The following is a 57,671-nucleotide window of genomic DNA, read 5'->3' on the forward strand; positions in this document are numbered from 1 at the left end:
GAAACAGCAGCTTGTTGAGGAAGCTGCAAGACGTGGCATGACCCAATCAGAGTTGATTAGGAGTATGATTGCTAGACTACCAGAACCAAATAAAAAGCCGTCCTAGAAGGACGGGGCTTGTATCCCATTATTTTCGGTCAATTATTAATAAAGCAGGAATTAACGTACTTGCTGCTGGTGGCGGGAGGATTGGTGTGACCGGCAGGAATATTGATATTTCGGGAGAGAGTCTGCTGAGTGCTGGGATAGCAAGTGATTTGGGGTCGCCTGAAAGTAGAGCAGGGGACATCTCTCTAAGTGCTACTGAAAGTATCGCAATTGATTCGAGCTTCATTCAAAACAACGTCAATCCTGATGCAGTAGGAAATAGCGGCAATATCAGGATTAACGCTAAATCAGTGAGTCTTACCAATGGTACAGATATCGATACGAGTACCTTTGGGCAAGGAAACGCCGGTAGCATCACGATTATTGCTAGTGATACTGTCTCCATTGACGGTGAGGGGAAGGATGGAAGCCCCAGTGGAATCGGAAGCACAGTGCAAGCAGATGCCGTGGGCGATGCAGGGGAAATCAGCATCACCGCTCAATCTGTGAGCCTTACCAACGGTGTCGATATCGATACCAGCACTTTTGGACAAGGGAATGCGGGTATCGTCAACATTATGGCCAGCGATACGGTTATCTTTGATGGTGAGCGCCAGGATGGAAGCCCCAGTATAGCCTTCAGCCGTGTGGAACCTGGTGCAGTGGGGGATGCGGGGGGGGTCAGCATCAGTGCCAAGTCCCTTTTCGTTACGAATGGCGCTCAACTGGATACCAGCACTCTTGGGCGAGGGAATGCGGGTATCGTCAACATTATGGCCAGCGATACAGTTACCTTTGATGGTGAGCGCAAGGATGGAAAATCCAGTAGTGGAGCTTTCAGCCAGGTAAACTCGAATGCAGTCGGGAATGCGGGAGACATCAGCATTACTGCCAAATCGGTGAACGTTACCAATGGCGCTCAACTGAGTTCCAGCACGAATGGGCAAGGCAATGCAGGTAGCGTCAGGATTATGGCCAGCGATACGGTTACCTTTGATGGTGAGCGCAAGGATGGAAACAACAGTGGAGCTTTCAGTCAGGTAAACTCGAATGCAGTCGGAGATGCGGGAGACGTCAGCATTACTGCCAAATCTGTGAACGTTACGAATGGCGCTCAACTGAGTTCCAGCACGGATGGGCAAGGAAAAGCGGGTAGCATCAACATTATGGCCGGCGATACGCTTACCTTTGATGGCGAGGGGAAAGATGGAATCTCCAGTGGAGCTTTCAGTCAGGTAAACTCGAATGCAGTCGGGGATGCAGGAGGCGTCAGCATTACTGCCAAATCTGTGAACGTTACCAATGGCGCTCAACTGAGTTCCAGCACGAATGGGCAAGGCAATGCGGGTCGCATCACGATTACGGCCAGCGATACGGTGACCTTTGATGGTGAGCGCCAGAATGGAAGCGACAGTGGAGCTTTCAGCCGGGTGAACTCAAATGGAGTCGGGGATGCGGGAGGCGTCAGCATTACTGCCAAATCTGTGAACGTTACCAATGGCGCTCAACTGAGTTCCAGCACGTTTGGGAAAGGGAATGCAGGTAGCGTTACGATTGCGGCCAGCGATACGGTGACTTTTGATGGTAGCGGGAAGGATGGAATCTCCAGTGGAGCCTTCAGCCAGGTGAACTCGAATGGAGTCGGAGATGCGGGAGGCGTCAGCATTACTGCCAAGTCGGTGAACGTTACCAATGGCACGCGATTGAGTAGCGCCAGTAGAGGTCAAGGTGCAGCAGGTAATATACTGGTTGAGGCTGATGCCATCAATCTGAACAACAAGGCAGTAATCAGCACAGAAACCATCCAAGGTTTTAACTCCACACGAGAAGACCAAGCAAGTATTAGGCTGGGTGCATCCTCTCTCATCTTGCATCAAAACAGCAGAATTACCACTAACGCACAGGGAGAAAATATTCTTGGTGGCAATATTACCATTAATGCTGATGTAATTGCCGCTTTGGATAATAGCGATATCAGCGCCAATTCCCTCAATGCTAGAGGCGGTAATATCACCATCAACGCACAAGCTATCTTTGGCGCACAGTCGCGCACCAGAGAAGAACTACAAACTCTACTCAATACCGACGATCCTACCCTTTTAGATCCCAGAAACTTGCTCAGTAGCGACATCACCGCCACTGGTGCAGATTCTTCTTTAAGTGGCACTGTCGCAGTCAACACTCCCGATGTCGATCCAAGTTCTGGGTTACTCACTTTGCCAGATAATTTGGTTGATGCTACTAGCTTAGTTGCTTCCAGCTGTCGAGAACGAGGAACACAGCAAAACCAATTTGTCGTTACTGGTAAAGGTGGTTTACCGCCCAGTCCTCTACATCCCCTTGATAGTAATGCTACTTGGGTAGATTTAGGATCGATCGATTCTTCCCAAAGTGGCAGAGTGGGAAAATTACCAAATTTCCATTCCCCATCACCAATCGCCAATACTCAAATTGTGGAGGCGCAAGGATGGGTTGTTAATTCTAAAGGAGAAGTGGAATTGGTAACGCAAACGCCAAGACCGACTCCTCACAGTTCTCGACTTGCACAACAACAATGTTATGCGCGTTGAATGGCTACCAGGTATCGCGGGGACGGTGGAACCCCACCCCCAACCCCTCCCCGTGGACGGGAGAAGATTTCTCCCCTTCTCCGTTGCGGAGAGGCAGGGTGGTTTCATACAAACAGAGAAAAAGGAAAATGCTCAATAGCGATCGAATCTCTACCACCAAAAAAGATGAATCCGATCGAGCAGTTGCAGCTATGACTGGGTATTGGGGCTACCGACCACTGGAAGACTTTACAAAAGTACATAGAGAAAGTCTGATTGAACTCAGGACTTACGCAACTGTCATATGCGATCGTATGTGACAGTTGCGTAAGTCCTGCCGGTAATGGTGGGAGGGGGGTGAGATTTCTCCGCCTCTGTGTTGCAAAAGGGGGGTTGGGGGGAAGATTTTTCCCCCTCTCCGTTGCGGAAAGGGGGTTGGGGGGGAAGATTTCTCCCCCTCTCCGTTGCGGAGAGGGGGTTGGGGGGTGAGGTTTCTCCCGGTAATGCTTGGTAGCCTAGATAAGAAAGCCTGAAATATATCCTGTGACTCAACCTGAAATTTTACGCCATCTGCTACAAGCGGTCGCTGCTGGTGAAGTGACGCCAGATGTAGCTCTCGACAAACTAAAGCATTTTGATTTTGAGCCTGTTGGAGATTTTGCCCGCATCGACCATCACCGTCGTCTGCGAACTGGTTTCCCGGAGGTGATTTGGGGGCCTGGTAAAACGCCGGAGCAGATTGCTCAGATTATAGCGGTAATGCGCGATCGCAATCCAGTCGTGATGGCAACGCGCATCGAATCGGCTGTTTATGCCCAATTGCAAGAAAAGATTCCCGATTTACAATATTTTGCAATGGCGCGGATTTGTGCGATCGCTCCTCCTACTATAGAACCTCAGTACGCTGGTGCGATCGGCATTATCTCTGCGGGAACAGCCGATTTACCCGTCGCCGAAGAAGCCGCCATCACCGCAGAATTATCCGGCTTCCGGGTGCAACGTCTCTGGGATGTCGGCGTTTCCGGTATCCACCGCTTGCTGAGTAATCGCCAAGTTATTGCACAATGCGATGTGCTGATTGTCGTTGCGGGGATGGAGGGTGCTTTACCCAGTGTAGTTGCTGGTTTGGCCGATTCTCCGACGATCGCAGTTCCCACCAGTGTAGGCTATGGTGCGAGTTTTGGTGGTCTCGCTCCGCTGTTGACAATGCTCAATTCTTGTGCTGCGGGAGTAGCTGTTGTTAATATTGACAATGGTTTTGGTGCGGCGATTTTAGCTGGACAAGTTCTTCGCACTGCACATAAGCTGAATGTTGGCAACAAACAATAGGTACGTAGTTGAGCTTTAGCCCTCTTAGTACGTAGTTGGGCTTTAGCCCTCTTAGTACAACATACTAATTTGTGCGATCGTTATGCAGAATATCAGAAATTTGCCTCAGCGATCGAAAGTTTCGATCATCTCGTTAATTTTAGTTATTTTTTGCTGTTTAGAACTGATATTTAGGATATACAAATGTTACTTGGGCGAGTTTGTCTCCTTGTTCTGGATCAACTTTGCCCTGTTGACATTCTTATTTTATTGGCCTACTTACTTTTCGGCTAACCAGGCAATCAGTCAAACTGTATCTGTTCAAGAAGAGTATCGCATATTTTTGACCGCGCTGCTGCGAGCGATCTTCTTTTTAATTATATATGCGATCGGATTAGTTCTTATGTTGGCAGTATGGAAAATCGGCATTAGTGACACGCTGTTATTTTGGCCTTTATTATTTTTTTGGGTGATTTACACGGTTATCCAGGTCAAGCAAAACTTTCCCAAAATAATCATACCATTTTCCCTAACTATAATAACTACGATTTTAGTTTTGCTTACCGTTCCCGCTAATCCCACCTTGGCAACATTCGATCGTCATTTGCAATCCTTTGAAGAAGTGGTGGCAATGGTTAAATCAGGAGAAATAAAAACTCCTCCCGGTCAGGCTGTTTCGGAAGTTCTACTTCCTTGCGATTATCGTCATTTGGTTGGTTGTCCTAATAGGAAGATTAGCATTACCAAAGAGGGATATATAAATACGATTTTCTTTTGTAGCGATTTGGGTGTTTGGGGAAATCGGAAGACGGGTTTTATTTATCGGTCGGATCGTAAAGATATTTCTGTTAAGCCTTCTGGTAATTATCCATATCTCGAAGTTAGGAAACTCAAAAACCATTGGTTTTGGAAAGTGGAAGATTAAACCTTAGCTTTTGTGGTAATTCAATTATATTGTGTTTGGTTGCATCGCTAATACATGAGCGTCGGAAAGATTATCTGTGAAGTCATGGGTTAAATTTTTACCGCAGATATAGGCAGATAAACGCAGATAAACGCAGATAAGAAAGAGATTTTTTGTGCAATCCATGCTCCAGGACATAATATTACCCAAAAGTTCTTGAAATCAGATAGTAGGTACTTTTTGATTGAGTAAGGTGCGTTACGCTGAAGGCTAACGCACCTTACAAACTACAAGCTAGTACCAAGGAACTTTTGTTTCTGCGTTAAACTGTATCGATATTGCTAAGATATCCTGTGTAAGGGTTTGCCACTTTTTGTTGCCGAAAGATGCTAAAATGTTGCCTACAAAATCTGTCAATCTGAATAAGTTATTAATCTGATAATAGGTCAGGTAATCTGCCACATATTTGGAACTGTTGAGTGCGAGTCCGGTAGCGCCTGCACCCATACCAAAAACGATCGGCCCGGAATCCGCATCTGGGTTAATATTAGCGTTGGGAGGATATTCCCTAAAAGCAGAGATAATTAGAAAATTTTTCTGGTAATGTTTTTTATAATTACTCCACAGTTCTTTGGCTTGTTTGGGTGCGAAATCGCTCATATATTTGACTGTCCAAGATAATGCACAACCGCGAGGATATGGGGAATATTTTTCAACTCCAGTAAGTTCGGAGTAATGCAGTTTTGTTTTCGGTTCGCTTCCTTTTGTTTCCATGTATTCTAACCATTTCTGGGTTGGCGATAAGCCGATTTGGGTGTTATTGTTTCGATCGAATATGTATAATGAATATATGGTGACGGCATTGTCGGCTGGCCATCTATCTTGAGCTTTATTGTAGGATCTGATATTATTATGTGGTGCGGAGATAATTTTTTGGGCGAGGTGTTCGGAGATGGTGCGGTTGAGTTGGAGATAGGTGCGATCGCCCGATAATCTCTGATAACTTCCTAGCATAACATTAAAGTGGCTTAAGTACAATCCTTCTTCACCCCAACTGGCAACGTTGTTAATATTTTGGTAAGGTGAAATATCGGGGTGAAGGGCAATTGCGATCGCTTTTTTCAATAAAGCAATTATTTCTGGTTTCCGCACTGGGTTTTCAATAGCATAACTTACCAATCCCTCACTCATATACGAAAGAGCAATAATCCCTTTACTCGGCGTCAAACCAAGTTGACGTAACCCTGTGAAAGGTTGGTTTAAAAAAGTTTGAATTTGAAGATAATGGTTATATGCCTGCATTCCGCTAACATCATACAACCAAACGCTGGTTTGCGTGAGTACAAGCAATCCGGTGAGGGCAAACAAGACAAACTTCGTTTTTTTATAGCCTTTTTTCAGCCACAAGGCTAAGCCAAGGGGAATGGCAGAAACAAACGTCAATAAAATCAGCAATGCAACAAAACTCATAGTAAAGTCAAAAGTCAAAAGTCAAAAAAAGAAGCTATATTCAAGGGTTGAAAAGCAAGCCATTTGGGATAGGCATAGGAATTTTGAAGTTGCAATTTGAAGTTGGGATAAGTTTGGAATAGCCAAACAGCTACAGTTTTAAGATTATACATTAAGTTCGCATCTTCGCCAAATGCTTCCAAGGCAAGACTCCACCAAAGATTGTCTTTGATATCGAGTTGGGTGATTTCTACATTACAGCCTTCGTTAATGGCTTTATCGACAGGTACTGATGTTACCGAAGCTTCGGCAGAAACTTGGTATTTGCGTTGCGATCGCACTTTTTTTACACTCACCCACGGACTTGCTTTGAGCGCATCTGCGGGAATCAAACTTTCTGCTGTCGCATCTTCACAACTCCACTTTACCCATTTCTCCACCTTACCTTCTATATGATCTCCCAAACTCAAAGTATCCAATTCTGCTTTTCGCAATTTGATTTCCAAACGCTGCTGTCGAAGTTTGATTCCCAGATATTCGCATTCGGGAATATATAAATAGATATCTTCGCGTTCTTCTGGTAATTGGTAATGTTCGCCGAAAACATCTGCATTAAACCAATCATTAATTTCTGGTGGTATTTTGCCGCGATTAAACCATCGCAATTCGCTAGTTATCAACATCGCTTTTCCCTCTTTGATAATTTCTGATTTCCCCTGTGCGACTGGGGGACTGGGGGACTGGGGGACTGGGGGACTAAAGTCCCCTCTTCTATAGTGATGTAGGTCAACTGCGATCGCGTCAGATTAATGAGAAAATATAACCACTGCCCAAAAGGAATATCTAGAGATGCTCAAACGAATCGCAGCGGTACTTTTAGTCGTGCTAAGCTTGACTCTGACAGGTTGCGTTGGTGGCACTATCGGTTTGAAAAGCTATATCGATAGCATGGACGGCTACCAGTTCCTTTATCCTAATGGTTGGATTCCAGTCAAAGTGTCGAATGGCCCGGATGTGGTGTTTCACGATTTGATCGAGCAAAGCGAGAACGTCAGCGTGGTCATCAGTCCAGTTGAATCAGCCAAAACTCTCAGCGATCTGGGCACTGCTAGCGAGGTAGGATATAAACTGTCTAAAGTTGCACTGGCACCTGCGGGATCTGGACGCGAAGCGGAATTGGTGAATGCGGAGGCGAGAGAAGGAAATGGCAAAATGTACTACCTTTTGGAATATTTCATAAAATTACCCAACCAGGAACGCCACAATTTAACCAGTGTTGTCCTGAACAACAACAAACTTTATACTTTTAGCGCATCCACTACAGAAGAGCGCTGGCAAAAAGTGAAAAATCAGTTTCAGCAAATCGTTGATTCTTTCTTTGTCTATTAGTCTCGGTCAGTTGCGATCGGAAACTAACCAAAAACTTATGACTTTTGGCAGATGCAACATCACAATGCACAACTGACAACTGACAAGGGAATGGTAAATCAAAAATCCAAAATCCAAAATCCAAAATTAGTATTAGCTTCTGCCTCACCTGCCCGCCGTCGTCTGTTGCAAATTGCTGGGATAGAAGCAGTTGTGTGTGCGAGCGATTTTGATGAGTCACAAGTCAATATCGACGATGCGGCGGAACTGGTGAAAACGCTGGCGCAACGCAAGGCGGAAACTGTGGCATCTCAGTTCGCAGATGCGCTATTGTTGGGTTGTGATTCTGTGTTGGCGATCGCAGGCGAAATTCACGGCAAACCGGCTGATGCAGAAGAAGCGATCGCCCGTTGGCAGATGATGCGCGGTAAAGTTGGTGACCTGTATACCGGTCATGCTTTAATCGACCAACAACAGGGTAAAACCTTGGTGGGATGTCAGGTGACGCGGGTTTACTTTGCCAATCCGAGCGATCGTCAAATCGAAGCATACGTCGCCAGCGGCGAACCTCTCAAATGTGCTGGATGCTTCGCTCTGGAAGGCAAAGGAGGTCTTTTTGTCGAGAAAATCGAAGGCTGTCACTCCAACGTCATCGGTTTGAGTATGCCCCTCCTGCGTCAGATGTTGGGCGAACTGGGATACGATGTTACAGACTTTTGGCAGATGTCTGAGATAAAATAGACTTTTGTTGCAATCCAGAAGGATCTGTTTGGGAATACTAAATAGTAGCTCGATCGCAACAAAACTCAAAAGTAACAGCCCAAAGCTAACAGTTATAGCAAAGGCAGTTAGGACGTTCTTAATTCCACCAAACTCTTAATTCTAAATTCTTCCCCCCCGACGCCCTAACCCCTAACCCCTAATCCCTAGCTATAAAAGCTGAGCCCGCTCCTCAGCAACACTTGTTTCAAGCTAGATGCGGATAACCTTTGTGTATCTACTTATACCTGCTTCAGCTTATGAAACCCAAATTTAGAAACTCGTCCAAACCGCAAAAATTTCAATCGTACAGCATTCTGGAAACACTTCCTCCACTTGCGAAAAAATGGGCGGAAAGTTTGCCTTGGGAAGAACGTCGTTATGTTTTGTCACTTTGTCATCTTCTCTGTGGATCTACCGCAGATTTGCAAGCAGAGTTTTTAGATGAATATACCGCAGATGGCTTAGTGGCGCGAATGCTGGAAGACAGAGACACGCAACACCAAGTTCAAAAGTATCTATTCAGATTTTACCTCAAAACCGAGCTTAATCAAGCTGTCTTAAAAAGCTATGTCAGGCAGTTTTTTATCCATTCATCTCAAGATTTGCGCGAACAGCCTCATGATTATTTAGAATCAGCTTTACGATTGGTGATCAGTACAGAAGAAAAAAATAGCCTTTTCAATTATATTCTAGGCTTTGAGCTTCTGAAAATGATATTTCAGATGAGTTGGGCGCAACAAGAAAGATTATCTATCTTACAAAAATCTCCAACCAGCTTTATCAAAAACTATATTAAGCCGATTCAAAAAGCTCACAAACTTAACGGAATAATTGTGCCAAAATATGAAAGAATTTTCTTTGAAAAACACGATTATTATGTGCAAATACCCGATTTATCAGAAAAGCGCTCGATCGAGCTAGTTATGAATACTTTTACCACAAATACAGTTAGCGATTTTGGATTTTCAATGATTCGCCATCCCCAATCTTTAACATTCGATTACGAATATATTTATCAACCGGAACAAGAGAGTATTTTCACGCAAGATCTTGAAGTGATTAATATTTAATCAAACTCAAAGCGATAGGCACAGTAGCTTTTCCATTGTCAGTACTTCAACTAAAAAATTGCCAAGGTAGTTAAAGTAACTAAGCAAGTTAATTGAATCGCTAAACTTAAAACTCGGAACTTTGGATCGAATCCAGCAATGTGAATTAGTGAGTGTATAATCCGAAATGCGATGTACACCACAATCAGCACATCTACTACTATTCCAGAAACACTCCGAACTGTCAGGAGAAAGACAACTCCCAAATATAAAGGCAAGTTTTCTATTAAGTTGGCGTGAACTCGAAATAGTCGCCAAAGCAAGCTTTCGTCGTTTGGGGTAGCGAAATCTTTGACAGATCCACCCGCAGCTAGATGCCGAATTCTCACCGTGACTAAAAGGATAACGACAACGATCGTCCACAGGATGAAAATGACTAAACCCCAGAGAGGAAAAGTCATTTCACTCACTAAGCTGGTAGGTAATTGTGGGGTAAGTGTAAGCATTATTCCCGCTATCTGTTGAGTTAGCATTGACTTATTGAATGAGTGTTTGATTCCAGTGTGGTGCGATCGCACTCTTATTGCACTAGCCGAAAGGATAGGTCTTAGGAGTCGCAGTTTAACTATAATAAAATTCCTAATTCTCTAGCTCTAGCTACTGCTTGAGTGCGATTTTTTACTTCCAATTTACCATAAATATTTCGAGCGTGCCATTTGACTGCTGCTAAACTGACGAATAGTTGCTTTGCGATCGCCTGATTCGGCAACGGTTTATGTAACTGGACGAACGACTCGCACGCAACAGTCAGACTACAATCGTCTAGAAACAATCGAAGAAACCGCAGAATTAGTGACTAACCTCCTAAACCAAAAATTATCATAGCTAGAATTACTATTGGATATTTCATTTGTTATTACTCCTGAGAATATACAAGATAAGCAAAATCATTTTGTACTTCTAAATCTACTGCTCCCAATGCTTTCAACGTCGCCTTTTGCGCTAAACTTAAACCGATAATGCCTGTAATATTCATACTTTCATAAGGTCTAGCGGGTCGAAAACTTTTGAGACATTCATCGGTTTGCACATCCCAAAGTTTAATTGTTTCATCGTGACTACCAGTTGCTAAAATCGTTCCATCATTATTAAAAGCAACTGACCGCACGCAGTTAGTATGTGCTAAAAGAGTTTTGTACTCACCATCATAAAGATTGTACAGTCGCACTGACGAGTCTTCACTGCCAGTTGCCAGGTACTTGCCAACTGGAGAGAAAGCTACTGACCAAACTCGACTCGCGTGTTCTAAAAGAGTTTGGTAGTTTTTCATTTGCCAGACTGACCGCAACTGCACTGTGCAGTCGCCACCACCAAAAGCGATCGTACCATCATTGGGATGAAAATCCAGCGCCGACACAAAACCAGCAGATTCCTGCCAAGTTTTCAGACATTCTCCCGTTTGCACATCCCATATTTTCAACGCACCATCGCCACTACCACTCGCTACTTGTTGACCGTCTGGACTGAAAGCGACAGACATCACCCAACTTTCATGTCCTGACAAAGTTTTGAGACATTTACCATCTGGCACATTCCACAGTTTAACCGTCCCGTCGCCACCAGCGCTAGCAATAATTCGACCATTGGAACTAAAAGCGACCTCGTTCACCCAATTTTGATGTCCATCGACAGAAAATTGGCAAATACCTGTTTTAATATCCCATAATTTAATTGTGCGATCGCAACTGCTGCTAGCCATCGTTTCACCGTCGGGACTAAACGCCAGCGACCAAACGCGACTGGTATGACCTGACAGAGTTTGATATTTTCCATCCTCAATATTCCAAAGTCGAATCATCCCATCTTCGCTAGCACTTGCTACCATCTTACCTTCAGGGTGGAACGCCACCGACCAAACCAAATTGTTATATCCTTGAAAAGTTTTGCCACACTTCCCATCCCGAATATCCCAGAGTTTCGCAGTTTGGTCTTCGCTACCAGAAGCAAGCATCGTTCCATTTGGACTAAAAACCACTGACCAAACTCGCGCCGCGTGACCGGATAATATTTTTCGACATCTACCTTTAGAAATATCCCATAATCTCACGGTTTGGTCATCGCTACCACTTGCGAGAGTTTCCCCATCACCACTAAACGCCACCGACCAAATCCAACCTTTGTGTCCTTGTAGAGTATTCAGACATTTGCCATCAGTGATATTCCAGAGTTTTACCGTGTTGTCGTGACTGCCACTGGCAAGCAGTTTACCACAAGGACTGATGGCAACCGACCAAATCCAACTGGTGTGTCCTTCTAAAGTGTGCAAACATTCACTTGTAGAGACATCCCAGATTTTTACGGTGTTGTCCTGACTGCCACTGGCGATTAGTTTATCATCAGGGCTGAATGCGATCGCAAATATAATAGAAGTATGCCCACGAATTGTTTGATAACATTCACCTGTGCTAACATCCCATAATTTTATGGAAGTATCCACGCTACCACTAGCTAAAGTTGTTCCTTGATGACTGAAAGCGACTGAATAAATCCAATCTGTATGTCCGGTAAATACTTTAATACATTCACCTGTTTCTACATCCCAAATTCTCACAACTTTGTCATCGCAGCTAGCCAAAGTTTGAGCATTGGGACTAAAGGAAAGCGACCACACCATAGTAGCATCTTGTTTGCAAACCAGAAGCTGCTTCCCATCTGTGATTTGCCAAATCCGAATCTCACCTTTAGTATCGCTTGCTGCTAACAGTTTTCCGTCAGGACTGATAGCAACTGACAAAACAGCAGCTAAAGTTTCTGCAAATACAGAATTAGTTAACTCGCTGCCAGTAAAATTGCTATTATGTAAATTTATATTTCTTAAATATGCTTGCCAAATTGTCAGATTAGAAAAATCCCAACCGTTTAAATCTGTTTGTAACTCTCGGAGGATATTGATAATATTACCCGCTGCGTATCCACTTAATAGAGGTGGTTTACCTCGCAATTCTTCCAGAATCTTCAGCAGGTGCGTTGCTAACTGACTGGGGCTTTTAAAAATCAAGAGTAGGGAATCTATAACTGGCTTGAGGATGAGGTTTTTTTGTGTTTCTCTGATATAATCTTTGGCAGTAGCTTGAAGCAATGGCAATGTACACATTAGTTTCAAATTACCAGTATTAATTTCTTCAGTAAAAAGCTCAACCAATTCATTTGTAATATATTCCATAACTACAGGTTGTTGGGTGTAGCCATTGGAGGTTTTTTCGCTCAGGCTTCGCCTTTGTAGAGAAGCGATTCCTTCTAGTAAGCTACTTGATAAAGATTTCAGAAATAAATCTGACTGTAATTCTTCTATAGTAACTGGCTCTCGATTAATTGAGAGCCAGTGCATTATCGTTTTTTCTATATCCGATAATTGATGAAATTGGCTGAATAATAAATCGCGAATATCATCAAATATTAGGTTATTTTGGTTTAATACTTCTAGAAATTTAGTAATACTGCGATCGAACAAGTCTCTGACAGCCGCCGCTACCATTTTCAGGGCAAGGGGATTGCCTGCATAGTGTGATTTAACTGCTTTCCAATCAGATTCTGAGCCAGAAAATTTCCCTTTTTCTTGAAAAATTTCTTGTGTTTCAAGGACTTCTAAACCGCTAAGTTTAAAGGAACGTATGGGTAATGTGTCACCTTCCAAAGCCGCTAATTCTCTGGGTTTTTCTCGGCTTGTAACTAGCAGACAACTTTGATGCCGTGTTTCGCCAATAGTTCTATATAATTGACTGTAACTTTCGTATGCTTCGCGAAAATGTCCAGTGCGGGAGTTTTCACTAAATAACTGGGAATTGCTACTTCCTAGAATTGTTTCTGCGTTATCTAGGATTAATAAACAACGATGCTGACGTAAATACTTTAGTAACAGGGAGATTTTGCTAGAGAAATCATTCGGTAGTTCAATCTCTTGTTGTTGAGAGAGGAATTGGATAATGTCTGCTAGCAGTGAGTCAATAGGTGGGGCGTTGCGAAGACTTCGCCAAATCACAAAGTCGAAATGTTCTTGAATTTGTTCTGCCAATTTAATCGCGAGGGCAGTTTTACCCATTCCTCCCATACCTAGTAAATAAACCAGGCGACAGCGTTCTTCTACTATCCAATGTTTTAATTGAGTTAGTTCGTTATTGCGTCCGTAAAATATAGAAACATCAATTGCTTCTCCCCAATCTTGATGGGGTAAATTTGTTTCTAGTATATGAGGGGTATTTGGCTTTTTATTGAATTGGGTGATATTTTCGTCAGTAGTCAACTCCCGATTGGATGGGGAAGAAATTACGGGCTCGTCGGTTAGTGCTTGCGTTTGTTGCGAATACCGCTGCAACACCGTATGGAGATTAATTTTTGTGACTTTCTCCCCAAGCGCTAAAGATAGCAACTGCCAAAGTTGAGAACCTGTATCTTTGATGTAACCTAGTTCATATCCAGTGGTTTTGGCAATCTCTGTATAAGAGTGTCCTGACCAAGATTGCCGAAATACTATTTCTTGAACTTTGTTTAAGCGTCGGTAGTCTAAAACTTTGTCTACAATCTCTAGCGCTTCTTCAGTAGTCATTGGTAAAAGAGTCTCAAAAGTAGTTTTTTATCAAGGTTTGGCAGGTACTACAGCACTTATAGCTTCGACACCCGTACTCGCATAGTTTGTCCTACGCTTACAGGCAGCCTCTTTTATGTGTACTTAACAGATGCAAAATAAAACAATAACAGGTTAGCCAAATTTTTTACAGGAGGGTGTCACCCTTTTTAAGTATTTTTGCGGTGGGCTAGTGGTATCGGCTCGAAAAACCCCCTGATTCTAGCGTAGAGTTTGCTTGCACCATGTTTGGCAAGCTGAGTTTTTATACTTACGACTTTATTCTGACCTTTTTCAGACCTTTTTCCGACCGACAAAGCGAATACCGCTTGGTTATGCTTTAACAAGAGCAAGCTTAGAGCCTACGAATAAATACTTATAGCGTAGGAAAAAATTAAACGCATCTCCAAGCAAGGTGCGATCGCACAGAGAACGGCAAATAACCAGCCTGGACAAACAAGCAGGATTGATAACAGAAGGCTGAAGTAAATAGTTTCACTGTGATTGGATTGTCGGAAAAGTACAAACTATAACTCTTAAGTAAATTAGATAGGAGTGATAAAAATGCAGGCGAAAAAAGTTTCAGGTTGGCTAGCTATATTAGCGATCGTATCGGGTGGGTTTTTCTTCAAGCTAAAACCAGCATTTGGCTGCTTAACAGATCCATGTCCAGCCGAATGGGATGGCAACTTCATTAGTAACTTACAGTCGAGGAAATGTATTGATGTAGCTGGGGCCCCTGGTTCTGCCAATGGCGCTAAATTGATACTTTGGGATTGCGAAAGGTCTGGACGTAACAGAGACAACGGTTCGCCTACAGACCATATATGGGCAATAGAGGGTGATGGATTTATCGTAAATAAATTATCAGGAAAGTGCATTGATGTGGCTGGTGCCCCTGGTTCTGCCAAAGGCGCACCATTACAACTTTGGGATTGCGAAAGATCTGGACGTAATAGAGACAACGGTTCGCCTACAGACCAAAAATGGGTAGTAACAAATCAGGGATTTATCAGAAATAAATTATCAGGAAAGTGCATTGATGTATCTGGTGCGCCTGGTTCTGCTAATGGCGCACAATTACAACTTTGGGATTGCGAATTGTCTGGACGTAACAGAGACAACGGTTCGATCACAGACCAGAGATGGAGATTAGATAGAGTTTGAATTAGATTGAGATGGAAAATGGGAGCGATCGCACTATGAATATCAACAACTTTCCCATCAAAAATTTGCGAAAATTTTGTGCAACATCCATAGCTATTGCTTCCGTCAGTAGTTTTTGGATTCAGACGCCAGCTAAAGCAAACTTAAGTTTTGATGTCCGTTATATTTGTATCACCCAAAACTATCGAGTAGAAACAGATGGCTCTCAAAGTGGACGACTAAAATACACCGCTTATCAAGGCAACTATAGGAGAGATGAAACACCCAGTCGAGAACCTGATTTAGTTCTGTACAACGGACGCGCTTATCTTCAAACTAGAAATAGATTAGTGATGACTTGGACAAATACTGGAAATTATACCTATCAACTAATCGTTTCTAGTCCACAAGGTAGAAATATAAATTATCCACAATCGGGGACTTTGATTGTCAAACGTGGTGGTAGGGTGACTTTACAACAAAATTGTCGCGACATTAGTACGGCAGAGGTGACAGAATGATTTCCCTAAAAAAGGTTAATCTTATAGTAGCAATAGTTGCTTCGATAAATACTTTAACTGTTGCGTCATTCCCGGTTAACTCTCAATCAAGTAGGCGAACACTTCAAGCATTACCTGACGGCATCTATTTTTACAGTAATGCACGGTTGCCAAAACAACCAGGATCGGAGTACATTATTTTAAGAAAAAGAGGTAGGTCTTTTATAGATTACGGCTATGCTTATCAATCGGACAGCGGTTGCGGTGCAGGCACAATTAGAGGAAATACTCTTAACACGACAAGAGAGTATGTTGCGCTTGAATCAGACCAAGTTCGCAATACAAATCGTCCGATAAATTTGAACGAATTCCAACAACTTGCTTCTCGTCATATTTCTGGTGAAGATAGAGAAGGTCTTCGTTTTTGTATTAATATGATGAGTCGTTAATTAGCGATCGCCTTTTTTTGTTAACAACATTAGTCGTTTTTAAATTCGCTATAAATTATGCCAAGACGTTTATCTGTTCTTCTACCAACAATCTTAATATGCTGCGTACCAATATGTTTGCTAGTTGCATTTTGGAGTATTGGTTATATAGTATTAATCCCAGCTTTTATAGCAGGAGCGTTACTTGGCACTCTCCCGCTACTTTATTTAGTATATGACAAACCACCATTGATTGTTGCTGTACTCATGCTGACAGCTTTATTGATAACAATGATCCTCGCTCATCCAATAAAAATGCGCCCTTGGGCCACTACCATAACCATAATTGGAGTTTGTATCTGGATGACGATCGGCTTTTTTTCTATTGCGATAGTCTTAAGTATAGCGGCTGCCTAAATAAACTTAGGGGGAGAGCCACCATAACTCTTCTCTAATATTTACGCCTTGTAGAACGATCGCTCTGCAATATATTGCTCAACTAGCCATTAGACCTCATACAAAAGTAACAGCCCGCCAGGGAATCAATTCCCTGGCTAATAGCTCAAGTCGGTTAAAACCGACTAAGAATCTTGGTTTTTAGTCCGTTTTAACGGACTTTAGCTATTAGCCCGGAACTTAAGTTCCGGGCGGGCAATGGATTTTTGCAAGAGGTCTATTAATATCAACTCTGCTCAACCGCCCCCAGTGCTTTAAGCGTTGCAATAGTCGCCTCAGTTAAACCAGTAACGCCTGTAATGTTCATACCTTCATAAGGTTTGGGAACTGGTAAAGTTTTGATGCACTCACCCGTCATCGCATTCCAAAGCTTAATCGTCTCATCTTGACTGCCACTGGCAAGCATATTACCACAAGGACTGTAAGCAACCGACCACACCCAATTGTCATGTCCTTGCAGAACTTGCAAGCATTCACCCGTACTGACATCCCATAATCTCACATTTCGATCGTGACTGCCACTCGCCAAGTGCTTACCATCAGGACTGAACATCACCGACGACGCGCTGCTTTCGTGTCCCTCTAGCGTTTTCAGGCATTCTCCAGTAGTGACATTCCAAAACTTCACAGTATTGTCACTACTGCTACTTGCCAGAATATTCCCACAAGGACTAAAGGCAACAGACCAAACCCAACCGTTGTGTCCGGTGAAAGTCCTCAAGACCTTCCCCGTACTGGTATCCCATAGCTTTGCGGTATTGTCAGCACTACCGGAAGCGAGGATATGACCGTTCGGGCTAAAAGCTATTCTAAACACCCAACCTTCGTGGTCGCAGCAAGTAGCAAGACACTGCCCTGTTTTAATATTCCAAATTTTTACAGTACGATCGCCACCACCACTCGCCAACATTTTACCATCGGGACTGATAGCAGTTCCCCAGAACCAAGGAGTATCAACCTGGAAAGTTTTCAGTCGCTGTCCTGTTGCAGCATCCCACAACTTTACGGTAGCGTCATAAGAGCTACTTGCTACAAGATGACTATCTGGGCTGTAGGCGACAGAGGCAATGCGAATGGTATATCCCTGTAAGCTTTTAAGATACTGCCCCGTTTTGGCATTCCACAACCTGACCGTGCGATCGCCACTTGCAAAAGTCTCACCTTGAGGAGAAAATGCTACTGAATACATTGGAGTACTTTGTCCGTAGACTGTTTTCAGACATTGACCAGTCTTGGTATCCCACAGTCTGAGGGTATAATCTTCACTGCAACTAGCTAAAGTTTTGCCGTCTCGACTGAAAGCAACTGATGAAATTCTGTGGTTATGTGCTTGTAAAGTCTTAAAGCACTGACCTGATGAAGTATCCCACAATCTAACTGTCGTATCTTCGCTACAACTAGCTAAAGTCTTGCCATCAGGACTAAAAGCGACTCCCAGCACTATCTGTGCGTGTCCTTTGCAGATGCGGAAACATTCACCCGTACTGATATCCCAGTAACGTACAAAGGAATCATCTCCGCCGCTAGCGAGAATTTTACCATCCGGGCTGAAGGCAACTGACCTAATTTGATTTACGCTTTCAAATGTTTTGAGACATTCTCCTGTAGTCGCATCCCATAGCTTTATCGTATTATCAGCACTGCCAGTCGCTATCTGACCTTGAGGACTGAAAACAACCGACCACAATTGGTTGGTGTGTCCTTGCAAAATCTGCATACATTCTCCGCTACTCACATCCCAGCAACGCACAGTACCGTCCGCACTGCAACTCGCCAGTGTTTGACCATCTGGACTGAAAACAACTGACCAGACGTTACTGGTATGTCCCTGGAACACTTTTAGACATTGACCCGTACTGCAATCCCACAATTTTACAGTACCATCTACACTGCCACTGGCAAGCGATCGGCTATCTGGGCTGAAAACAACAGAAAAAACTACATTGGCGTGTCCTTGGTTGCTCATCAATAATATAGTTTCTGGAACTTGCCATAAGTGAATTTCTCCTTTAGTATCGCCCATTGCTAAAAGTCTTCCATCAGGACTAAAGGCAACTGATAAACCACTCCCTAAGTTTTCCGCAAAAACGGAAGTCGCTAAATCGGCACCAGTAAAGTTGACATTAGACAAGTTAGCATCTTGTAGATAAGCTTGCCAAAGTGTTAAATTAGAAAAATCCCACCCGCTTAAATCTGCCTGCATTTGCCGCAGGAGATTAATAATATTACCAGCAATATATCCGGTTTCTCGTGCTGGCTTGCCGCGCCAGGATGAGAGAATTAAATCGAGCCGCTCTTCTAGTAATTGTTGGGTGGCAAACTTTGAAAGTAATTGTTTAGCAATCGGATTAAGTATCAGGCGAATTTGCGTCTCTCTAATATAATCTTTGGCTGTAGCTTTAATCAACGCATAATTTTTGAAAAGCTCTATTTTCTCTGTCTCAATTTCCTGATAAATACGTTCGATAAATTGTGATGTAACGTATTCCATGATGACGGGTTGTTGAGTGTAGCCGTCTGAAGTTTTTTCAATCATGCTTCGCCTTTGTAGGGAAGCGAATCCTTCCAGCAATCTACTGGGTGACGCTTTTAGGACTAAATCTGATTGTAATTGTTCCAAAGAAACTGGCTCTCGATTAATCGATAACCAGTACATTATGGTTGTTTCTATATCTGATAATCGATTGAATTGCCTTGATAATAGATCCCGGATATCATCGAATACTAAAAAATTTTGTTTTAATGCTTCTAAAAAATTAGTAAGATTGTTATCAAACAAGTCTCTCACAGCCGCCGCGACCATTTTTAGGGCAAGCGGGTTGCCTGCATAGTGTGAGTTAACGATTTTCCATTCAGATTCTGAAGCTGATAAATTTCCTTTGGCTTGAAATATTTCTTGTGTTTCGATGACTTCTAAACCCCGGACTTGAAAGGAACGAATGGGTAAAGTGTTACCTTCTAAGGAAGCTAATCCTATAGGTTTTTCTCGACTGGTGACTAAGAGGCAACTTTGGTGGCGTGTTTCGCCAATAGTTTTATATAATTGACTGTACCCAGAGTATCCTTCGCGATAATCTCCAGCGCGTAAAGTAGAGTTTTCACCCGATAGCTGCGAATTGCAGCCTGTTAGAATCGTTTCTGAGTTATCTAGAATTAACAAACAACGATGTTGACGTAAATATTTCATTAAATGAGAGATTTTGCCATCTAAATCTTTCGGTAATTCAATTTCTTGTTGTTGAGAAAGGAATTGAATGATGTCTGTTAGTAGTGCGTCAATGGGTGGGGCGTTACGAAGACTCCGCCAAATGATGAAATCGAAATGTTCTTGAATTCGTTCTGACAATTTAATAGCGAGAGTAGTTTTTCCCATCCCTCCCATACCTAGCAGAAAGACGAGGCGACAGCGTTCTTGTACTATCCATTTTTCTAATTCAATTAGTTCGTTATTGCGTCCGTAAAATATAGAAACATCAATAGCGTCTCCCCAATCTAGATGTGAATGATTGGTTTCTTCTATTGAAGAGATATTTTGGATTTCTTTTAGTTCAGTGAGATTTGTAGAATTGGGTAATGTTTTGCTATTTTGGTTAACATTTTCTAACTGCGCCATTACTGGAACTGCGGTTACTGCTTGCATTTGTCGCGAGTACCGCTTTAAAACTGTCTGAAGATTAACTTTTGTGACTTTCTCCCCAAGCGCTTTAGAAAGTAACTGCCAAAGTTGGGAACCTGTATCTTTGATGTAACCTGGATCGTATCCAGCGGTTTTGGCAATCTCGGTATAAGAGTGTCCTGACCAAGATTGGCGAAAAACTAATTCTTGAACTTTGTTCAAGCGTTGGTAGTCTAAAACTTTATTGACAATTTCTAGCGCTTCTTCAACAGTCATTTGTAAAAGACCCCCAAAAGTGTTTTTCGATCGAGGTTGGGCAAAGATGTAAAAGAAAATTTATATACACCAGCCATAATAACTTTTATCAATTTTACCAGGGAGAGGCGAACATATTTTTGGGATATAAACATATTCTTGCTACATTATGCGAAATTGTTTAGGTGAAATACCTGTGTATTGGCGGAAGCACTTTGCAAAATGACTGGGATTAGTAAAACCACAGGCGATCGCAATGTCATTTGTTTATCAAAAATTTCAATTATAAGTTAGCCGAATTTGTTACAGGGGGCTTCACCCTTTTTAAGTATTTTTGCGGAGGGAGTTGTGCGATCGGCCAGAAAAACCCTCTCTTTACCGTAGAGTTTACTTGCACCCTGCTTTGTCACCTAGTTTTTATACTTACGACTTTATTATGACCTTTTTCCGACCTTTTTCCGACTGCCAAGCTGGCAGGTAAAGATTATATTGATTTCATGGCTTTGCACGAGTTCTCTGAACAAAGCAGAGCATTGCAGTTTAGCTATTAGGAGCCTAATTCTCTCTTTACTAAATCTTTAAAAAATACAGTGTGGTGCTGAGCTAGTAATGAGATTGCAGGAGTTCCCTAATTCTCTTGCTATGCTTAAAAATTTACTTTCTACAAGGCTGGTACGGATAAGCCTACTAATAATCAACCATTCAACGCAGATAAATAGGAGAAAATCTACTGTGGAAGAGTTAATCAGTTACAACGCTACACTTAACCAAGAAAATGGAAAAAGTAACCTAGATGCAATGCTAGGATTGACAAATCCACTCGGATCGACCTTAGATCCAAAACCAAGTGTAGGCTCTGTTTCTAATTTAGCTACTGCTACCAATTTAGCGACAGACCCAAATATAACAACGAGTATTTATGTATTAAATAGCGATGAAGTTAATACTCTAATTTCGCCGCTTTCTAGCACTAGCCAAACAAGTGATTCCTCAAGTGACGCAACATCTAAATCTAGTACAGCCACTCCAGAAATCGATGCACTGACTGGCTTAAAACTAGGCGAAGTGCTAGTAGATAATTCAAAACCGGACTCATTAACAAATATTTCTGCTTCTCAAACCCAGACTTTACCAGACAATGATAAAATCATTATCTCGAAAGAAATTGTCGATAAATTATCGTCAGTTAAAACTGTATTGGCTGCATTAGGGAACAGTATTACTCAAAACTCTTTATTTACTCAGAATATCTCGACTTTGCCAAAGAGATTTGACAGCGATAAAGCAACTGAATTAGTGAATGATGTTAGCGGTAGCCTTGACAAGGCATTGACAGTTTTAGCTAATACACCCGGTTTAGATTTTAATACAATTTTTGAGCAGTTGTCTAAATCTATAGAGAGTATTGGAACTTTAACGGTAGCTATTGATGGACAATTAATTACGCCTGAACTCATAAACACAATCAAATTAGGGCCTAATACAGAAATCGCCTTCAATTTTGACTTCTCTAAATTATTTACGATTTCTGAGGCACTAAATGGAGAAACAAATTTTGAAATTGCTGGAGCTAAAACGCAAGCAACTATAAATGGTAATGCAAATGGCTTGGGTACTATTGGCTTCAACTTTAGTATTGGTATCGATCGAGTAGGAAAGGTTTTCATTAATGAAGGTGGTTTCCTCAGTTCAGACATCGACTTGAATGCAACGTTTGCTGGGAATGCCCCTATTAAGGGTTTAGTCAATGCTGGAATTAATGGGACGGGGACGTTAAATCTTGATGCTCAGTTAAAAATTGATGATGGTGATACCATTCTAAACGAGCGACTTTATCTGAGTGATGACACAGCAATAACTCTCTTTGCTCCTAATGCAGCATCTTTCACTGGTGGCATTATCCTTGATGAGGCAACAGTGAAAGGCAGTATCCCTGCTTTATCTGAGCTAGAATTGGCGATAGCAGCTTCAGGCAGTCTAGATTTTGTGACAGGTGAAGCAAAACTTGTTGTTCAACAAGATGCGCTCTTAGATACGCTAGTGAACGCAGCAGAAAAAGGAATCGGCTCTCTTGCGAATCAAAGCGCGAAAATTGCTCAATTGACTCAAAATATTCCCATTATTGGGGATGATTTATCTAGTACAGTATCATCAACTATCAAAAAGGGACTAGGATTAGACGCTCCCGATCGAGGGGCAAAGGCTTATCTCGAATCCCTTGGCATTACAGTTGAAAAATTAATTACACCGGAGCAATTCTTTAGCGGCAATTTCCACACGGAAGATGCACTCTTATTGCGTTACAATCCGTCTGTCAGGGATACATTTCAATTGAATGTTGCTGGAAACCTTGATGTAGGTCTAGCAAAGCTTAATCTTAACGGTAATCTGCAAGCCAATCCTAACCTAGCCTTTGATATCCGTTTTGGACTTGACTTACTTAACGGCCCCTTTATGTTAGAAGGGGGAATCATTGATGCCGAGTTACCCATTACAGGTGATTTTCATGGCTCGGCACGTATTGGAAAACTTCTCAAAGGGGAAGTGAATATTTCCAATGCTAGCTTGAATCCCAAAGCAAAGCTGACTTTTAGTGATTTTGATAGTGTTGCCAATGAGCGTTTCTATCTATTGGGGAGCAATCAATTTTCTATTGATAGAATTTTTGAGAATAAAGAAGCAACTGCGCTAAGAGGAAGTTTGGATTTATTAGCAAATTTGACTATTGCTAATCCATTACAAGATCTAAATATTCCTATTATCAATAAAATTATACCTAGTGACTTTAAGTTCAATTGGAATGCAGGTGTTCAATATGACATTGCTACTAATACTGGCAAGTATGAAGTTCAGAATGATGCGAAATTTGGGGCTATTCTTGGTCTATTTCAGGACAGCGAACAGGGTATCATCGATCTGTTTTTAGGAGATTTGGTTAAGTATAATCCCATTCCTAAAGACGTGCGTGATATTCTCAATGAAAAACTTCCTTTATTGGATAAAAATTTACTAGATATTATTGGTGTTCCCGAAGTTGCCCAAATTCTCATTAATCCCGAACAATTTAAGGGACGAAATACGAAGCAGATTAATAGCAAGGATGTATCCCTAAGTCTCGATTTTATCAATGCCAACAGTATCATTAACCTCCTCAGTGGCAATGAAGCAAACCTCATTAGCCTTGATATTAAGCAAGCATTTACTGCTCCCACGGAAAAAATTCCAGTTGTTGTAACTCCGGTTTTTTCAGCTTTTGGTGTAGTCAATGTTGTTGCTGATGTAGGTATTGAAGCTAAAGCTTCCCTCTCTATTGATACAACTGTTGGTTTTGACACACAAGGTTTCTATGTTCTTGAAGGGGGAAGTAAAGCACCTTCCGGTCGAACTGTTGGAGAGACTTTGCTTTCCCTTAACCCCGAATTAAGTGCAATTTTGACGGGGACACTACTATTAACTGCTCTTCCCACTATCGATATCTCTGGAGAAGTGTCTGTACTCGGCAAAGTAGGCATTCGTCTAGATGATTTACCCTTTAAGCCTGAAGTTGACAGCGATCCCAAAGTTCGCTTATCAGGACTTACCAATCCAGAAAATCTACATCTCAATTTCGGGATCGATCTTGGCCTTGGTCTAACATCTAATCTATTTCCAATAGGCAATTTTGAAATACCTCTGATTAAAGATGGAGAAGTAGAAAAAATTATCCCACTTTACAATCGTGAAGCGGGTTCCATCGCAGATATTAAGGGAGATGTCAAAGCCTTTGTTGATAAAACGGAAAAAGAAGGGCTGTTGTATTCCTATGCACTGGGCATTATCACGGGCGATCCAACCTTACTAACAGCTGCTAACGCGCTTGCTGCCCGTCAGGTGATACCTTCCGCAAAGGAGGCATTGAGTAGTCTTGCAGATTGGTTTAAAGAGAGCGGCACCGATATGTTGGGTGCTGCCAAGTCTATTGCGGAAGTAGCGAAAGAGTATGGGCTAGATTTAGCGCAAACGGCTAAGTTTTTGTACCAAGAATTTTCAGGTGGAGTTGCAGGTGTTGCCAATGCTCTTTATAACGGAGTTACAAAGAACATTGGCGATATTGCCAAGGGACTCTACGATGGGGTTACGACTAATTTAGGCGATATTGCCAAGGGACTTTACAACGGAGTTACGACTAATTTGGGCAGTATTGCAGGGGGACTTTATAACGGGGTTACAAATAACATTGGCAGTGTTGCCAAAGGACTCTACGATGGGGTTACGACTAATTTAGGCGATATTGCCAAGGGACTCTACAGCGGAGTTACTCAAGATTTAGGCAGTATTGCAGCAGGACTTTATAACGGTGCCACGAAGAACATTGGCGATATTGCCAAGGGACTCTACAGCGGAGTTACTCAAGATTTAGGCAGTATTGCAGGAGGACTTTATAACGGTGCCACGAAGAACATTGGCGATATTGCCAAGGGACTCTACAGCGGAGTTACTCAAGATTTAGGCAGTATTGCAGCAGGACTTTATAAGGGTGTCACGACTAATTTAGGTAGCGTTGCCAGGGGGCTTTATAACGGGGTTACGACCAATTTAGATAGGATTGCCCAAGGTCTTTATAATGGTGTTTCTCACGACCTAGATAAGATTGCAAAAGTAATGATAAATGAATTCGGGACTGGCTTTTTCTTCAAAATTGGCAATTTAATAACAGAGTTTTTGCCTGATGGTAGCAAAATTCGGAACACCATTGTCAATGGAGTCAATACTTTACGAGAAACCTTCGGTGCAGATGGTTGGCTAAGGAATAAAACTGAATGGCTAACTGACAATACCTCAATTACTAACTACTTTAATAAGGGGAGAAACTATTTACAAGAAACCTTTGGTGCAGACGGTTGGCTAAGGAATAAAACTGAATGGTTCACAAATGGTTCTCAAATTCAAAGCTCTTTCCAGAAAGGAAAAGAAGTTTTGCGACAAACATGGGAAGCTAATCGTTATATAGAGGATACTTGGGATTCTGTTGGTAATTATCTGGGTCAAAATACTTGGGACTCCGCAGGAAATTTCATTAGTGGGGTAGGCAATAAGGTAAGTGGCTGGGTTAATACTGTTAAATCATGGTTCTAACTACCATTGCTCAACTTTTCCCGATCGCTATCGCCAGTAGAAAGTTCCACTTCGGTTACACCATTCCACTCATCGGGCAAAACGCGATCGATCTCAACACACACGGGATTAGTTGAAATTCAGTAGAATATGTAAGTTAGTGCTTACATAATAAACGCCTGAGTTACAATGAGTCGAACAAGCCGAGCCGCAAGCGAAACCCGCGATCGCCTGTTAAAAGCCGCCATTGAAGTTTTTTCTACGCAAGGCTACGTTGGGGCGACGACCCGTGAAATTGCCCGTGTCGCAGAGGTGAGTGAAGTTACCTTGTTTCGGCACTTTCAAAGTAAAGAGCAACTTTTGAGTGTGGTTGCTCAGTACATAGCGGCGCAAACAGAGGCATTCACCCATCAAGACGAATGGACGTATGACCTGCGGCGCGATCTGTTGCATTATGCAAAGCTCCACGATGCCATGTTGGAGAAGTACGAAGCTTTATTTCGGATGTTTATCGGTGAAGCTCATCGGCATCCGACAGAAGCAACAGAGGTACTTCAGCGATCGTTTCTACCGCTACGCGAAAAACTAATTTCCTATCTAAAAACTTGCATCGAACGTGACAGCGTTCGTCCAGATGTCGATCTACCGCTAGCAGTAGATCAGTTAACTGGAATGCTGTTGTCTGGAGCGATCCGCCGTCATGTTTCTCCCGTTAACCGAGGGTATAGCCGTAAACAATACATTGAGGGATGCGTAGATTTATTCGTGCGAGGGCTTAGCAAAACCGTGTCTTCTGTCAGTCATGCTTCATCCTCTGGCTAGATTTACCTGACAATTTTCGTGGAAATTGGACATTTCTCGATTGAAACAGCTGGAGTTAACGCAGAGATGGAAAGACCTAAAATACAGAGCCATACAACTCAACCAGATTCGATCGACATTCCAGCTTTAACAAATTTGGAAGAGTCTGAGCGCCAGGAGCAGAACGATCGCTCTATTAAACATCAGGAACAACAATTATCTCACGATAGTTCGGCGAAAACAGACGAATTAGAACAAGATAGCGATTCTAGCAGCGGTCATACCCCAAAAGTCGAGGTTGATGCCGAAGATCGAGGAGAACAACCCAAAACAGATGGCAAGAAGCATCGGAGGCGATCGCAATCCTTAAGCCAATTGAAGAAATCCAGCTATGATGCTGCTGGGTATGTACACGGCCCGCTCAAATGGTCGATCGCCCTGACGGCTTCGCTGGGAGCCATTTTAGAAGTGATCGATACCAGCATTGTGAACGTTGCCCTGACAGATATGCAGGCGACCTTGGGAGCAACCGTGACCGAAATTGGTTGGGTAGTTACGGGTTATGCGATCGCCAATGTGGTGTTGATTCCGCTCTCCGCTTGGTTGGGCGACTTCTATGGCAAGAAAACTTACTTTGTCTTCTCAATGATCGGATTTACAGCCGCCTCGGTGCTGTGCGGTTTTTCCATCAATTTGCCCATGCTCGTCGTTGCCCGAATTATTCAAGGTTTATGCGGTGGCGGGCTGCTGGCAAAAGCACAGGCGATTCTGTTTGAAACCTTTCCTCCGGCAGAACAGGGAATAGCGCAGTCGGTATTTGGCGTTGGGGTGATTGCGGGTCCGGCGATCGGCCCCACGCTGGGAGGTTACCTGACCGATACTCTGGGTTGGCGCTGGATTTTCTTTATTAACTTGCCTGTAGGCATTGTAGCTGCGCTGATGGCGATCGTATTCCTGAAACCCGATGCGAAACGACGCACCCAAAACCAGCAGAAGAAAGTGGACTGGATCGGAATTATTCTGCTGTGTATTGCCGTGGGCAGTTTGCAAGGCTTTCTGGAAGAAGGGGAAAAAGACGATTGGTTTGAATCGGGTTTCATTACGACTCTAGCGATCGTAGCCGTTGTTGGATTGATTTTGTTTATTTGGCGAGAACTCAGCACAAAAGCTCCAGCCGTCGATCTGCGAGTTCTGCGACATAAATCTCTGGCAGCAGGAAGTCTTTATTCCGGTATTTTGGGTATGGGGCTATACGGAGCCTTGTTTGCCGTCCCCTTGTTTGCCCAAGGTGTGCTGAGATTTTCCGCAACCCAAACCGGATGGTTACTGGCTCCTGGAGCATTAGCATCCGCGATCGTGATGGTGTTACTGGGCAAACTTTCGGGGAAGGTGGATGCTCGGATATCGATCGGGCTGGGAGCGATCGGTACCGCAGCCGTTATGTTCGATTTGGCAAAAATCACACCCCAAACCGGAACCGACGATCTATTTTGGCCGCTGATCTGGCGGGGTGCAACGTCGGTGTTGATGTTCCTGCCCCTAAGTTTGGCAACTCTCGGTTCCATCCCCAAAGAAGAAGTATCGGCTGGATCGGGTTTTTATAACCTGACTCGTCAGTTGGGCGGCAGTATTGGCATTGCCATTCTAACCACCGTGCTGGCTCAACGACAGGCGTTTCATCGAGCCATTCTTTTGTCTGACTTAACGCCTTACAATTCAGAGACAAACCAACGGATCGATGCTTTAACGGGACTGTTCGAGAGTCGCGGTTTCAATCCTGTGACCGCCCACCAACAAGCGATCGCTTCTCTATCCCAATTGGTCAATACCCAAGCTGCCGTTCTGTCCTACGCCGATATTTTTCGCTTTGTTGGCGTTGTCTTTCTCTGTTCCCTGCCGCTTTTATTGTTCCTTGGCAAGGGCAAAGTTGGAGCTAGAGCGCCTGCGGCTCACTAGCTGGATGCTACTCAATCGTACCTTTTAGAATCATGGCTCAAATCGATCGTTGGTTATTTAGCAGCAGGAGAGGTAATCTAACTGTAAATGTACTGCCTCTACCTAATTGACTTTGTACATGAATGTTGCCTTTATGAGCGTGGGCGATCGCTTGAGCAATAGCTAACCCCAATCCCGAACCGCCAGTTTGACGGGAGCGATCGCGATCGACTCGGTAAAAGCGATCGAAAATTCTTTCCTGTTGTTCGATCGCAATTCCAATTCCTGTATCTTGAACTTTAATTAAAGCCGAGCTTTCAAATTGATTTAGAATTATTCGTACCTCACCAGCGCTAGGCGTAGCTTGAATAGCATTTACGATTAAATTACAGACAAGTCGATAAAGTTGTTCTTCATTGCCCTTTACATATAATGGTTCTTCTCTTGCCATTATCGCTAATAATTTTACTTTAGTTTCAACTGCTATAAATGCCAGTTCTTCTACTAAGTCACTAATTAAATCGTTTAAACAACAAGGTTGAAGCTTCCCGTCAGATTGGTGTTGCTCTATGCGAGTTAAAAACAATAAATCTCTCGTTAATTGAGCAAGTCGATTGTTTTGGCGTTTCAAAGTCGCTAAAAATTTAGGTATTTCCTGTTCGGGATATAATTTCAAAGCAGCTTCTATAGTCGATGCCATTGCAGCAATTGGCGTGCGGAATTCATGGGCAGCATCGCCAGTAAATTGTTCCATTTGCTGATAAGAATGGTACACTGGCTGCATGGCTTTTCCTGCTAACCACCAACTTGACCAAGCAATCATAATCATGGCCATTGGGTATCCTAATAATAAAGTCAATTTTAATGCAATTAAATGTCGATCTAAGTCACCCAAACTGCGACCTAATTGTAGATAACCCCTAATTTGATTTCGAGCATTTAATGGTAAAGAAATTTGTCTATATCGAACTCCTGAAGTTTCTTTAAGCGTTTGCCAACGTTGATTTTGGCCTAAAATAGCTAATCGCTTCAAAGGTAAGCCAGCTAAAGCTTGAGCTTGACCTTGATTATCAACTAAACGTAAATAGTAATTAACAGAAGAAACTGCTTCTGAAATCTGTCGATAATTAACTTTGTCTTCCGAAAAACAATTTATTTCTTGATGGCAAATTTTTAACGAAAGCTGTTGAGCAACTTGCCGAAAATTATTTGGCGATCGTAAAACAGGTTCGATGCTTTTCTGAAGAGCCAAAGCTACTGATTCTAGTCCATCATCTATAGTTTCTTGGTAAGTAATACTAACAACATGATAAACTCCCAGACCAGATAAACCAAGAATGCAGCCCATCACAACTGCATACCAACTGGCTAGGCGTAATCGAGTTCTGCGAAAAAGTTGGTTTTGTTCCATGCAGTTATAATATTATTGATTGGGGTTAAAACGATAGCCAACAGCATAGATAGTTTCAATTAAAGAGTTGTTTTCGTCACCTAATTTGCGCCTAAGCAATCGCATTTGTGCGGCTACCACATTGCTAATCGGTTCTGCACCAATTTCCCAAAGTTGATTGATAATTTGGTCGCGGGTGAGAACTTGGTTGGGATGCTTCATAAAATATTCTAGCAGTTGAAATTCTTTAATAGTAAGCGAAATCACCTGTTTTTCCCCATTAGTATACTGTCGATAAACTGTATGAGTGCTGTAATTTAAAGTGAGGTTGCCTACTTGAAATTGCCGAGGTTGCAGTTGTGGCGATCGCCTCCTTAACGCCCTCAATCTTGCAAGTAATTCTGGCATATCAAAAGGCTTAACTAAATAGTCATCTGCGCCAGCATCCAAACCCATAATTTTTTCTTCCATCCGATCTTTAGCAGTCAGCATCAAAATTGGCAAGGGAATGTTTTGCGATCGCAGTCTTTTGCATAACTCTAATCCCGATATTCCTGGCAACATCCAATCGATAATTGCCATCGTGTACTCAGTCGCAGCCGTCTCTAAATATTGCCATGCCTGAGTTCCATCAAGAAACCAATCAACCACATAAGCTTGATGGTTAAGGACTTCTTTAACTGCTGCACCTAAATCTGGTTCATCTTCAACTAATAAAAGCCTCATATATTCGATATACTGTCGCGTGTTTTTTTTCATTGCTAATTCTATTATTAGGAAAAACTTATTTAGGGGTAAATAGATAAATACTACCCCCAAACAAACTAAACGAAAGGGTTGTTGAATACTTTATGCTACTCCAGCAACGCTGACAACTTTACGGTACTCATCAGCAGCACGACGGCAAGCTTTAGCGCAGCTTTGGCAATGTTCGTTATCATGCTTTTCACATTCTTTAGCACAAGCATCACAGATATCAATACAGGATTTGACAACTTGGGCAATGAAGCGAGAACTACGACTGATGAAAGCCACAGAAGTCAAACATATATCTGCACAGTCACGACAAAGACGAGCGCAATCAGGCATACTACCTATGCACTCATCGGCACAATGTTCGCATTCGTAAGCACAATGAGCGGCTGCATTTAAGATAGATTGGTTCGCTTGATGAGCCATACAAATTTATCTCCTTTTTTCGAGTAAAGTCCTGATTCAACACTCATAGGTTATCAAGCGAGTTGCATCTATCTTAAAGCAGAAGGAAGTTTTATTACCAGAGAATAACAAAAATTTCATCCTAATTTCATTTTGTTGTGATTAATATTTATAACAGATGCACAGCCAGATAGATTAGCTCAATTGCAAGTTAATTATAATAAAGTATTAATCTTGGCAACCTTATGGGTGACTTCTCTCTACTCAAAAAATCTGCTCTACTACTTTCACCTAAACGCCTAGCTATTGTTGAAGCTTGTTTAATTGGTTTAGTATCCGGTCTAGCCGCAGTTTTGCTCAAACAAGGAGTAGGATGGTTGGGAGGATTTCGAGTTCATTCAACTCATCTAGTTTATCCTTGGCTTGTACTTCCCAGCATCGGATTGATAGGTGGAATTTTGGCAGGTTTGCTGGTAGAAAGAATTGCACCAGAAACATCAGGAAGCGGTATTCCTCAAGTTAAAGCTGTATTAGCAAGAGTTCCTATTCCTCTTAATCTACGAGTTGCTTTGACTAAATTATTGGGAGGAATTTTAGCAATTGGATCGGGATTAGCTTTGGGCCGAGAAGGGCCAACAGTCCAGATTGGGGCGGCTATAGCTGCACAATTGAGTAGATGGATACCCACTTCGCCAGAACATCGCCGTCAACTGTTAGCGGCGGGCGCAGGTGCGGGATTAGCGGCTGCTTTTGATGCACCTATGGCTGGGGTATTATTTGTAGTTGAAGAGTTGTTACAAGATGTTTCAGAATTAACGTTAGGTACAGCTATTTTGGCATCTTTTATCGGTGCGGTAGTATCCCATATTTTTGGCGGTCAAAGTTTAGATCTTAACTTAAATTCAACGACTCTTATTAGTAGTTTTGTAGTGTCGGATATTCCATTTTACCTAATTTTAGGAATATTGTCTGGCGTTTTAGGTTCGCTGTTTAATGGCGGAATTATTCAGAGTTTAACGCTTTATAGTGGAGTATTACGCCTGAGTTTGCCTTGGCGCGTGGGATTAGCTGGTTTTATCTGTGCTTTGATAGTTTCTTTGCTGCCGATCGCATTCCACGATAATACGGGACTGCGAGAATTGCTAGTTACCGGTCAAGCTAGTTGGCAATTTGCAGCGATCGCTTTTTTTAGTTATTTTATTCTAACTATCGTTGCTTATGGTTCCGGTGCGCCTGGAGGTTTATTCGCTCCCACTTTAATTTTAGGAGCAGCTTTAGGTTATTTAATTGGCACGGTTGAATACAGTCTTTTAGGCACAACTTTACCGATCAATTATGCTCTGGCGGGAATGGGAGCATTTTTTTGTGCGGTTGCGAGAGTGCCGATTACAGCCATTGTCATAGTTTTTGAAATGACCAGGGATTTTAATCTCGTATTACCTTTAATGATTGGCTGCGTAACGGCTTATTTAATTGGGGAAAAGATTGCACCGAAATCAATATACGATCGCCTTTTAGAATGGAACGGCATTCATTTAGAAAAAGAGAAAGCGGCAGATAACTTACTCATCCAATTACAAGCAGCAGATTTGATGCAGCGAAAAGTAGAAACCCTAACTAGCCAGATGACTAAATCCGAAGCTTTGCAAGCTTTCGCTCACTCTCATCATCGCGGCTTTCCGGTAGTTAATGATAGTAATTTGGTGGGCATCGTCACTCAATCAGATTTAAACAAACGAAATTTTGCTGACGATACGCCATTAAGTCAAATTATGACACCGCAACCTGTTACTGTCAGCCCAAGCACATCTTTAGTTCATGTTCTTTATCTACTTAATCGTTTGCAATTAAGCAGATTGCCAGTAACAGAAGGACGGCGATTGGTAGGAATTATCACTCGGAGCGACTTAATTCGTGCTGAAGCTAACAAACTGGCAGGTATTACTGAATTTAGTCCGAGTTCTCAACGCTCTTACTTAGTTTATGAAACGCGATCGCCTGCTACTGGAAAAGGACGTTTGTTAGTACCGTTAGCTAATCCGCAAACAGCACCAAAGTTAATCGAATTAGCAACTGCGATCGCGCATCAGCGCAATTACGAATTAGTTTGTTTGCAAATAATCCTTGCACCTCATCACCGTTCCCCTTCGGAAATTTCCGTCAATACAGCTAAAAGCCGTCGGTTGTTACGACAAGCGGAAAGATTAGCAGAAAAATACCAAATTTCAGTACATACACAAATCAGGGTAGGGCATAATGTTGCTCAAACTATCCTCGAAATTATCAAGCAAGAAAATATCGATTTAACTTTAATGGGATGGAATGCTGAACCTTCGGCTTCTGGCAGAATTTTTGGTACTGTTGTTGATACGGTAATTCGCCAAGCAGCTTGTGAAGTAGTTTTAGTAAAATTAGGAGAATTAACAGATATTAATCACAAATTGCACAAGTGGTTAATCCCGATCGCAGGAGGCCCAAACGCTGAAGCAGCATTACAACTTTTGCCAGCATTAGTTCCTAAAGATAATCCAGCGATCATTGAACTTTGTCAAGTTTTTCAACAAAATGAGATGCAACCTAATACATCTGTGCTAGAAAAATCTGCTCATATTTTGAGTAAAAAGCTGAATACAAATGTCAAAATAGTTACCTTAAAATCGAATTCTGTTTCCCAAGCAGTAATTAACTTAGCAACAAAAGATGAATGTGATGTAGTAATGATTGGGGCGAGTCGAGAAGGGTTATTGCAGCAGACAATTAAAGGCAATATCCCCGAAGCGATCGCACGCGGAGTTAATAGCACGGCTATTTTAGTCAGAAGTCGCTAAAGAATTAGCTGAAATATCTTTCTTAATGTAGATAATTTACCTACGCTTTTTTAAGCAATATCGTAGCTATGAATAATTTGGAAACACAATTAAAACGACTGCTCTCGAAGCATTTCTATAAATCTCTTAAGAATAACCAAAAAACTATCCTCCTAACTTACTCAGTACGAAAGCAGCTAAAAATCCAAATACAGTAATTAATCCCGCAAAATTATGTGCTTGCTCAAAAGCTTCGGGAATCATTGTATCAGATAACATTGCTAAAATTGCTCCGGCTGCTACAGCGGTGGTGGCAGCAATTATCTCTACAGAAAAATGACTGAAAAGTGCATAACCTAGAAGTGCAGCAATTCCAGAAAGTATAGCAATACCTATCCAAACACCAAAAATATAGCTGATCGATCGTCCGGCTTTTTTCATCCCCGCCGCACTCGAAAGTCCTTCGGGAATGTTAGAAAGAAAGATGGCGGCGACAGTTACCCAGCTAACGGCTCCACCTTCGATCATACTGACACCAATCACGATCGATTCTGGGATACCATCTAGGAGTGCGCCGAGTGCGATCGCCAGTCCGCTACCGCTATTCTCTTCTTCTTTTGGCTGTTGTTTACCCGATCGCTTGCGATGTTTGGCACCTTTATTAGCTAAATACCAATTAGCTGCTGTATAAATTGCTGCACCGCCTACAAACCCGATCGCCGTAGAGTCAAAACCGCCACGCTTGTAAGCTTCGTCCATTAATTCAAACGATAATGCGGAAATTAACACACCTGCGCCGAACGCCATTACTGCTGCGATCGCTCGTTGGGGAATCTTGGCATAATAACCGATTGCGGCTCCAACTATCAAAGCCGAACCGCTAACTAATCCCCAAAAACCTGCTTGTAACCAAATAGGGAACATAAGTTATTTTATGCGAATAGAATAATTTCTACTTTGACCTCCAATATCGGTTAGAAAAATGAATTACCAATGAAATTTCCCTATCTCAAGAGATTGAAACTCCGATTACCTCTTTTGAGAGAAGATTGGTTGACTATTTTACTTTTAAATTAGATCGCACTAAACTTTAGATAAAGCTTGTAATTCCTCCCAGGAATAATGGGCAGGCAACTCAATCTCTTTATCATTCGCACCATTACCAAAACTCAAAGAAGGGCTAGTTTCCTCAACGATTTCTTCTGTAAATTCTGCAATAGCATTTCCGGCAATGCCACCTGCGATCGCACCCGCCACACCGCCAACCGCCGCACCAACTTTTCCCGCGATCGAATTGCCAATTGCAGCCCCAGCAACACCACCTCCTGCTGCCCCTAATCCTGTGGCGATAACGTGAGAATTGGCTGATTTATTCTCATCTTTTTGTTGTTCTATAGCTTGGTTTTCTTCATTCATCGCCATTACCTCCTGCTTGATTACTTACTAATTTTTATGTCTTCAAACGTTCGAGCAAACGATCGCCAACTCGCAAGGCATTTGCCATAATTGTCAGCGTAGGATTCACCCCCGAATTCGATGGAAAAAAACTGCCATCAACGACATAGAGATTATCGAGATCGTGAGTACGACAATTGAGATCCAACACAGAATTTTTCGGATCTGAACCAAAGCGGCAAGTTCCACACTGATGGGCAACTGCTTGCACAGGCATCTGATTGCGAGGATAAATACTGAAGGGAATAACGTGCATCGCTTTGCGTTCGAGAGCTTTTAAAATAGATGTCCAACGATGGATTAAGCGATCGCCTGCTTCTGTATTATTGGGTGTGTAATTCAAATGAACTTTGCCATCGATAACTTGCACCCGGTTATTGGGATCGGGCAAATCTTCTGTTTGCAACCACCATCCGGTAGTGCGTTCCGCAATCAAATGGCGTTCAAATTTAGGAATTAGTTTAACAAAAGGAGCCATCAACGGTGGCGCTTCTGCTGGAAGCATATCTGCTAGTACGTTTCCGGTATTTTGCACCATACCCATTGGGTAGGGAAAATCTGGTTCTCCCCAGTAAAAATCATTGACTGCGATCGTCTTTTGGAAACTGGCGTGATTGACTTCAACGTGCAACGCCACCAACGCGGTTGCTAGGTGCTTCATAAAATTTCGTCCAACTAAATCCGAACTATTGGCAAGTCCGTTGGGATGTTTATCGTTAGCTGAACGTAACAGCAAGACCGCCGAATTAATCGCACCGCAGGCAACTACAACTATGTCACTTTGAAAGATATGATGTTCTCCGTTTACCTCCGTTTCAACTCCCGTAATTTCTCGTCCAGATGCACTCGTAAGTAACCTTAATACTTTGGCTTGGGTGAGTAATGTAAGATTATCGTATTGTTCCCAAGCCGGACGAATCGCGTTTACTTCCGCATCTGCTTTTGCACCGACTAAACAAGGATAACCATCAAATGTGTCACATCGAATGCAGGGACTTTTTGTGCGATCTTTTTCATTTAATTTCAAACCCAAGGGTAAATGAAATGGGTAATAACCGAGATGGCGAATGCTGTCTGCTATTTCCTGCATATCCGGTTCGTGGCTAACAGGAGGATACGGATATTCTTGACTAGCAGGGGGTTCTGTCGGATCGCTACCTCTTTTTCCATGTACGTCATACATTTTTTCGGCTTGGGTATAGTACGATTCAAAGTCTCGATAAGTGAGTTCCCAAGCTGGTGAAATTCCGCTTTTATGAATAACTTTGGTAAAGTCTCGTTCTCGCAATCGAATTAATGCTGCACCGTAGAGTTTGGTGTTACCTCCAACCCAGTATCCTGTTTGCGGACGGAATGTTTTTCCATCGTTACCAATCCAATGTTCATCTGTGTGATAGCGTTCTTTTTGATAAACTTCCAATGCACTCCAATTTGCCTTTTCTCTTGGCAAAAAATCTCCTCGTTCTAACACCAATATCTTTTTACCTGTGGGTGCAAGTCGATGTGCAAGTGTACCTCCACCTGCGCCAGTACCAATAATAATGATGTCGTAGTGATTTGTCATAGGCTCGCGTATGAAGTCAATAGCGCGTAAATTCAGCAGACTTCTACCTCAAATTACATTTATATATTTAGAACAACCTCTACCTGATGACTTATGAAATATTTCTCTCGCTGGACTCAGTTTAATTTCACAGTAATTTCATTTTTGTCTCTATTTAATTAGATTGGGGATAGTTAATTATCCAAATATAGCGAGTCTATTTGCGATGGGTTTAACGATCGCTTTATTACTTTCGAGTAGCAGTATGTCTCATCTGCCAGGTTTGAATCTGTTAAGTAATCTCTATATAGGTTTCCCATCTGGAGTTGAGGGAATTACGCTGCTTTTACTGCGGGTGGGTACTGGCGTGTTATTTATGCTGCATGGTTATCCCAAAATTACCCACTTACAGCAGTGGGCGAGTTCTCTCAAAATGCCACTATTTTTGTGCTTTCTCTCTGCCTTATCGATGGTTGCAGGTGGCGTTTGTTTAGTTATAGGATTACTTACGCCCTTAGCTAGTGCAGCAATTTTTGTCTCAATGGCGTTTGCTGCTTATCTGGAAATTACAAAAGGTTTACCATTTGTTGCCCGCGACCCCTACTTAATTCCTGAAGGGCAATATGAAGGCCCAACAGGTAAAGGCGAACCACCTAGTTGGGAAAAAGCATTTATGTACTGCCTGATATTAATTGCGATCGCAGTTTTAGGCCCAGGCGCATTTTCCCTCGATGCTTTAATATTTAGGTAATAACAAATACATGAATACATGGCTGCAAACTCCAATCCAAGCCCAACAAATTCAAGCGGTGGGAATAACGGTAACGGATGTCGATCGCATCAGTGAATTTTACACTACAGCCTTGGGATTTGAAATTATTTCCGATCTGACAGTTGAGGATAAAAATTTTGCCGAATTGCAAGAATATCCACTATCTAAAATCCGCATTGCTACTCTGAAATTGGGTGATGAACAAATTCGATTGATGCAATATCTCGACATCAAAGTAAAACCGATTCCGGCGGATTCCCAAAGTAACGATCTATGGTTTCAACATTTAGCGATCGTTGTCAGCGATATGGATCGTGCCTATTCTCATCTCCAATCCTTTGGCATTGAATTTATTTCGACAGAACCCCAAACAATTCCACCAGAAAACAAAGAAGCGGCTTATATTCAGGCATTTAAGTTTCGAGATCCAGATCGCCATCCTTTAGAATTGATTTGGTTTCCGCCAGATAAGGGACAGGAAAAATGGCATCAAAAAAGTGACCGCTTGTTTCTGGGAATTGACCATACTGCGATCGCGATTAACAATACAGAAGAAAGCCTTCAGTTTTACCGCGATTGTTTGGGAATGCGAGTAGATGGCGGTAGTTTCAACTGGGGAGAAACTCAGGCGAAACTGGACGGTTTACCTGATGTAAAAGTCGGCATTACGGCATTAAGACCTACTCAGGGAGGTTTAGGAATTGAACTACTAAATTACATAGAACCTGCAAACGGTCGTCCAATTCCATCCGATCTAAAACCTTATGATATAGCTTATGTCCAAGTTGAATTGATAATTGATGATATAAATAAAGGAAGCGATCGGTCTTATCGAATTAAAGATCCAACGGGACATTCTCTATGGTTATTTTCCAAGCAGAATTGAATACATACCAGATGGCAGTTGAACGTAGTACAATTTACATCTGCCTTCATCTGCGGTAAAAAATAAAAAATTTGGAGTGTAGGAAATAACTTTAACTCACAGGTTTGCAATTGCTATAAATTAAGAGGTTTTATGGCTCAAGTAATAGACACATTATCGAATGCGATCGAAATATATGACGATCGGATGCGTGCGCTGATTCGTCCAGATGCTTGTTTGCAAAAGTTGGCAAATGATGCCGTTCACAGTGAAGGCGCTGTTTATTTTCCCGAAGATGATAGTATCATTTGGAGTGATGCTCACGACAATCGTTTATTACGTTGGAGTGCGTCTGATGGTGTCAGCGTTTTGCGCGATCGATCGGATTATCAAAACGGTAATTATCGCGACTTAGAGGGTCGATTAGTTTCTTGTTCGTGCGGTTTACGCGCTATTATTCGCCGAGATGATGGTGAGTGGAAAGTGTTATGCGATCGCTATCAGGATAAACGCTTGAATAGTCCGAATGATTTAGTCGTGAAAAGCGACGGTACTATCTGGTTTACCGACCCGCCTTATGGAATTACAGAACCGAATCAAGGTTATGGTGGCGAACAGGAACAACCGGGAAGTTATGTGTATCGTTTCGATCCAGCAACCAATGAAATTGATGCCGTAGTAACAGATATGTTGCGTCCTAACGGTTTAACTTTTAGTCCAAATGAGCAACTTTTGTATGTATCAGACTCTTCTGCATTTAACATTCCCGATGGCTATCATCACGTTCGAGTTTACGAAGTTGTAGAAGGTCGAAGTGTTAGAAATGGTCGCGTGTTTGCGATGATCGATCCTGGTCAACCGGATGGTTTGCGAGTAGATGAAAATGGGAATGTTTTTATTAGTTCTGAAGATAGCGTGCAGGTGTATGCACCCGACGGAACTCGTTTAGGAAAAATTTTAGTTCCAGAAACTGTTGCGAATCTAACTTTTGGTGGATGCGATCGCGATCGCTTAATTATCGCCGCAGGTCATTCACTTTATGCGATCGATCTCAACACGCATGGGATTGGTTGACTCAGGAGAAACTGGGTTTGTTAATAAAAAATGTAGTTTTTTTAGTTTACTCATATCATGTCCGGTAGCATTGGTAGTATTTGAGTGATGCGAAAGGTTATCTGTGGGAATCAGGGGGTTAATTTTTTACCGCAGATGTAAGCAGATAAACGCAGATAAACGCAGATAAGAAAGCGATTTTTTATGCAACTGATGCTAACGGACATGATATGATTTGCAAGAAACTTGGTTTCTAATCGTATCCTGCGATCGGCTATTCCATTAACGGCATTTCATCGAATTGCACGATAACTAAAATAGCAGGTTCGTTCCCAACTGTTCCTGAAAGATGTCCTTTCTTACCCTCTGCATCTTCCTTCGTATTTTGATCCGCGCCAAACGAGATTTCACCAGCACCCATTTCTACTCTTTGTCCATCCATTGTCTCAACAAACCAGCGTCCTGATAAGGGAATAATCCATTGAGGTTTGGGGTTTTCGTGCCAAGTTCCAGTCCAACCTACAGGCAACACTGTGAAGCTAAAAGTCGCACCTTCCTGTTTTAATTGACCTAACCATTGCGGCGAGGCAGGTGGTGAAATACTTTTGAATTTAAAGTCTTTAATTTGACGGCGGGATTGATGGCTAACTCCATTTTCATCCGTCCAAACGTGCCAGTAATCAATAGTAGGAGATGCTGGTCGATCGTGAGATGCGTTTGTTTGATTAGTTGCTTGCTGTTGTGATGCAGGATTGTGCATAAAATCTCTATTGGGTTCATTTGCTTTATATTCTTCTGTTGTTACTGCTGCACCTGTGGTTAAATCGTGGCAGAATGTTTCGCAATCATCATAGCTAGTGTTGAACTTACCATCAAATATCGACCAGAAAAATGAATTATCAATGAAATTTGCGTATCTCAAGAGATTGAAAGCGCGATTACGTCTTTTGAGGGAAGATATACGCTCTCAATTTATGCAAATTTAAAGATAACGTTACCTATAATGTTGCCACGAGAAATCTAAGAAAAATTGATCGCAGATAAACACTTAGATATGCCTCAAGAAATTGCTCAATTAAAAGCCAGATTACAAGCATATCAATCGCAATAACTAAGATTATGAGTTTTTCTCTTTACTTACTCAAAGGTCAAAAAGCATTAGTAACAGGTGGAAGTTCTGGTATTGGCGAAGCAATCGTGCGTGCTTTAGCCAAAGCGGGAGCATCTGTAGCGATTAATTATCACTCACACCCAGAAAATGCTGATAACATTCTCGATGATATTAAGGCTGACAAGGGAGAAGCGATCGCAATTCAAGCTGATGTTAGCAAAGAAGATGAAGTGCAGGCAATGTTTAGCCAAATGTACAAACAATTCGGCACGATCGATATCTTAGTAAATAATGCTGGATTGCAAAAAGATGCACCATTTTTAGAAATGACTTTGCAGCAGTGGAATACTGTTATCGGCATAAATCTCACGGGTTACTTTTTATGTGCGAGAGAAGCTGCAAAAGAGTTTGTTCGACGCGGAGTAAAACCGGATATTTCCTCAGCTGCCGGAAAGATTATTTTTATTAGTTCGGTACATGAAGTAATTCCTTGGGCTGGTCATGTTAATTATGCTGCTAGCAAAGGCGGTATTAATATGATGATGCGAAGTATTGCCCAAGAATTAGCACCCCAAAAAATTCGCGTTAATAGCATTGCGCCTGGGGCAATTAAAACTGATATTAATAAATCCGCTTGGAGTACGCCAGAAGCAGAAGCAAAATTGCTTACACTCATTCCGCAAAAACGAGTTGGCGAACCTGAAGATATCGGTAAAGTAGCAGCTTGGTTAGCTTCTGATGATTCAGATTACATCAATGGCGCAACCATATTTGTAGATGGCGGTATGACTTTGTATCCGGGTTTTGCTACTGGGGGATAAATTTGGATGTCCGAAAAACCCGATCGTCCTTATTTTTTAAACTCGTCAGCAACTAATTTTGGTTATCCAATTTTAGTATTTCTGCCGGGGATGGATGAATCTGTTGTATTATCTCGCTTGCAAACAGCAGGTTTAGAAGTAGGGTTTGATGTCCGTTCTTTAATAATTCCGCCTGCTTTTTTATGCGATTGGGATGAGCTTACTAAGACAGCGATCGATTTAATTCAATCTCAATTAAAGCCCTTAGTAAGCTCGTCAATTTATTTGTGTGGCGAATCATTTGGCGGTTGTTTAGCTTTAAAACTAATGGTAGCAGCACCAAATCTATTTGAAAAAGTTGTTTTAGTTAATCCAGCTTCGTCATTTAATCGCCGTCCTTGGATTCATTGGGGTTCTTTAATCAGTCGCTTGCTACCAGAATGGCTTTATCAAATTACTTCAATTGGATTTTTACCTTTTTTAGCTTCATTAGGTAGAATGACACCTGAAAATCGTCAAATATTATTCAAATCAGTACGTTCTGTACAAATAGAAAACTCCGTACAGCGTTTATCAATGATGCGACATTTTCATATTAGTTCAAAAGAATTGCAGCAATTTTATAAGCCTGTGTTATTAATCGCCAGTCAGGGCGATCGCTTATTACCATCCGTACCCGAAGCTAAACGCTTACAGCGAGACTTACCGAATGCTGAAGTCGTAATTCTTCCCCATAGCGGTCATGCTTGCTTACTTGAAACAGATGTTAACCTCTATCAAATTATGTTAAAAATGAAGTTTATTAGCCATTTAGCCAACAATACTTAGGATAATGACAAAGTTGAAGCCTGGAAACGGTGTATGGGAACAGCTAACTAATGGTGCGCCATTAGCGGTAATCCTAGCGGCTGTACTTTATATTCTGTATAGGCTCTTACCTGTATTAGAATTATTTGCTGTTGCTGCGCTGGTAGGGTTAGTTTTACGGACTACTTTACAATTATTTCAAAAGTTAGTGAAAATACGTTGGTTAGCGGTAGTAATGCTAGTATCGATAGTAGTAAGTTTGGGATTATTTTTAGCTTTAATAGTTATTCCTAATTTATTTACAGAAGCGCAAGTTTTAAGTTTAGCCTTACCGAATTATTTAAATTCATTAATAAAATTATCGCAAAGAATTCATCAGAATGTTAGCTTGGTTCCCGATTTATCCCAAGGATTAGCCCAATTAAGGAATATTATCGATCGCCTAGTTGGTTTAGCTTCTCTTCTATTGACAAATACTTTAGATTTATCTATAAACACGATAGCTACCCTAATTTTAGCCATATATATGACTTACGATCCTGATAATTTAATTAAAGGAATACTCAGGCTCGTACCCCGCCGCCATCACCAAAGAGCTAGAAGATTAATTGAAGCAATAAATATTAGGCTTCAAGGTTGGATTTTTGGGACAGTATTAGCGATGCTAATTATTGGCATAGGAGCTACTATTGGACTTTTAGTGCTGCGCGTACCCTTGCCAGTTTCTTTTGGCTTTTTAGCTGGTGTTTTAGAAATTATTCCTTATGTAGGTGCAATTTTAGGTGCTATTTTACCAGCACTTGTTGCACTGACAATTTCACCCACAAAGGCAATACTTGTATTGGGACTATTCTTTATCATCAATCAATTAGATGCTCATATAGTCCAGCCAATAGTCATGGCTCAAAGGGTAAAGTTGCACCCAGTTATGGTAATTCTTTCCTTTCTTTGCTTAGGAGAATTATTAGGATTTACTGGAGTGTTGTTAGCAGTTCCCGCCGCCGCAGTTTTAGTTACTATCTTTGATGAATTTAATCCGCCAGTAGTTTCTGAAGAACAATCGATCGCGGATCATCCTAAATCTACTAATTTGAATGAGTAGAGATGTTGCATACAACGTCTTTACTCCCAAGTCTAGCGCTCTTCCACGATTAACGTAAACAGTCTGTTAAGGAGTATAAAATGAACGCCGAACAACAACGCATCCAAGAAAATACCGAATTAAAAGCGCATTGGAATCGTTGGGGTTCGTATTTAAGCGATCGCCAATGGGGAACAGTGCGCGAAGATTATTCACCTTACGGGAATGCTTGGGAATATTTCCCACACGATCGTGCGCGATCGCGTGCTTATCGGTGGGGAGAAGATGGATTAGCTGGGTTTTGCGATCGTCACGGTGAAATTTGTTTTGCTTTAGCTTTATGGAATGGCAAAGATCCAATTTTAAAAGAAAGATTATTTGGGCTTACTAACAGCCAGGGAAATCACGGCGAGGATGTTAAAGAATATTATTTTTATCTTGATAATACGCCTACTCATTCTTATATGCGCTGGCTGTATAAATATCCGCAACAAGAATTTCCCTATCAGCGATTAATAGATGAAAATGCTAAACGAAGTAAATACGATCCCGAATTTGAGTTGCTAGATACGGGCATTTTTGATGATAATCGTTATTTTGATGTAATGGCTGAATATGCGAAAGCATCTCCTGAAGATATTTGCATTCGCATCAGTATTACTAATCGCGGTTTGGAAACAGCAACGATAGATTTATTACCAACTTTATGGTTTAGGAATACTTGGTCTTGGACGGGTAAGGATAAAGAATGCCAAATAGCCAAAGTAGCCGATGGAGTGATGAAAGCTTACAATCAAAAATATGGCGATCGCTATCTTTTTTGCGAAAACAATCCGCCGTTAATTTTTACGGAAAATGAAACCAACTACTATCGCATCTACGGTACTCCTAATCCTTCTCCTTATGTAAAAGATTCCTTCGATCAATTGGTTATTCATAAAAATCAAGAGGCTGTAAATCCCGCTCAAGTTGGTACCAAAGCAGCCGCTTGGTATCACTTAGAAATTGCTGGCGGAGAAACCGCTATTATTAAACTGCGGTTTGTCGATCGATATCTCGATAATCCTTTCGATCGCGACTTTGAAAATGTATTAATTCAACGCCAACAAGAAGCCGATGAATTTTACGAATCAATTACACCAAATCTTGATGAAGATTCGCGCAATATCCACAGACAAGCATTTGCCGGATTGTTGTGGAATAAGCAGTTTTATCATTATGATGTAGAAAATTGGTTAACAGGAGATAAAGCAGAACCAACACCACCCATACAGCGTTTGAACGGTCGCAATCATAATTGGCGATCGCTATATGCAGAAGAAGTTATTTCGATGCCAGATAAATGGGAATATCCTTGGTTTGCTGCATGGGATTTAGCTTTTCATTGCGTGGTGATGGCAGTAATAGATTCTAATTTTGCTAAAAACCAATTATTATTATTAACTCGCGAGTGGTATATGCACCCAAATGGTCAATTGCCAGCTTATGAATGGGCATTTAGTGATGTAAATCCCCCCGTACAAGCATGGGCGGCGTGGCGAGTTTATAAGATTGAAGAGAAACGTGCAGGTAATGGCGATCGCGATTTCCTAGAACGGATGTTTCACCGACTTATGCTTAATTTTATCTGGTGGGTAAATAGGAAAGACCCCCAAGGTCAAAATCTTTTCCAAGGCGGGTTTTTAGGATTAGATAATATAGGAGTATTCGATCGCAGTAAAACCTTACCGACGGGTGGTTATTTAGAGCAAGCTGATGGTACGGCTTGGATGGGAATGTTTGCATTAAATATGCTGGCTATTGCGCTGGAATTATCGCGAGAAGATCCTGCTTATGCAGATATGGCATTAAAGTTTTTTGAACACTTTATGTATATTGCTGATTCTATTAACCATGTCGGTCATAACGATATTGCTCTTTGGGATAAGGAAGATAATTTTTACTATGACGCTTTAACTTTACCGAATGGGCAAGAATTTTTACTCAAAATTCATTCGATGGTAGGATTAACGCCCCTATTTGCAGTTGATACTTTAGAACCAGAACTATTAGAAATAGTACCTGGTTTTAAAGAGCAAATAGATTGGTTTTTGAAGAGTCGTCCTCAGTTAGCTAAAAATGTTGCCAGTATGGAAGTTAAAGGCGTAGGCGAACGCAGGTTGCTTTCAATTACCAGCCCTGAAGGGTTGGCAATAGTATTAAAACGACTATTAGATGAAAATGAATTTTTATCTCATTATGGGATTCGTTCTCTATCTCGGTATCATTTAAAAAATCCATTTATTTTTAATTGGGATAATAGCCAATATCAAATAGATTACGAGCCAGCAGAGTCTACTACAGAGCAATTTGGCGGTAATTCTAATTGGCGCGGCCCAGTTTGGTTTCCTCTCAACTTTTTATTAATTGAATCTTTACAGAAATACCATCACTATTTCGGTGATGATTTTAAAGTTGAATGTCCGACAGGTTCGGGAAATCTGCTGAATCTTTGGGAAGTTGCCGCAGAGATATCGCAACGGCTAACCCAAATTTTCTTACGAGATAGCAATGGGAAAAGACCTGTTTATGGAGGAATAGAAAAGTTTCAGCAAGACCCTCATTGGCGCGATTTAATTTTATTTTACGAATACTTTCACGGTGATAATGGTGCGGGTTTGGGTGCAAGTCATCAAACAGGTTGGACAGCGTTAGTAGCAAAGCTGATTCAGCAACTCAATACTTACGATTAAGCTACAATGCAGCCAATATATGTGCTGTCCGAGCAAATTATATAAAGCTTTAATGAGCGAACAGAAATACAAATGCGATCGCGCTTACAAATAAAGCAAAAAGAATAGCATATTCTATCTTTTTACTAAAATAGCCGATCGTAATAATAATCGCCACAGCCATTAAAAATAGAACGATATGCAATAAAGTTTGCCAATCAGAAGCAATCAGCGGATCGTGAGTATCTGCTGAAATTGAACTAGGCGCAGGTGTTTGACTTGGTATAGTACGAGAATTGGGTAAATTTTTATTGTTTAAAGGCAAGGGGGCGTCTAAGGGCGCATCAATAAAATAAATGTTTTTCATAGTCATTTGGCAGTAAATGTTTAAAATTATAAAAAAGTTTTCCTGTAACGCCTCTAAGTGATACTAACTATTTTGAAGCAGGGGCAATTGAGATTTTTGTTCTTTCTCTCCTTCACTAAATGCCTTGATTAATTTCCTTGCCACAACAGCAGCTAATACCGCACCACCAACCCATTTAATTACATCACCAGCTTGAATTGGATATAAGTGGTGAGTAAAGATTTCATCCTTTAACCATTCAGTTGTAATCTTCAAATCGTGAATTGGCGTTGGTAATAATTCTAGATAAGTGCCTTGACGAATTAAATGACCGATTTCACCTGTAACTTCATACCGATTAAACAAATTCGCCACGCTATTTTCTATTCCTAATTTAAGCAATGTTCCCCTGATATTAACTTCTACAGGTTTGAGTTCGTGACCGAAAGCTAAAGCGATTAAATTGTGAGCGATCGCACTTCCTTGCTGATAAGCTACTTGTGCTGTGGGCGGAAAATCTTTGTCTTCAACCGCAGCACAATCACCACCTGCAAAAACTTCGGGAAAATCCGGTAACTGTAATGTAGGAGTAACGACAAGACGACCGTGTTTATCGCGATGTTCGTCTGGTATTTCTAACTTTTTAATCAGTGGATGAGTGTTAGTTCCCGTTGTCCAAATTACCGTTGCAGTTGGTAAAGTTTCTGTTTTGTCGTCGCGCTTATACTGTACTGATTCTTTATTAATAGCGGTAGCTTCTGCACCTAAAATTATTTCCACTGGTACAGCGCGTTTTTGTAATTCCTGTTCCGCAGTTGACTGCAAATGACTATTAATGTCTCCTTGGAGAATTTCTTGACCGTGATTAATAATAACAATCCGAATCTCTTGCGGGTTTCCTCCCATTCCTTGATACCAATTAGGGAGTAAATCGGCGAGAGTTGCTGCTATTTCAACCCCAGAAGGCCCACCGCCAATAATCGCTACAGTTAGCAATTTCTTTCTTTGTTCTGGATCTTGAATTTGAATGGCTGTTTGCAGGCATTCACGCAGATGTTTATCGATCGCGATCGCATCTTCTCCCGTCCGCAAAGGTAGAGCGTTTTCTTGCGCTCCTTCTACACCAAAATATCCCGTAACGCTGCCTAAACCCAAGACTAAATTACTATAATTATAACTATTTCCAGAAACTAATTTAACTTCTCTTTGCTTAAGATCGATCGCCTCAACTGCATCTCGTACAAAAATAATCCCGCTACCTTTCAACAGTTCCTCAAAACGCGGCCAAACTTGTTCCGCATCCATTTCGCCGCTAACATATTCATAGAGTAACGGTTTAAAGCAAAAGCGTTCCTCTTTGTCGATCAAAATTACAGAGCGCGGATAATGTTGATGGCTTAAATGTAAAGCTGTAAATAAACCAGTAAATCCACCACCTACGATTAAAGTTTGATAAACTAAATTACTCATAATCGTGCTTTTGGCTTTTAGCTTTTACTTCAATAATCATAATATATTCACCTTCAACAATCTTTCGCATCATCTCAAGGATATAGGAGCGATCGCTGATAAATTAACGTTTCATCAAAAAATGAAATTATGATGAAATTTAGCTGTTCCCTTAGTAATAAGTTATATCGTGTCCGGTTGCATCGGTAGTTTAAGAATGATGCGAAAGATTATCTGTGGGAATCAGGGGTTAAAATTTTACCGCAGATGAAGACAGATAAACGCGGATGAACGCAGATAAGAAGCAATTTTTTGTGCAACCGATGCTACCGGACATGATATTACGCATAGCAGCGCTGCCAAAAAGTTGATAGCTATTTTTAAAGCAATTCCATCTTTAGGCAGATATAAATTTTAGAGTTTTAGATAAATACTAAAAATTAATATTCGAGATGCTCTGAAAGAACGTTTGAGGAAAAGCGTGGCCTAATTTCTTTTATTCTGGCTAATATTTAAGGATAAACGAATGTCTATTTTGCCTCTTAATAACGAAAATTTACCGTACCCAGATCCCATCCATCCCATCATCGTTCATTTCATCATTGCGATGGTATTTTTTTCCTTCTTCTGTGATGTAGTCGGATATTTTACGCGCAGACATCGTTTGTTCGAGGTAAGCTTTTGGAATTTGGTTGTCGCTGCGATCGCTATTTTTTTCGCTGTCATTTTCGGTCAATTTGAAGCAGGTTTAGCAGATCCTTACGATGCGGTTAAGCCAACTTTAAACTTGCATACAATTACTGGTTGGTCGCTGTCAGCAATCTTAGTTGCTATTACCGCATGGCGCTTTGTAATTCGCAACCGCGATCCGTTGAAAATACCGCCAGTTTACCTGGGTGCTGCTACCTTTTTAAGCTTATTGGTATTTTTCCAAACTTATTTGGGAACAGAATTAGTTTGGGTTTACGGGTTACATATTGAACCAGTTGTGGAAGCAACAAAACAGGGAGTATTATAGTGAACGCGGAACTCGTACAGCAACTAATAGACCAGTTAGGATTAAAAATTGGTGCTAATAGACTACCTTATGAAATACCAATTCATCCAAACTTGGTACATTTTACGCTTGGTTTATTGATTATTGCCATTATTTTCGATATCGCGGGGATGTTGTTCGCATTAGAAAAGCCAATCTTCAATTTTTTGGGTTTAACTGCAATTCGGCAAGGGTTTTTCGATGTTGGTTGGTATAACTTGGTAGCTGCTGCGATCGTTACTTTTTTCACAGTCGCAGCCGGATTTTTTGAACTAATCTTAGCAGACCCACCAACTAATATTAAAAGCGATTGGGGATTAGGCGCAGGGCCAACCATGTTGCTGCACGGACTGGGAGGGGTTTTTCTCCTAGCAATTATCGTCGCCATGACTGTTTGGAGAGGATTTCAGCGTTACCATTCGCGCAAAAGTGCTGCTAAAGAGGTACATTGGAGCTATTTAATAGCAGGTATTCTTCTACTAGGAATACTCTATCTTCACGGCACATTAGGAGCGCAACTTGGAGACAATTTTGGAGTACATAATACCGCTGCTCACTTGTTAAGGCAAGGTAAAAACCCAAATTCGATTCTTAAATAATTTACTTCAGGCAACACAAGATTGACACGGATCGAAACATCAATATTCATGGGTAATTTATGCGATCGCACTTATGCAACGCCAGCAAGCTTTAAATAGTCACTTGCGAGAGGAGTATGTAAAAATCCTTGCTCTCTAGCTTTTTGGAACCATTTATCTGCTTCTGTTCGATCGGCGGTAACACCTTCATCACCCGTAAGATAAATTCCACCTAAGTTGTTGGAAGCGACACCATAACCTCGCTCCGAGGATTTCACGTACCATTCGATCGCTTCTAAGATATTTTTCTCTACACCCAATCCTAAATGGTACATATTTGCGATCGCACATTGCGCTTCTGCATTTCCTTCATCTGCAATTGGTTTTAATAAGCTAAGTGCTGTGGTGTAATCTTGGGAGTAAAAAGCAGCTAAACCTTTTTCTAAATCTGACATTTTGTTTTTACCTTTTCAGTTTACAAATTTATGGCCCTGGAAAGTTTTCATCGAAGGAGGGAGGACAAGGCTTATCTTTTGGCCAAGGAAAAGTGGCTAAAGCGCCATATCCTTTGCATCTATAAGCGCAAGTCTTAAAAGGATTTTTAGGATCTGGAGAAATGAACTCTCCAAAATACTCACATCTTTTTTGCGAAGACTCACTGCTATCACTATTATTGGGAGCTTTTTCATCCACTCTTGCACACCCTAGATGGGATTTTAAATATTTTACCATTTGTAGCGATCGAGCGTGATGAAACCTCCCTTTTGATAAGCTGACAAACCTTTAATATTTCAACTCAGTTGTTTTTTCCTGACAAACCACCCCCATAACGCGATTTTGAGGTACGTAGTTGCGCTTCAGCGCTCTTATTTGGCGCTAAAGCGCAACTACGTACCTTTATTTCAACTCAGTTGTCTCTCCCTGACATACCCAAGCACCCCAGAAAAATTGATGCTCGATCGGTCTAAATTCTTGACAAGATAGCCTACTTTCTGATAACATTTGTAATGTCAAAAGTTCATCGATTACCTCACGACCGAGAGAAAATTGTTGCAATTCTTGGATAGTAATTCTGCGAATATAATTTTGCGCTTCTTGTAAGGCATCAACCCGTCTTAAACCGCCCTGCAAATTATCAAAAAATCGCTCCATCAGGAGGACAGTTGCTTTCGTGGGAACTGACCACAAACTCATTACCAAAGTTTTCGCTCCTGCGACAGCAAAAGCGCGACGTAAACCGAATACGCCTTCACCATTTTTGATATCACCAATGGCTGTTTCGCAAGCAACTAAAATCGCGATTTCATTATCCCATAAATCGATACCGATGATATCTTGGGCGAACAGAAAACCTTTGCCTGCTTCTTTTGGAAGTTCGCCACCTTTTAGCCAAGTTTCCGCACCCGCAAAGGCAAGTCCTGAACGCATCATCGGGTTTTCCACTGGCGCGGTGGTAAGGCGATTTTCGGCATTGTTCGGGTTTAATTCTTTGATGATTTTCGGTAATTCGGTGGTGAAATTGCGTAACTTATTAGCGCTATTTTCGTTATCGTTGGCAGCTAGATAATTGGCGATATCTTCCATAATTTCGGGCAATTTATCATCTAGCAATTGGGGGTTATTGCGTAAGATTTCTAGTTCGTCACCTTCGGCAGAGTTGAGGAGTTGAACGATTAAATTTAGATAATCTGGTTGATTTTCTTCGGCAAAGTAACCGTGAGTGGCAATCATCAACAGGCGGGGACATTTGCTGCTAGTCAGGATAGGTTCTAATGCTTCTTGTTGCAGATAGGGTTTAACGCCGAGTTTTTCGGCAACTCTTTTGCCTAAAAAACCTGTTTCGGGTACGGGGTGAAAAATAGAACTTAAAGCTGATAATTGGGGAGGTAGAACCTCCCGGAATGCGTTCCCAGGTTGAACCTGGGAACGAGGAGAAGAAGGACTGAAGTCCTCACTACGAACGGCTAAGTTAAAATCAGGATTGGCGATAATCAAAGCATCGGAAACAGGGCGGTTTGTTTCCACTTTTCGCCGCAGGATATCTCGCCCGACACTCAAATAACTAATAGTGTATTCATCCATCAGCAACTTGTCGGTTTCTGGCATGGGTAATATCTGAAACGGCAGCAAATTTAAGTCGCCATCAGGTGCAATAAAGAAATGTTCTTTAGAAACCCGGTTTTTTAGAAAAACCGGGTTTCTTGGCGGTGAGTCTTCAGAAACCCGGTTTCTCCAAGAAACCGGGTTTCTTAACCCAGCCAAGATCGGATCGAAAATTTGTTGACGCAGTTTTTCCCCGACGGTGGCGTTATCTGCATCGGGAGTTTGCTGTTTTTTTCTTGCGCCTAGCAAGTTACCAGGTTTTGCAGATGCTTCTCGAAAAACTCGAATTAACTTATCAATTGGTTCTGCTTCTCCTAATTTAATCATCTGCACCGCATCTGGTTGTTGGGCAGGTAAGATAAAGGCTACATATTGGGCAGTTTGCCATCGCGTTTTTTCTGGGGCAGTAAAATCAAATAGACGAAAGCGAACAAATTCCACTAAAGTAGAACCTGACGGCAATTCCAAAGCGACGGCGCGACGATCGCATTCTTGTTCTTGCAGTTGAATTTCCGGGACTTGGGATGCCAGTTGCTTTTCTAATTGTTGGCATTGTGCTTCTAATTCGGCAAGCTTTTGTTGATGTGCTTTTCGCAGAGATTGGTATGTTTCTACGGGAACTTTTGGATCGGGGAGGGGTGGATCGAAGGTAAGATGAACGAGTTCTGCTTGCAGGCGGCGCAGTTGAGTAAATTCTTCTTGCAAATGGGGATAGCGTCCGCTATATAAAGCATAGTTGAAAGCAGCCAGGGCAGAAGCACTGAGGGACTTGCGTTGCAGCACTACATCGAGGGCAATTTGCACTGCTTCTGGGGAGTCGGAAAGGTAGCGCCAGACGAGGGAGAGTAAAGTTTCTAATGTATTTCTGATCGTATCGAGATAGGTGAAGCGATCGTGTTCGGAACTGTAAGCAAACTGGCGGCGAATCATTCGCCCTTCCATTCTTGCTGCTTGCTGCATTAGTTCTAGTGCTTGCGTAGGGCGATCGGTGAGTGCTAACAAGATTGCCAAACTGTTCAAACTGGTTGCCACATCGGGATGATCGCCCTTAAATAGCCGCTGTCTCATCGCGAGTGCTTGTTGCAACAGGGGTTCCGCTTCAGTGTATCTGCCTTGGGAGCCGTAAAGCACTGCCAAATTATTTAAACTGGCTGCCACACTACTATGATCGCCCTCAAATAAGCGCTGTATCATCGCCAGTCCTTGTTGACACAAGGACTCCGCTTCGCTGTATTTGCCTTGGGAATTGTAAAGTAATGCCAAAGTGTTCAAACTGGCTGCCACATCGGGATGATCGCCCTCAAATAGGTGCTGTATCATCGCCAATGCTTGTTGACACAAGGACTCCGCTTCGCTGTATTTGCCTTGGGAATCGTAAAGTAATGCCAAATTGTTCAAACTTTTTGCCACATAGGGATGATCGCCCTCAAATAAGCGCTGTGTCATCGCCAGTCCTTGTGCCAACAAGGACTCCGCTTCGCTGTATCTGCCTTGATATTGGTAAAGTTCTGCCAAATTGTTCAAACTTAGTGCCACATCAGGATAATCGCCCCCAAACAGGTGCTGCCACATTCTAAGTGCTTGTTGGTGAAGGGGTTCTGCTTCACTATATCTGCCCTGGGAATTGTAAAGTAATGCCAAAGTGTTCAAACTGGCTGCCACATCGGGATGATCGCCCTCAAATAGGCGCTGTCTCATCGCCAATGCTTGTTGCAAAAGGGGTTCAGCTTCACTGTATCTGCCTTGGGAATTGTAAAGTAATGCCAAACTATTCAAACTGGTTGCTACATTAGGATGATCGCCCTCAAATAGGCGCTGCCACATCCCCAGCGCTTGTTGGTATAGGGGTTCAGCTTCACTGTATTTGCCTTGAGAATAGTAAAGTCCTGCCAAATTGTTCAAACTTAGTGCCACATCGGGATGATCGCCCTCAAATAGGCGCTGCCACATCCTAAGTGCTTGTTGGTAAACGGGTTCTGCTTCACTATATCTGCCTTGGGAATTGTAAAGTCCTGCCAAATTGTTCAAACTTAGTGCCACATCGGGATGATCGCCCCCAAACAGGCGCTGCCACATCCTAAGTGCTTGTTGGTAAAGTGGTTCTGCTTCACTATATCTGCCTTGGGAATTGTAAAGTAATGCCAAATTATTCCAACTTAGTGCCACATTGGGATGATCGCCTTCAAACAGGCGCTGAAACATCGCCAATGCTTGTTGGTAAAGGGGTTCTGCTTCACTGTATCTGCCTTGGGAATTGTAAAGTCCTGCCAAATTGTTCAAACTGGTTGCCACATTGGGATGATCCCCCTCAAACAGGCGCTGCCACATTGCTAGTGCTTGTTGGTAAACGGGTTCCGCTTCACTATATCTGCCTTGGGAATCGTAAAGTAATGCCAAGTTGTTCAAACTGTTTGCCACATTACGATGATCCCCCTGGTAAAGACACAATGCCAAATCTAAAGCTTGTTCGGCAATTACTGCTGCTGCATAGAACATACCTTGCTGATAAAGTGCAATCACCTGTTGGTTTACCTGTTCCCAAGATTTTTCCCCTGCAACCTTTTGCCTCTGTTTCACCAAATTTATCAACCAACGAATTAATCCCATTGTTTTCGTCCCAGTTTGAATCTTTTACCCCGACCAAAAACCAAGCTTTTTGCCGTCACGTCAATATTTCATCCCAATTATTGATTCAAAACTCCGGTTTTTAAACCACACTATATTCCGTCCACAACACCTGACAATCTCGATTCCCTTCCACATATTCCAGCAGTCCATACAAATGCTCTCGATCCAATTCCAAAGCTTCTTCCTTACTTTTTTCCAACCAATCTAGAGGCGGCAATTCCTGCGTAATCAAAGCTAAAATTTGCTCTCTTCCCACCTCATCCGATCCAAAAGTTGCATACTCTGATGGGGGGTATTGCGGCAAAACCATTACCCCAGCAGCACAACGAGAATTAGGCGCATATTCCGAAGGACACAAACAACAAACCACTCCCGATGGTTCCCTCTCCAATAATATTAAGTATCCCTCCCTTGCGAGATTGATTCCAATTTTAATATCACTTCCTCTCGGTACAGATTTGACGTAAGGACTTTTTTCTTGATGCCGCAGTCCCAAGTCTGAAACTTTTACCAACATCGCGCCCATTTGGTTAGTTAGCTTTCCCTTCGCTTTCAATTTATCCCAAAAATAATCCTCTTTTAACCATTGCTGATACCGAGTTTCCCGCAACCAAGCTTTAGCAATTTCGCATTTATCTTTTTTAGCGCCATTGAAATCACAACCCGCCGCTTCCAGCTTCTTATAAATCTGCTTCAAATAGTCGCGCAGGGCAAATTCCGCTTTACTAGGAATCTCTCCCGGTTCCAGTAAATTATCCTGCAAAACTTCCGCCAGTTCCTTATTTTCTAAATCATCATTAGCTTGGCGGAAACGTTCCAAAAACACCAACTTGCATTTGTCCTTAAATCCGAAGCACTTAGCCATTGCTTCTAGGAACTCTTGCTCTTTCTCTTTATAGGTTGGCAGAGTCATAACTTATCCCGCTGAGGTCGCCTGATTCAATCATAGAGGTATTTTAGACAATTTGCCAAGGGTTATTCTAACTTTTCTACATGATTCTACCTGGTTCTACCTGCTTCTATTAATTTCTATTTTGCTCCAAAAAATACTAACCTTCTACTTCCCTCTAATTGATTCCATTTTCAATTAAATAAGGGCTGTCTAACTTGGTATACATAACGCCATTATCGAGGTAGACAATATGACAAAAGCAAAATTAGCAGTTAAAAAAACTCGTCAACGAATTGAATTAAAAGCACTTGCTGCTTTATTTATTTTGCAAGCTTTCTTGATTATTGTGCAAGGAAATTTCCTTGTTTATCAAGGATATCCTCCGCTGGATGTTGTGCTTTGGATGCTGACGGAAGGTACTAGCTTGATTATGAAAGTGCGTCGTACTGGTATTGTTGATGAAGGGAAGAGAAAAAGTAAATAAAGCTGTGGAAAACGCCTGGAAATACATCACTCGTTGGCGAACACAGCCCGCCTGGGAATCAATTCCCAGGCTAATAGCTAAAGTCGTCTAAAGACGACTGAAGAAAAGCAAATAAACCGGGTTTCTCTATCATCATTTAAGCAACATTGTTTGCAGACAGCAGAAACCTGGGTTCTCTGTACAATCACATCTGCATCACTCGCTGGGGGAAGGGCGAAGCATTCGGATTGTTCAATTTTGGTGAAGCTACAAAGATTGTCGCCCGAATGCTTCGCCCCTACAAAAGTCTCGCTCTTATAAACAGTCCTCTTCAGAGGATTTTCGCTATGACGCTGCGATTTGAATCGCAGGCGGGTGATGAGCGAAATGCAAAATCTATATAAACAATCTGCCCAATAGCAATGTCTACGAATGTTTATATTAAAAACATATAAATCGAATTAAATTATGTGGATAAATAACAATACTTAATTATCCAAATACGCACAATATATATTAAAATAATATCAAAACAACTCAATTCAACACCCAATCCACCATTGAACACGGACAACCTTTGTAAATACCTCGCCGAAGAATACCCCGCCGAATTTGTGCAATGGCTACTTCCATCTGAAACATCTAACATTCAAGTATTAAAAACAGAACTCAGCCTAGAACCAATTCGCGCCGATTCTATCACCTTACTACAAACCCCAAATTTAATTCTGCACCTGGAATTTCAAACCTTACCAGCATCAGATCCGCCACTACCATTACGGATGCTTGATTACTGGCTAAGACTGTATCGAAAATATCGTTGCAATGTGGAACAAGTAGTGATTTTCCTCAAATCCACTACTTCCGAAATCGCCTATACCAACGAGTTTACCGCTCCTAATACCCGCCATCGCTATCGAGTCATCCGAATGTGGGAAGAAGACCCCGCGCCACTGTTAGCCAATTCTGGGCTTTTACCGCTGGCGACATTAGCGCGAAGCGAATCACCCCAGGCTTTACTGGCGCAAGTAGCCCAACAGGTCGCTAATATTGAAGAAACCCCGCAACGGCAAAATGTGGCAGCCTGTATATATGTCCTTGCAGGTTTGCGATTTGACAAAAATTTGATTACCCAACTATTCAGAGAGGAAATTATGCGCGAATCTGTCATCTATCAAGATATCTTGCAACGAGGAGAAATAGCGGTAATAATGCGTCAACTTAACCGTCGAATTGGGTTGGTTACTCCCGAAATACAAGCGAAAATACAAACTTTATCGATCGCACAATTAGAAGACTTGGGCGAAGCACTCTTAGATTTCTCTCAACCCGCAGATTTAACCGCTTGGTTAGAGTCTCATCAAGCATAAATAAAAAAACAAATAAAGTCCGCAGAGGGCTTTATTTGTTTTAAAATTCAACTATTGAGAGAAAATTTGCGATCGACATATAAAAATTCGGCTTTGGAATCTAATTTTATTTTTTGAATCACGATCGTACATAAAATTATGTTTTAAAACTAAGTAATTTTCTAAGCTTTCCACAAATAAATAAGCGAAAAAAGGATAACCCAAATTCCATCAACGAAATGCCAAAAAAAAGTAGTTGCACTCACGCCAACATGACCTTTATTATAATTTCTCGCCCGGAAAGAACGGATAAGCATAATTATCTGTAAGATGATACCACTAAAAACGTGCAAAGCGTGAAATCCCGTCAGCAAATAAAACGTTCCGCCAACTAACCCTGTAGATAGACCAAAATCTAAACCAAGCCACTCTTTTATCTCACCGATTAGAAAGTAAGCCCCCATCCCGGAAGTAGTCAGCCACAGCCAGCGAAATTTATTAATTTTATGGCGTTTGAGGGCATTTTCTGCTAACTGAATTACCAAACTACTAGAAAGAAGAACGATCGTATTGACCATTACGGCGATAGACAATTCTGGCCCTTTAACGCCAGGGGGAAGCCAGTGAGAATGTGTCAATCGTAAAGCAATATAAGTAAAGAAAAAACTCAGAAAAACGATGCTCTCTGAAAGCAGAAAAATAGTAAATCCAAACATCGTTTTGCCATGATGGTCTTCGTGATTACCGCCACCACTTGGTAAGAAACGCTGTAACCAGTTTGGCAGGTATTTTAGCCAACGTTCAAAACGAATAGGACTTTCATCAATATGGATAGTGCGACGTTGCATAATTCAAAAGGGAATAGAGAATAGGGAATAGGGAATAGAAAACAATAAAACTTCCCCATTCCGTTGTAAGGTTTCACTCACTTGATTCAGAAGGTTCT

Annotated in this window: 46 protein-coding genes (1 of these 46 running past the window's edge); 25 read left to right on the plus strand and 21 right to left on the minus strand. The window is 41.8% G+C overall.

Features of this window, described 5'->3' with window-relative positions; genetic code table 11:
- Nucleotides 1-194: 194 nt before the first annotated feature.
- The 4 genes from ACE1CD_RS14325 (at nt 195) to ACE1CD_RS14340 (ending at nt 4,869) form a co-directional block, all read left to right on the plus strand.
- On the plus strand, nt 195-2,657 hold the full coding sequence (locus ACE1CD_RS14325; RefSeq protein ID WP_374824944.1) for a beta strand repeat-containing protein: 2,463 nt from the start codon (nt 195-197) through the stop codon (nt 2,655-2,657).
- A complete protein-coding gene (locus tag ACE1CD_RS14330; RefSeq protein WP_374824947.1) occupies nt 2,642-2,956 on the plus strand; it encodes a hypothetical protein in 315 nt (104 codons plus the stop codon). The genes ACE1CD_RS14325 and ACE1CD_RS14330 overlap by 16 nt, the downstream gene beginning before the upstream one ends.
- 223 nt (nt 2,957-3,179) lie before the next feature.
- Complete coding sequence (larB, locus tag ACE1CD_RS14335; RefSeq protein WP_374795421.1) at nt 3,180-3,965, plus strand: nickel pincer cofactor biosynthesis protein LarB; 786 nt, start codon at nt 3,180-3,182, stop codon at nt 3,963-3,965.
- A 232-nt stretch (nt 3,966-4,197) separates the two neighbouring features.
- On the plus strand, nt 4,198-4,869 hold the full coding sequence (locus ACE1CD_RS14340) for a hypothetical protein (protein WP_374824950.1): 672 nt from the start codon (nt 4,198-4,200) through the stop codon (nt 4,867-4,869).
- 273 nt (nt 4,870-5,142) lie between these two features.
- On the opposite strand, the gene ACE1CD_RS14345 is transcribed toward ACE1CD_RS14340, so the two are convergent.
- Both ACE1CD_RS14345 and ACE1CD_RS14350 read right to left on the minus strand, forming a co-directional pair.
- Nucleotides 5,143-6,318 (minus strand): hypothetical protein, encoded by a 1,176-nt coding sequence (locus ACE1CD_RS14345; protein ID WP_374824953.1) that lies wholly within the window; start codon nt 6,316-6,318, stop codon nt 5,143-5,145.
- Between the two features lie 14 nt (nt 6,319-6,332).
- The gene (locus ACE1CD_RS14350; RefSeq protein WP_374824955.1) at nt 6,333-6,980 is read right to left on the minus strand and encodes a hypothetical protein; all 648 of its coding nucleotides are present in this window, start codon (nt 6,978-6,980) and stop codon (nt 6,333-6,335) included.
- Nucleotides 6,981-7,146: 166 nt separating this feature from the next.
- Here ACE1CD_RS14350 and psbP point away from each other — a divergent pair, with 166 nt between their 5' ends.
- The 3 genes from psbP (at nt 7,147) to ACE1CD_RS14365 (ending at nt 9,497) form a co-directional block, all read left to right on the plus strand.
- The gene (gene psbP, locus ACE1CD_RS14355; protein WP_374795425.1) at nt 7,147-7,686 is read left to right on the plus strand and encodes a photosystem II reaction center PsbP; all 540 of its coding nucleotides are present in this window, start codon (nt 7,147-7,149) and stop codon (nt 7,684-7,686) included.
- A 111-nt stretch (nt 7,687-7,797) separates the two neighbouring features.
- Nucleotides 7,798-8,406: a Maf family protein gene (locus tag ACE1CD_RS14360; protein ID WP_374795588.1), complete on the plus strand. Its 609-nt coding sequence runs from the start codon at nt 7,798-7,800 to the stop codon at nt 8,404-8,406.
- Nucleotides 8,407-8,684: 278 nt separating this feature from the next.
- Nucleotides 8,685-9,497 (plus strand): cobyrinic acid a,c-diamide synthase, encoded by an 813-nt coding sequence (locus ACE1CD_RS14365; protein ID WP_374795426.1) that lies wholly within the window; start codon nt 8,685-8,687, stop codon nt 9,495-9,497.
- 50 nt (nt 9,498-9,547) lie between these two features.
- On the opposite strand, the gene ACE1CD_RS14370 is transcribed toward ACE1CD_RS14365, so the two are convergent.
- The 3 genes from ACE1CD_RS14370 to ACE1CD_RS14380 all read right to left on the minus strand — a co-directional run bounded on the left by ACE1CD_RS14370 (nt 9,548) and on the right by ACE1CD_RS14380 (nt 14,079).
- Nucleotides 9,548-10,009 (minus strand): MAPEG family protein, encoded by a 462-nt coding sequence (locus ACE1CD_RS14370; protein ID WP_374795427.1) that lies wholly within the window; start codon nt 10,007-10,009, stop codon nt 9,548-9,550.
- A 92-nt stretch (nt 10,010-10,101) separates the two neighbouring features.
- Nucleotides 10,102-10,308, minus strand: a complete 207-nt coding sequence (locus tag ACE1CD_RS14375) for a helix-turn-helix transcriptional regulator (protein ID WP_374795428.1) — start codon at nt 10,306-10,308, stop codon at nt 10,102-10,104.
- An 84-nt stretch (nt 10,309-10,392) separates the two neighbouring features.
- Entirely contained in the window at nt 10,393-14,079 is a 3,687-nt protein-coding gene (locus ACE1CD_RS14380; protein WP_374824958.1) for an NB-ARC domain-containing protein, read from the minus strand.
- A gap of 582 nt (nt 14,080-14,661) precedes the next feature.
- On the opposite strand from ACE1CD_RS14380, the gene ACE1CD_RS14385 reads away from it, so the two are divergent.
- From ACE1CD_RS14385 to ACE1CD_RS14395, 3 genes are read left to right on the plus strand one after another with little or no spacing between them, the layout of a single operon-like run.
- Nucleotides 14,662-15,264, plus strand: a complete 603-nt coding sequence (locus ACE1CD_RS14385) for an RICIN domain-containing protein (RefSeq protein ID WP_374824961.1) — start codon at nt 14,662-14,664, stop codon at nt 15,262-15,264.
- A 35-nt stretch (nt 15,265-15,299) separates the two neighbouring features.
- Nucleotides 15,300-15,764, plus strand: coding sequence for a hypothetical protein (locus ACE1CD_RS14390; RefSeq protein WP_374824964.1), 465 nt, complete (start codon nt 15,300-15,302; stop codon nt 15,762-15,764).
- The gene (locus ACE1CD_RS14395) at nt 15,761-16,192 is read left to right on the plus strand and encodes a hypothetical protein (RefSeq protein WP_374795435.1); all 432 of its coding nucleotides are present in this window, start codon (nt 15,761-15,763) and stop codon (nt 16,190-16,192) included. Before ACE1CD_RS14390 ends, ACE1CD_RS14395 begins: the two co-directional genes overlap by 4 nt.
- 661 nt (nt 16,193-16,853) lie before the next feature.
- Here ACE1CD_RS14395 and ACE1CD_RS14400 read toward each other — a convergent pair.
- Together ACE1CD_RS14400 and ACE1CD_RS14405 are read right to left on the minus strand one after the other, a co-directional pair.
- Nucleotides 16,854-20,519, minus strand: coding sequence for an NB-ARC domain-containing protein (locus ACE1CD_RS14400; protein WP_374824966.1), 3,666 nt, complete (start codon nt 20,517-20,519; stop codon nt 16,854-16,856).
- Between the two features lie 141 nt (nt 20,520-20,660).
- A complete protein-coding gene (locus ACE1CD_RS14405) occupies nt 20,661-20,756 on the minus strand; it encodes an AraC family transcriptional regulator (protein WP_374795589.1) in 96 nt (31 codons plus the stop codon).
- A 474-nt stretch (nt 20,757-21,230) separates the two neighbouring features.
- Between ACE1CD_RS14405 and ACE1CD_RS14410 the strand changes: the two genes are divergently transcribed.
- The 3 genes from ACE1CD_RS14410 to ACE1CD_RS14420 all read left to right on the plus strand — a co-directional run bounded on the left by ACE1CD_RS14410 (nt 21,231) and on the right by ACE1CD_RS14420 (nt 28,349).
- Nucleotides 21,231-25,613, plus strand: coding sequence for a hypothetical protein (locus ACE1CD_RS14410; protein WP_374824969.1), 4,383 nt, complete (start codon nt 21,231-21,233; stop codon nt 25,611-25,613).
- Nucleotides 25,614-25,781: 168 nt separating this feature from the next.
- Complete coding sequence (locus ACE1CD_RS14415) at nt 25,782-26,414, plus strand: TetR/AcrR family transcriptional regulator (RefSeq protein ID WP_374795438.1); 633 nt, start codon at nt 25,782-25,784, stop codon at nt 26,412-26,414.
- 66 nt (nt 26,415-26,480) lie between these two features.
- A complete protein-coding gene (locus ACE1CD_RS14420) occupies nt 26,481-28,349 on the plus strand; it encodes a DHA2 family efflux MFS transporter permease subunit (protein ID WP_374824972.1) in 1,869 nt (622 codons plus the stop codon).
- 37 nt (nt 28,350-28,386) lie between these two features.
- Here the strand turns inward: ACE1CD_RS14420 and rppB are convergent, their stop codons facing one another.
- The 3 genes from rppB to ACE1CD_RS14435 form a co-directional block, all read right to left on the minus strand.
- Entirely contained in the window at nt 28,387-29,739 is a 1,353-nt protein-coding gene (rppB, locus tag ACE1CD_RS14425) for a two-component system sensor histidine kinase RppB (RefSeq protein ID WP_374824975.1), read from the minus strand.
- A 12-nt stretch (nt 29,740-29,751) separates the two neighbouring features.
- Entirely contained in the window at nt 29,752-30,444 is a 693-nt protein-coding gene (gene rppA / locus ACE1CD_RS14430) for a two-component system response regulator RppA (RefSeq protein ID WP_374795441.1), read from the minus strand.
- Between the two features lie 123 nt (nt 30,445-30,567).
- Nucleotides 30,568-30,897 carry a four-helix bundle copper-binding protein gene (locus tag ACE1CD_RS14435; RefSeq protein WP_374795442.1) on the minus strand — a complete coding sequence of 110 codons (330 nt, stop codon included), beginning with the start codon at nt 30,895-30,897 and terminating at the stop codon, nt 30,568-30,570.
- A gap of 224 nt (nt 30,898-31,121) precedes the next feature.
- Here ACE1CD_RS14435 and ACE1CD_RS14440 point away from each other — a divergent pair, with 224 nt between their 5' ends.
- Nucleotides 31,122-33,704: a chloride channel protein gene (locus ACE1CD_RS14440; RefSeq protein ID WP_374824978.1), complete on the plus strand. Its 2,583-nt coding sequence runs from the start codon at nt 31,122-31,124 to the stop codon at nt 33,702-33,704.
- Nucleotides 33,705-33,848: 144 nt separating this feature from the next.
- On the opposite strand, the gene ACE1CD_RS14445 is transcribed toward ACE1CD_RS14440, so the two are convergent.
- From ACE1CD_RS14445 to ACE1CD_RS14455, 3 genes are all read right to left on the minus strand, one after another.
- Nucleotides 33,849-34,607: a ZIP family metal transporter gene (locus ACE1CD_RS14445; protein ID WP_374795444.1), complete on the minus strand. Its 759-nt coding sequence runs from the start codon at nt 34,605-34,607 to the stop codon at nt 33,849-33,851.
- 159 nt (nt 34,608-34,766) lie between these two features.
- Nucleotides 34,767-35,099 (minus strand): hypothetical protein, encoded by a 333-nt coding sequence (locus ACE1CD_RS14450; RefSeq protein ID WP_374824980.1) that lies wholly within the window; start codon nt 35,097-35,099, stop codon nt 34,767-34,769.
- 34 nt (nt 35,100-35,133) lie between these two features.
- A complete protein-coding gene (locus ACE1CD_RS14455; protein WP_374824982.1) occupies nt 35,134-36,702 on the minus strand; it encodes a GMC oxidoreductase in 1,569 nt (522 codons plus the stop codon).
- Between the two features lie 244 nt (nt 36,703-36,946).
- Between ACE1CD_RS14455 and ACE1CD_RS14460 the strand changes: the two genes are divergently transcribed.
- The 3 genes from ACE1CD_RS14460 to ACE1CD_RS14470 all read left to right on the plus strand — a co-directional run bounded on the left by ACE1CD_RS14460 (nt 36,947) and on the right by ACE1CD_RS14470 (nt 39,392).
- Nucleotides 36,947-37,432 carry a DoxX family protein gene (locus ACE1CD_RS14460; RefSeq protein ID WP_374795447.1) on the plus strand — a complete coding sequence of 162 codons (486 nt, stop codon included), beginning with the start codon at nt 36,947-36,949 and terminating at the stop codon, nt 37,430-37,432.
- A 10-nt stretch (nt 37,433-37,442) separates the two neighbouring features.
- Nucleotides 37,443-38,339 carry a VOC family protein gene (locus tag ACE1CD_RS14465; RefSeq protein ID WP_374824985.1) on the plus strand — a complete coding sequence of 299 codons (897 nt, stop codon included), beginning with the start codon at nt 37,443-37,445 and terminating at the stop codon, nt 38,337-38,339.
- A 132-nt stretch (nt 38,340-38,471) separates the two neighbouring features.
- Nucleotides 38,472-39,392 carry an SMP-30/gluconolactonase/LRE family protein gene (locus ACE1CD_RS14470; RefSeq protein WP_374795449.1) on the plus strand — a complete coding sequence of 307 codons (921 nt, stop codon included), beginning with the start codon at nt 38,472-38,474 and terminating at the stop codon, nt 39,390-39,392.
- Between the two features lie 253 nt (nt 39,393-39,645).
- On the opposite strand, the gene ACE1CD_RS14475 is transcribed toward ACE1CD_RS14470, so the two are convergent.
- Nucleotides 39,646-40,293, minus strand: a complete 648-nt coding sequence (locus ACE1CD_RS14475; protein ID WP_374824987.1) for a cupin domain-containing protein — start codon at nt 40,291-40,293, stop codon at nt 39,646-39,648.
- A 197-nt stretch (nt 40,294-40,490) separates the two neighbouring features.
- Between ACE1CD_RS14475 and ACE1CD_RS14480 the strand changes: the two genes are divergently transcribed.
- From ACE1CD_RS14480 to ACE1CD_RS14495, 4 genes are all read left to right on the plus strand, one after another.
- On the plus strand, nt 40,491-41,303 hold the full coding sequence (locus tag ACE1CD_RS14480; RefSeq protein ID WP_374824990.1) for an SDR family oxidoreductase: 813 nt from the start codon (nt 40,491-40,493) through the stop codon (nt 41,301-41,303).
- 6 nt (nt 41,304-41,309) lie between these two features.
- A complete protein-coding gene (locus ACE1CD_RS14485) occupies nt 41,310-42,110 on the plus strand; it encodes an alpha/beta fold hydrolase (protein WP_374824993.1) in 801 nt (266 codons plus the stop codon).
- Nucleotides 42,111-42,114: 4 nt separating this feature from the next.
- A complete protein-coding gene (locus ACE1CD_RS14490) occupies nt 42,115-43,191 on the plus strand; it encodes an AI-2E family transporter (RefSeq protein ID WP_374795453.1) in 1,077 nt (358 codons plus the stop codon).
- Between the two features lie 80 nt (nt 43,192-43,271).
- Entirely contained in the window at nt 43,272-45,902 is a 2,631-nt protein-coding gene (locus ACE1CD_RS14495; protein ID WP_374824996.1) for a glucosidase, read from the plus strand.
- A gap of 49 nt (nt 45,903-45,951) precedes the next feature.
- Here ACE1CD_RS14495 and ACE1CD_RS14500 read toward each other — a convergent pair whose 3' ends face one another.
- A complete protein-coding gene (locus ACE1CD_RS14500) occupies nt 45,952-46,248 on the minus strand; it encodes a hypothetical protein (RefSeq protein WP_374795455.1) in 297 nt (98 codons plus the stop codon).
- Between the two features lie 63 nt (nt 46,249-46,311).
- Entirely contained in the window at nt 46,312-47,697 is a 1,386-nt protein-coding gene (locus tag ACE1CD_RS14505) for an NAD(P)/FAD-dependent oxidoreductase (protein ID WP_374824999.1), read from the minus strand.
- 505 nt (nt 47,698-48,202) lie between these two features.
- Between ACE1CD_RS14505 and ACE1CD_RS14510 the strand changes: the two genes are divergently transcribed.
- A complete protein-coding gene (locus tag ACE1CD_RS14510; protein WP_374825002.1) occupies nt 48,203-48,694 on the plus strand; it encodes a DUF2231 domain-containing protein in 492 nt (163 codons plus the stop codon).
- Complete coding sequence (locus ACE1CD_RS14515; RefSeq protein WP_374825005.1) at nt 48,694-49,311, plus strand: DUF2231 domain-containing protein; 618 nt, start codon at nt 48,694-48,696, stop codon at nt 49,309-49,311. Before ACE1CD_RS14510 ends, ACE1CD_RS14515 begins: the two co-directional genes overlap by 1 nt.
- Nucleotides 49,312-49,382: 71 nt before the next feature.
- On the opposite strand, the gene ACE1CD_RS14520 is transcribed toward ACE1CD_RS14515, so the two are convergent.
- From ACE1CD_RS14520 to ACE1CD_RS14530, 3 genes are all read right to left on the minus strand, one after another.
- The gene (locus ACE1CD_RS14520; RefSeq protein ID WP_374795459.1) at nt 49,383-49,745 is read right to left on the minus strand and encodes a tetratricopeptide repeat protein; all 363 of its coding nucleotides are present in this window, start codon (nt 49,743-49,745) and stop codon (nt 49,383-49,385) included.
- A 442-nt stretch (nt 49,746-50,187) separates the two neighbouring features.
- Nucleotides 50,188-54,000: a tetratricopeptide repeat protein gene (locus ACE1CD_RS14525; RefSeq protein WP_374825008.1), complete on the minus strand. Its 3,813-nt coding sequence runs from the start codon at nt 53,998-54,000 to the stop codon at nt 50,188-50,190.
- A gap of 100 nt (nt 54,001-54,100) precedes the next feature.
- Nucleotides 54,101-54,934 (minus strand): DUF4384 domain-containing protein, encoded by an 834-nt coding sequence (locus ACE1CD_RS14530; RefSeq protein ID WP_374825011.1) that lies wholly within the window; start codon nt 54,932-54,934, stop codon nt 54,101-54,103.
- Between the two features lie 229 nt (nt 54,935-55,163).
- On the opposite strand from ACE1CD_RS14530, the gene ACE1CD_RS14535 reads away from it, so the two are divergent.
- Both ACE1CD_RS14535 and ACE1CD_RS14540 read left to right on the plus strand, forming a co-directional pair.
- On the plus strand, nt 55,164-55,397 hold the full coding sequence (locus ACE1CD_RS14535) for a hypothetical protein (RefSeq protein WP_374825014.1): 234 nt from the start codon (nt 55,164-55,166) through the stop codon (nt 55,395-55,397).
- A 539-nt stretch (nt 55,398-55,936) separates the two neighbouring features.
- On the plus strand, nt 55,937-56,746 hold the full coding sequence (locus tag ACE1CD_RS14540) for an Rpn family recombination-promoting nuclease/putative transposase (RefSeq protein WP_374825017.1): 810 nt from the start codon (nt 55,937-55,939) through the stop codon (nt 56,744-56,746).
- A gap of 161 nt (nt 56,747-56,907) precedes the next feature.
- On the opposite strand, the gene ACE1CD_RS14545 is transcribed toward ACE1CD_RS14540, so the two are convergent.
- Both ACE1CD_RS14545 and ctaD read right to left on the minus strand, forming a co-directional pair.
- Complete coding sequence (locus ACE1CD_RS14545; protein ID WP_374825020.1) at nt 56,908-57,573, minus strand: heme-copper oxidase subunit III; 666 nt, start codon at nt 57,571-57,573, stop codon at nt 56,908-56,910.
- 73 nt (nt 57,574-57,646) lie between these two features.
- On the minus strand, nt 57,647-57,671 hold the 3' end of the coding sequence (gene ctaD, locus ACE1CD_RS14550) for a cytochrome c oxidase subunit I (protein WP_374825023.1). Its footprint extends 1,652 nt past the window's final position; only the last 25 of its 1,677 coding nucleotides appear in the window; the start codon falls outside the window, past its right edge; its stop codon occupies nt 57,647-57,649.

The organism is Aerosakkonema sp. BLCC-F183 (assembly GCF_041929145.1).
Classification (GTDB): Bacteria; Cyanobacteriota; Cyanobacteriia; order Cyanobacteriales; family Aerosakkonemataceae; genus Aerosakkonema.

Coding starts and splice junctions, on each gene's coding strand:
- ACE1CD_RS14330 (WP_374824947.1), top strand. CDS start 2,642: ATGTTATGCGCGTTGAATGGCTACCAGGTATCGCGGGGACGGTGGAAC.
- ACE1CD_RS14345 (WP_374824953.1), bottom strand. CDS start 6,318: ATGAGTTTTGTTGCATTGCTGATTTTATTGACGTTTGTTTCTGCCATT.
- ACE1CD_RS14350 (WP_374824955.1), bottom strand. CDS start 6,980: ATGTTGATAACTAGCGAATTGCGATGGTTTAATCGCGGCAAAATACCA.
- psbP (WP_374795425.1), top strand. CDS start 7,147: ATGCTCAAACGAATCGCAGCGGTACTTTTAGTCGTGCTAAGCTTGACT.
- ACE1CD_RS14365 (WP_374795426.1), top strand. CDS start 8,685: ATGAAACCCAAATTTAGAAACTCGTCCAAACCGCAAAAATTTCAATCG.
- ACE1CD_RS14370 (WP_374795427.1), bottom strand. CDS start 10,009: ATGCTAACTCAACAGATAGCGGGAATAATGCTTACACTTACCCCACAA.
- ACE1CD_RS14380 (WP_374824958.1), bottom strand. CDS start 14,079: ATGACTACTGAAGAAGCGCTAGAGATTGTAGACAAAGTTTTAGACTAC.
- ACE1CD_RS14385 (WP_374824961.1), top strand. CDS start 14,662: ATGCAGGCGAAAAAAGTTTCAGGTTGGCTAGCTATATTAGCGATCGTA.
- ACE1CD_RS14390 (WP_374824964.1), top strand. CDS start 15,300: ATGAATATCAACAACTTTCCCATCAAAAATTTGCGAAAATTTTGTGCA.
- ACE1CD_RS14395 (WP_374795435.1), top strand. CDS start 15,761: ATGATTTCCCTAAAAAAGGTTAATCTTATAGTAGCAATAGTTGCTTCG.
- ACE1CD_RS14400 (WP_374824966.1), bottom strand. CDS start 20,519: ATGACTGTTGAAGAAGCGCTAGAAATTGTCAATAAAGTTTTAGACTAC.
- ACE1CD_RS14415 (WP_374795438.1), top strand. CDS start 25,782: ATGAGTCGAACAAGCCGAGCCGCAAGCGAAACCCGCGATCGCCTGTTA.
- ACE1CD_RS14420 (WP_374824972.1), top strand. CDS start 26,481: ATGGAAAGACCTAAAATACAGAGCCATACAACTCAACCAGATTCGATC.
- rppB (WP_374824975.1), bottom strand. CDS start 29,739: ATGGAACAAAACCAACTTTTTCGCAGAACTCGATTACGCCTAGCCAGT.
- rppA (WP_374795441.1), bottom strand. CDS start 30,444: ATGAGGCTTTTATTAGTTGAAGATGAACCAGATTTAGGTGCAGCAGTT.
- ACE1CD_RS14435 (WP_374795442.1), bottom strand. CDS start 30,897: ATGGCTCATCAAGCGAACCAATCTATCTTAAATGCAGCCGCTCATTGT.
- ACE1CD_RS14440 (WP_374824978.1), top strand. CDS start 31,122: ATGGGTGACTTCTCTCTACTCAAAAAATCTGCTCTACTACTTTCACCT.
- ACE1CD_RS14445 (WP_374795444.1), bottom strand. CDS start 34,607: ATGTTCCCTATTTGGTTACAAGCAGGTTTTTGGGGATTAGTTAGCGGT.
- ACE1CD_RS14450 (WP_374824980.1), bottom strand. CDS start 35,099: ATGAATGAAGAAAACCAAGCTATAGAACAACAAAAAGATGAGAATAAA.
- ACE1CD_RS14455 (WP_374824982.1), bottom strand. CDS start 36,702: ATGACAAATCACTACGACATCATTATTATTGGTACTGGCGCAGGTGGA.
- ACE1CD_RS14460 (WP_374795447.1), top strand. CDS start 36,947: ATGTCTCATCTGCCAGGTTTGAATCTGTTAAGTAATCTCTATATAGGT.
- ACE1CD_RS14465 (WP_374824985.1), top strand. CDS start 37,443: ATGAATACATGGCTGCAAACTCCAATCCAAGCCCAACAAATTCAAGCG.
- ACE1CD_RS14470 (WP_374795449.1), top strand. CDS start 38,472: ATGGCTCAAGTAATAGACACATTATCGAATGCGATCGAAATATATGAC.
- ACE1CD_RS14480 (WP_374824990.1), top strand. CDS start 40,491: ATGAGTTTTTCTCTTTACTTACTCAAAGGTCAAAAAGCATTAGTAACA.
- ACE1CD_RS14485 (WP_374824993.1), top strand. CDS start 41,310: ATGTCCGAAAAACCCGATCGTCCTTATTTTTTAAACTCGTCAGCAACT.
- ACE1CD_RS14490 (WP_374795453.1), top strand. CDS start 42,115: ATGACAAAGTTGAAGCCTGGAAACGGTGTATGGGAACAGCTAACTAAT.
- ACE1CD_RS14495 (WP_374824996.1), top strand. CDS start 43,272: ATGAACGCCGAACAACAACGCATCCAAGAAAATACCGAATTAAAAGCG.
- ACE1CD_RS14500 (WP_374795455.1), bottom strand. CDS start 46,248: ATGAAAAACATTTATTTTATTGATGCGCCCTTAGACGCCCCCTTGCCT.
- ACE1CD_RS14505 (WP_374824999.1), bottom strand. CDS start 47,697: ATGAGTAATTTAGTTTATCAAACTTTAATCGTAGGTGGTGGATTTACT.
- ACE1CD_RS14510 (WP_374825002.1), top strand. CDS start 48,203: ATGTCTATTTTGCCTCTTAATAACGAAAATTTACCGTACCCAGATCCC.
- ACE1CD_RS14520 (WP_374795459.1), bottom strand. CDS start 49,745: ATGTCAGATTTAGAAAAAGGTTTAGCTGCTTTTTACTCCCAAGATTAC.
- ACE1CD_RS14525 (WP_374825008.1), bottom strand. CDS start 54,000: ATGGGATTAATTCGTTGGTTGATAAATTTGGTGAAACAGAGGCAAAAG.
- ACE1CD_RS14530 (WP_374825011.1), bottom strand. CDS start 54,934: ATGACTCTGCCAACCTATAAAGAGAAAGAGCAAGAGTTCCTAGAAGCA.
- ACE1CD_RS14535 (WP_374825014.1), top strand. CDS start 55,164: ATGACAAAAGCAAAATTAGCAGTTAAAAAAACTCGTCAACGAATTGAA.
- ACE1CD_RS14545 (WP_374825020.1), bottom strand. CDS start 57,573: ATGCAACGTCGCACTATCCATATTGATGAAAGTCCTATTCGTTTTGAA.